A 57,671-nucleotide genomic window follows, 5' to 3' on the forward strand; every position below is an offset into this window, starting at 1 on the left:
TCCCGAAGCTCGTCACCGACCAGGACCTCCGCGGCATTCTTCACTGCCACACTGATGCCTCCGACGGCACCGAGACACTGGAGACCATGGCCAAGGCCACGCGCCAGCGGGGCTTCGAGTATTTCGGCGTGGCGGACCATTCCAAGTCCGCCCACTATGCCGGCGGTCTCTCCGTTGAGGAGATCGCGCAGCAGCACCGGGAAGCTGATCGACTGAACAAGCGCTACGGAAAGAACTTCCGGATCCTCAAGGGCATCGAGTCCGACATCCTGGCGGACGGGTCGCTCGACTACGACGACGAGGTGCTGGAGCGCTTCGACTTCGTGGTGGCCAGCATCCACGGGCGCTTCAAGCTGAATCGCAAGGCGCAGACGCAGCGCCTGCTTCGGGCTATTTCCGACCCTCACACCACCATCATCGGCCACATGACGGGGCGACAACTCCAGCGGCGGCCGGGCTACGAAATCGACGTCGAGAAGGTGCTGCGGGCCTGCGCCAAGCACGACGTTGTCGTCGAGATCAACGCTCACCCATGGCGGCTCGACCTGGACTGGCGCTGGCACCAGGCTGCGCTCGAGTTCGGCTGCATGCTGAGCATCAATCCGGACGCGCACTCGATTCCCGAGCTCGACCACATGCGCTGGGGCGTCCTGATGGCCCGCAAGGGCAGTGTCCCTGCCGAGCGGGTCCTGAACGCGATGCCGCTCTTAGAAATCACGCGCTACCTACGCCAGAAGCGGCGCTCGCTCGCCCGCGCCGCCTGATGTCGGAGGGGCACGATCTGGCGCTCGAGGGCAGGGTCGTGGCGGTCGCCGCCGATCGCGGGCACCACTTCAGCAAACCAACTCAGGAGCGCATAATCCTGGTGCAAGGCCACGGCGTCGAAGGCGACGCCCACGCCGGCCCTTTCGTCCGGCACCGCTATTTGGCGCGCCGCCGGCCCCGCCTGCCCAATCTCCGGCAAGTCCACTTGATCCCGTCCGAACTCTTCCCGTCCCTCCTAGAAGCTGGCTTCGACGTTGGCGCAGGCGACCTCGGCGAGAACGTCACCACCGCCGGATTGGACCTGGAACGGATGCCGCTCGGGACTCTAATCGAGCTCGGCCCGTCCGCGGTCGTCGAGCTGACGGGCCTCCGGACGCCCTGTGTCCTCATCGACCGCTTCCGGGCCGGCCTGAAGCGACAGGTGCTCTCGTCGGCGGAAACGGGCCCTGCGTTCAAATCTGGAGTGCTGGGCGTGGTCCGGGCCGGGGGACCGGTCGTAGCCGGCGACAGCGCGCGGGTTCGCCTTCCATCCTCCTCGTTTCGGCCTTTGCCGGCCCTGTAGAGAGCCCCTGCCATGGCCCGAAAATCGACCTTGCCTCTTCGCCTGCAGCCCATGCTGGCCACGCTGACGGATGCGCCGTTCGACGATCCCGACTGGGTCTTCGAGGACAAATTCGATGGTTTTCGCATGGTGGCCGAAATCCGGCGTGGTCGGGTCGCGCTCTACAGCCGCAACGGGAAAATCATCAGCCACTCCTATGTCGAGGTTGCGAAATCGCTAGAGGGCGTGAAGGCGGATGCCGTGATCGATGGCGAGCTCGTCGCGATCGGCAAGGACGGCGCATCGCATTTCCAATTGCTCCAGAACGCCCTGCGCCATGAGGCCAAGCTTCTGTACTGCGCGTTCGACCTCATGTTCGCGGACGGAGAGGACCTACGCACGCTGCCGCTGCTCGAGCGCAAGCAGCGGCTCAAGGCCCTCCTGCCGCGCCACAAGCTCATCGCCTTCAGCAAGCACCGCAAAGGCAGTGGCACAAAGTTCTTCGCAGAAGCCGAGCGGAGACATCTCGAAGGTATCATGGCCAAGCGCGCCGACAGCCCGTATGCGTCCGGACGCCGGACAGCCGATTGGCTGAAGGTGAAGACCGCGCAGCGGCAGGAGGTCGTCATCGCCGGGTTCACGGCGCCGAGGCGGACCCGGCCCTTCTTCGGTGCCCTTGTGCTGGCGGTACGCGAAGGCGAAGCCTGGCGGTACATTGGCCACGTCGGCACCGGCTTCAGCCACCAGGTTCTCGGAGAGCTTCACGGCAAGCTCCTGAAGCTCAAGACGCCCAAGTCGCCCTTTCCCGCCAGGGTAAAGGATGAGCAGGTCACGACCTGGGTCCGTCCTTCACTGGTCGCAGAGGTGAAGTTCGCGGAGTGGACCAGCAAGGGAGAGCTGCGCCAGCCAGTCTATCTTGGCCTGCGGTCAGACAAAAAGGCTGAGGACGTCGTTCGCGAGAAGAGTTGGTCGCGAAGATAGCGCCGCCGTGAAGAGATGTCCGACTCGGTCAACCGCCGGCGCGCTCAGATGCAGAAGGCCACGGCGGCAGGGGCGGCAACCCGAGAGCCTTGCGAATGGGTCCGAACGACCTCCGGTGAGCTGCGCATGCACCAAGCCTGGCGAGAGCTTCGTAATGAGCCGGCACCGGGTAGCCTTTGTGATCCGCGAAGCCGTAGCCGGGGTGGCGGGCGTCGAGCGTCCGCATGACCCTGTCGCGCTCGACTTTCGCCAAGATCGACGCAGCAGCGATGCTCGCGGACTTGGCGTCGCCCTTGATGATGGCCTGCTGAGGAATGTCGACTTCCTTCAACCGCTTTGCATCGATCAGCAAGTGCTGCGGCGTCGATCCTAGTCCCCTGACCGCGCGCTGCATGGCCTGGATGCCCGCCCAGTAGATATTGATCGTGTCGATCTCCTCTACCTCCACGAACGCCACACACCAACTCTCCGCCTTTGCCTTGATCTCCTTCGCCAGCTCCTCGCGAGCCGCGGCGTCGAGTTTCTTCGAGTCGTCGATTCCAACAATCCGCGTGCCAGGCTTCAGGATCACCGCGCCCGCGGACACTGGCCCCGCAAGAGGGCTCATTCCGGCCTCGTCCACACCTGCAACAACAAGACGGCCGCTTTCCCAAAGAGAGGTCTCGAAGCGGAGCATCTTGCGGAGGCGCTGTCCTTCGGACCTGTTTTCGAAGCGCCTCTTATCGATCGAAGCTAGGATGGCGCGAGCTCCCGCGCGGGTGTCGGCCCGCAAGATTTGCTCGACATTGGCCTCAAGCGGTCTTTTCTCGACGACATAGCGCTGGCGCAGCACGTCGAGCGAATATTGGGACATAGCGGCCTTCGCACAGACTAATTGGGAAAGCGTGTCCGTAAACTTTGTGGCGATTGTCTGAAGCTCGGCCTTGCAGCCATCGTCGGCCTGCGCAGCGGACCGTCGAAAGGAACCGCCGGCTTCAGATAGGGCAAGTATCTTGCGCGGCCACTGATCTGATCTACGAACCGCCGATCTCACGAACGGAACCAACCGCTGTCTCCGTTCCTTTAGAAAGGAGTGGAGCCTCGATCCCTGGGTGCTTCCGAGGGAACAGGCCCATGCTCCGAGAGACTCGCAACGAAGAACAGGTTCTGGACCGCACCGCCGAGGTCGCAGCAGCCATTGCGGAAGAAGGTCTTCGCTATGTCAGCGACTCCGCGCCCGGCTACACCCGCAAGCGGACGGGGACTACCTTCAGCTACTACGACAAGGACGGCAAGCGCATCACCGATGCCGCCGTCATCCGGCGCATCAAGTCCATCGGTATCCCGCCGGCCTATGAATCCGTTTGGATCTGCCCCTCGGCGAACGGCCACATCCAGGCGACCGGGCTCGATGCGCGGGGCCGCAAGCAGTACCGCTACCACGCGAAATGGCGCGAGCTGCGCGACCAGAACAAGTACGAACACATCGTCCAGTTCGCAGCCGCGTTGCCCGCGCTGCGCGACCGTGTCGCGGCCGACATGAAGCTGGAAGGACTACCTCGCGAGAAGGTTCTTGCCACGATCGTCAGCCTTCTGGAGAAGACTTTGATCCGGGTCGGCAACGCCGAGTATGCCGAGAAAAACAAATCCTACGGGCTCACCACCATGCGACGGAAGCACGTTGCGGTGGGTCGCGGCGTCCTTCGGTTCGACTTCACGGGCAAGTCGGGCAAACAGTGGAAACTTCGGGTCGAGGACAAGCGGATTGCCGCCATCGTGAAGCGCTGCGCGGAAATCCCCGGACATGAGCTCTTCAAGTACCTGGACGACGACGGGCAGCCGCGTACGGTCGATTCCGGCGACGTCAATGCTTACATCAAGGAGATCACGGGCGAGGACTTCAGCGCCAAGGATTTCCGCACTTGGGCGGGGACGGTTCTGGCGGCGTTGGCGCTGACCGAGTTCAAGAAGTACGACAGCCAGGCCGAGGCGAAGCGCAACGTCGTCGCCGCGATCGAAAGCGTCTCCAAGCAGCTCGGGAATACGCCGGCCATTTGCCGCAAGTGCTACGTGCACCCGGAAGTCCTGAACGCCTACATGTCCGGTGATCTTGTCAAGATGATCGAAGCCAAGATCGCTCGGAAGTTCAAGCGACAGTATGCCAAGCTCACGTCGGATGAAGTCATGGTGTTCGCGTTTCTCCGCAAACGCCTCGATTCTTTGAAGGCCCCCGACTAGTGCCTCCTGCGACGCTTACCACGCTGGCGGCGCCGCGAAGGACGGCCTACCCTATCTTCATGCCTGGACTCGCCAAGCGCACCGGCCGGCCTCGGTCAAATAACTGTTGTTAGTCACTTAGACGCGCTTTCCACCGGCCTGAGAAGATTCTTGACGACGTACTTGCCGATCTCATACCCCATCTCACGACCGACCCTTGTCGAGAACCGATAGTGAAAGCCTGCCCAAACCCGGGCTTCGGACACCGCGTTGATGAATGATTTAAGGTCTGTCCAGCGGCGCTCAGCCCCCGGCGCAGTGGTGCTCGTCATGCTGATCTCAGAGAACGTGGTCGTACCCAATGCGGCTTCGAGAACCGCACACATAGCAGACGCCTGCACACAGTGAGCGCATGGGTATTCTGGGTGCATCGGAGTATCCGCGATCGGACGCCACAATGGGTCCCTCTCTGTTTCGGCGTTGTCATCCCTGTCGCCATTGCGGATCGCCGTAATCGGCCGCCAGAAATTGTAGTGGTACTTGGCGTCGAACACTGCAATCAGGCTGTCTGCCCGAGCGACGGCGATCAAGGCAAAGATGCGGGAATTATCGGTTTGGTCTAGCTTCTTGGCGGCTATCAGAGCGCGTGCGAGCGGATAGAACACGTCGCCGCCGATCGAGATCCAGAACTTGGCCGCTTCGGTCTGATCCGCGGTGCGGGACTTGCTGTCGAAGCGGCCGACTTTGGAAATCTCGTTGAAGTCGTGCGCCCATTCCGAGCTGGAGAGCGCAACGGGCGGCTCCGGTCGGAATTGGTCAGCCTTATTCATCGCGAAGGGTCGAACGCCCGGCCACTGTGCGACGACCAGGCTGGGCGTCGGAACGTAGACGCCCGGAGTGGTGATGGGCCGATGGCCGTCGGGCGCGGCGGACCCGTCGTCCTTTCTGTTCGTCAGGATTTTCGCGGCCACCGTTTCGCCAACTCTAATGCCTTCTTCCTTCGCTGGGCCGTCGGGGACGCGCTGAAGGTCGTTGCTGAGCGCTTGTTTGAGCTCGGGCGCGTTTGCCTCCGGGCTGCTCGCGAGTAGTACGGTTGCGGCAGCAACGCCTGCCGCTACTTCTTTGGAGACTTCGCGGCTGATGTGAAGCTTGGTGAGGAACGGTGCGTATCTCGGCTCCACTGAGTTGGTTGCATCGAACATCGCGAGGTGCATCATCGCCAGCACGCGCTCTGCCGCCGGCGGTCCCAGCTTTTGGGCCAGCAGCAAAGTGACGGCTCGCTCATTCCAGTCTGAAATGACATCCGCAAAGGCAGAAGTGACAGGGAGCGACAACATCAGTCCGGCGAGAATGCTGCGGCGCAGGGGTGCTCGGTTCATGTAGGCCTCCGTTTGCTGCGACCGACCAGGCGTGAGAGCCGGGCGCGCCGAGGCAAACATCGCTACCGGTTCCGCTCAAGTCTGTTTTTCGAACTAGCGAAGCAAAGCCTTCGGTGGTTCAATCGCGATCATGCAAGACGGCTATGACCAATTTTGCCCCATCGCTAAAACGGCTGAGGTACTGGCGACGCGTTGGACGCCGCTGATCCTGCGCGAATTGATGGCTGACAACCGAACATTCAACGATGTTCATCGTGGCGTGCCGCTTATCTCGAGAGCGGTCCTTGTGACACGACTTCGCGAATTGGAAGATCAAGGAATCATCGAAAGGCGCGCGCGGTCCAACGGGACTGGACACGAATATTGGCTTACCCCCGCTGGCGAGGCACTCCGGCCGATCGTCAGCGAGATGGGACATTGGGGTCTGGTACACGCGCGGGATGCGATCAAGCCGACGGACCTTGATCCCTTCTTCCTTGTATGGGGTTTCCGAAAGAGGGCGGTTCGGGACGCCATTGATAAGAAAGTCGTCGCTCGCTTCGAATTCGCCGGCGTGCCGGCCAACCGAACGAAGTACAGCATTCTGTGGCTGGTCCTCGATCCGCAGGGCGTAGACGTCTGCGCCAAGGATCCCGGCTTCGCAGTCGACGTTACTTTCCGCGGCAAAATCGCCGATTTCGTTGCGGTGTACTTGGGATATCTGCCGTGGCGGCAGGTCGAAGGCAAAGAGATCATCGTGGAAGGGACAGATCGTCGCCTGATCAAGGAGGTGCCGACGTGGATCCGGCTCGATAAAATCGTCGGGCGCGACTTTCCTGTCGTGAAGGGAGTTGTCCGCGAGCGCACCACCGGAGCGATTTAATCGGCCGCCCCATCGGCGGCGTCTTCCGCGGTGTGTCGCAGGCCGCCACGGGGTCGGATCGGCCGGGGTGTCGAAGGCGACGCCCAGCCGGCCCCTCGTCACCATCGCTATATCACCGTCCGCGGGCCAGCTTCCCAACCTGCAGCAGGTTCACCTCATCGCGTCCGGGCTCTTTTAGACCCCTACAGAGCCGAGTTCGCAGTCGCAGCGGAAGACTTGGGCGACATCATCACCACCACTGGACATCTGTGCCCCTAGGGATGTTCATTGATCCCATGCCACGGCGGCCATTGAGCGCCCGTGCGCCCTCCTTGTGTCCTGATCGCTGCCGGACCGGCTGAAACGGCAGGTGCTCTCGTCGGCGGAAACGGGCCCTCCGTTCGAATCCGGTGTGCTGGACATGGTACGGGCCGGGGGCGTTCGCAGCTGGTGATGCCGCGCGGGTTCGCCTTCCGTCCTCCTCGTTGGACCTCTGCCGGCTTTGTAGGAGCCGGTGCACAACTCGGCTCGCCGATCGCCGAATCGAAGCTCGTCCGGTAGGTCGGACTGGCATGGCCGCAAACAAGGTAACGGCGGTACGCTTGGGGCTGGGGAAGTAACCGGCAGTCCGGCACTATCCAAGCCGCCGCGCGTACCGGCGGCTTTTTCTTGGCCTGATCCTACTTAGGAAGCGTTGGCCCTAGCCCTTTCGCGCGCCTCGCGGCGCCGTTCCCGACGTTCGCGGCGGCGCTTGGCCCGGTCGGCCGGCTGCCGCAGCGGAGGAACCAGTGTCGGCGAAGCGACGACCGTCTGCTCAACCGAAGGCACCGGAATGGGCTCCGGCGCAGCAGGGCGAGCTTCCATGAACTCGAGCACAGCCCGTCCCTTTACAGTGATCTTCCAGCCGCCGCTGATGCGTTCGACCAGCCCTTGTGACCAGATGTCGAGATCCGGAACCCGTGCCGCGAGCCGCCTGGTCCGGTCCGCCCAATCGCGGCCACTGGTCGCCAGAATTGCCATGTCCCGCTTGAGGTCCTCCATGACGGCAAACCCGTCCGGATATGCCGCCAAAATCTTCAAAACGGTGACCTGGAAGTTCACGCCCGCGTCCCGGTTTTCAGTTAGCGCCACATGGTGGGCGCGTGCGAAAGGGCCTTGCGGCCGACCTGTCTGAGGTCCTCGGGACAGAGCTCGCCGCCATTGGCGGCCTCCAGGATCTTCGAAGCCACATGCGTCCGCGCGCCGATCTCGCGCTGCGGAAGACCCTCGCACACTTCGTCGAAAACCGCGCGCAAAAGCGCCGTGGTTGCCATGTCGAACATGAAATGCCCCCAACAAGGGAAAGTAGCATCTTAGCCGAGTTTTCCCGATCTTACGATTGAGGCATGCTAAGTTTGCGGATTTGTGCTCGGGGATTAGGGAGCGACGCTGACGTGCCGAAATGCGAGCTTCGAGGTAGCGCCGAGTTATAAACCTAACGCGATCTCGGCCCACTTCAACATGCGATCGCTGTTGAGGAATGCCAGCACCGCTGGCTCCAGTGAGCCGGGTACGCCCCGTCCAACCAAGGCCGTTGCAGCCACCATGTCGCAGCGCTGATTGAAAGCGAACGAAAGCGCTGCGTTACCATTTCCCTCGACCCGATACGCGCGGCTGCGGCCTTGCATGGGCCCAACGACAATCTCCCGACCGGCACCGATCGGCGTTGTCTTACCAATCAGCGCCAAGTCGCCCATTTGCTCGAGGTCAGTATCGTCGGCGACGCCGGTGGTGCAATTGCAAAAGCCGAGCTTGGCGCGAACGTAAAGCTGGACCTCACCGCCGCAATCGTTGGCATTGCAGCGAAACGCCTTGCCTTTCCCCCAAGGATCTACCCCGAAGGGCCACTCGGTTTCCGTCCACACCGGGCGGATCTGCCCGGTTGCCGCTGTTGCACGTGTCAGGTCGCCGGATCGCAGCATCCAGACCGCAGCGACCGCACAGAACAGTGCCGCGGCTGCGCCGATCGCGGTGAATTTGCTGGTCAGACGCATAGCACCTGCCGCCGAACTCTCTCTAATTCTGAGCCATGAACTTTCGTGCGGCCGCCAGATCTTCCCGCGAGGAGTCGCCATCCCGTGCCATGTCGACCACCTTCGCATAGTACTGGCGTGCCTTCACGGCATCCCCTGCTTTCTCGGCGGCGTGAGCCGCGCCGATCATCGCGCCGAACCGGTTGGGCTCCTTGCGCATCGTGCTTTCGAACGCGACCAATGCCTCCGTCGCCATGCCGCGTTCGAGCAGCATGGTCCCATAAAGCTCGCGTGCCGGAGCAAGCGGTCCAGGCGTGACGATGGATTTCTCGGTCTTGTCTTCGGCATCGGCCGCAAGGCGCATCGCTTCCAACGCGTCCGCCGGTTTCCCCCAGGCGTTGAGCTGCCAGGCTGTGGCGACCTGCCGCTGGATCTCGACGATTTCGGCCCAATAGGCGTCCTTGTCCTGCTGCAGCTTGTCCCGCAACTCCGCCAGCTTGGCGATGTCCGCCGTCGCTGCGTCGGCATTGCCGGAGCGCGCGGCGCCGAGGGCGCGGGCGAAGTAGGTGATCGCATCGACATAGGCAAACCGGCTCGGCTCGACCTTCAGTGCGGCAGCCCTCGGCCAATCACCTCGCTCGACCATGTAGCGCGCTTGGCTCGCCGCTATCGCGTAGGGGCCGGCGCGAACGGCCGGCGCATAGCCCGTGGTCGCAAGCATGTCCGCGATGACGTCGCGGGCTCGGCTGTCCTGTGCAAGCTGGAGCAGGGCGTAGACCATGTAGTCGTCGGCGTGGAGCTGCTCGCTAGGGTCCTTGCCCTCCTTGGCAGCCTTGGCGGAACGGCTATTGGCATCGATGGATTCGTTCCAGTAGCCGACGCGCGTGAAGATGTGTGACGGCATGTGCAAGGCGTGCGGCGCCGCCGGCGCGATCTCGGAATAGCGCTTGGCAGCGTCGAGGCCTTGCTCCGCTATCGCCGGATAGTCATAGAGGTGGATCAGGTAATGCGCGACGCCGGGGTGCCGCGGCTGCCGCTTGAAGATCGGCTCCAGGATGGCCGCGCCCTTGAGCTGGTTAGCATACGTCTTATCGTTTGGTGAGGCCGTGACATTCAGGGTGATGGCGTAGGCGATCTGCGCCTCGTCATCATTGGGATAGCGCTCCGCGACGGCCTCGGTTGCCTTGAGATAGGCCTGTGCCCGCTGGCCAAACGTCGTCTTCTCGTCCCCCGAGTAGAAGGCCAGCAGTGCGTCGACATAGTCTCGTTCGCGGTCGCTCTTGGCGCCGAGTGCCTTGGCTTTTTGCAGCGCGGCGAGGCCCTCGGCGAGATTTTCCTTCGGTGCGGGAAAATGAGGATTGTAGAGCAGGCTCAGTGCAATGCCCCAAAAGGCGATCGCGCATTCCGGATCGGCTTGCAACGTCTCCTTGAAAATCTCCTTCGCAGGCCGGTACCAGAACGAGTGCTGGTAGCGCATGCCGCGATCAAAGCGGCGTTGCGCGACCTCGTTGCAAGTGGTCTGGAAGTGCACCTTGCCAAACTGCTCGTCGGTCGCATCCTGTGCGCGGGCGCAGGCCGTGGCGCAGATCGAAGCAAGAGTGGCGAGGAGAAGAGAGACGCTTTTTAAAGCGAGCGCGCGCATGGGCCCCTCCGCTTTCGGTTAGAAGCAAATGGATTCAGAAGGCGCCAAAGAAAGGCCTTAGCGCCGAAATTTATCGTGCTGAAAATTCGCTTTGGAAAGGATTTGCCCATTTGCGGCAGGTGTCAATAGGAGGGAATGATGTGGTTAGGGAAGAACGCCTGTCAGAATTCATCCTTCTGCAAGCGGAATATCCGGAGGGGAAGCGGTCGCATGCAATGCCGCTAAAATGCAAAACCGATGGCGCGATGTAAGAAGGTTGTAGTGAGGGCTTTTGTCCTCAGGCGAAGGAGGAAAGTCGAGCTCAGCATGGCAGCAATTGAGGCGACACCGGACGTGCGGAGAACGCGGTCAGATCGACGCGAATGACCCGGAGCGGACGTCGACCGTGGGCGAGCCTCATATGCAGCCCATCGAACGACTCTCCACGTTGCCGCAGTCACTCGGGCAGTTCATGAAGCTGGCGGTATCGGCGAGATGCGAGCTGGAAATTCCATTTCTGTCGCTAAGTGCGACAGCTTGTCCGGGTTTTTGACGATGTAGATCGCGGTGATACCGTCCTCGCGGATGTCGAGCGCAGTCGTCTGCAGAACGCCGCGTCCATCGAGGCTAACGTAGCCTGGCAGGCCGTCGATGGTGACGACACGAAGCAGCTTCGGCGGTACGACGTATTTGCGTCGCTGCCTAGCAAATAGGCGCAGGGCCCGCTCGACCCCCCGAATGACATTGCGGAAAGCAAGGACTTTGCCGCCGCCATCGGTATGGATCTCGACATTCCTTGCCAGCAGCGCCGAAAGCGCCGCCACGTCCCCGTCGCGTGCTGCGGCGAAGAAAGCACGGGTGATCCGATCCGCATCCGCGGGTTCGACATCAAAGCGGGGACGTGCGGTCTGCACGTGCTTGCGGGCGCGCGCCGCGAGCTGACGAACAGCTGCCGGCTGGCGGCCGAGCGTGATGGCCACTTCGGTCAGCGGCACGTCAAAGACGTCGTGGAGAAGGAAAGCGGCCCGCTCAAGAGGCGACAGGCGCTCAAGGGCCAGCATCAACGTGACCGTGACGTCGTCGGCGACCGTCTCGTTCGGCTCCACGGAACCGACGAGAGGATCTGGCAGCCAGGGTCCGACGTAGGTTTCCCGGCGCGCCCGCGCGGAGCGGCGTCGGTCGAGGCACAGGCGTGTGACAATGCGGGTCAGATAGCCGGGAGGCGAATCGACGCCACCCTCCACCCCGACCCACCGTAGCCATGCGTCCTGAACGACGTCCTCCGCCTCGGTGAGCGAGCCCATCATCCGATAGGCCAAGCGTGTCAGGCGCCTGCGCTCCGCTTCGAACTCGGTGGTCCGCTGATCGTCCATCGCCTCCATCCGCCCAATTTCCTCGCAGATCATATCCGCTGTCACCGTCGCTCGCGCATCCCGAACCCGAGAATAAGACGATCGGACCTGCGTGGATGTGACATCGGCCGCTTTGAATGGAACCGCCGAGTGTCATGTCACACCCTGACCGCTTGGCCCGTCATCGCTCCGAGCGTCGAATCTCCGGCGTTCCGAACAACGAGGCACGTCATGAGCGAGAACAAGCGGCTGGTCTGGAACGAAGTGGCACCCCACGGTGCAAAGGCGCTCTTCAGCATCCACCACTACATCACCACGGGTACCGACCTGCCCCACGAACTGATCCACCTCGTCTTCCTGCGGGTTTCGCAGATCAACGGCTGCGCGCACTGCATTGACCTGCACACCCGGGACCTCTTGGCCACGATGTCATTTGAAAAAGTCGCCCTCGTTCCAGTCTGGGCCGAGGTGCCCCACCTGTTTCCCGACAAGTACCGGGCTGCCCTCGCGTGGGCGGAGGAAGTTACGCTCGTCAGCGAGACGCACGCCTCCGACGAGGCCTATGCGGCCGCAAGCGCGGCTTTCGCCCCAAAGGATCTCGTGGACCTCACGATCACGATTGCGGCCATGAACGCGTTCAACCGGTTGGGGGCGCCCTTTCGGCTCCCGGTCAAGGCCAAGGCCTGATCCGCTTCTTCGCATCGATTCGGAATGGCCCAAGGGCCGTTCCGAAGCGGAGCCGCGGGTGCCGGCCTATGAACCGGAGCGGAAGTTGCGCCCGCGGGGCGGCCGATGAAACGACTAAGGCATTCCTTGGGGGACGTCGGCAATCCTAGCTGTCCAAATTGCCGTGTAACAATGAAATGGTTTCGGTCCGAACTCGTCCGGGACAATCCCACGACGATGATCGCGCACCTCTTCGTCTGCCCAAATTGCAAGGGCGCGCAAGGACAGGACACGGATTTCGAGCCGGTTGTCGTGCCGCCAAACAGGCTGGCCGGACCGCGATTTCAGGTCATCAAGGGGGGCAAGCAGACCACCTGAAAGCGGTTCCATCATGGCTTCCAGACCGGGAAAAGTGGAATTTCTGCCGCGTCCGCCTCGTTAGCAATAGCCACTTTACAACTGCTTGAGGAGAACTCCATGAAGAAGCTGGTCGTGTGCGGCGCGCTCGCCGCTTTCGCTCTCGGCACCCAGGCCGCCAGTGCCGCCGAGTTCTACATCGTCCGCGATGCGACGACCAAGAAATGCACCGTCGTCGACACCAAGCCGACGACCACCACCACGACAGTGGTGGGCAACGGCGTCTACAAGACCAAGACGGAGGCCGAGTCCGCCGTAAAGACCACCAAGGTTTGCACCGAGCACTGATCGCAGGCCGATTTAACGAGCGGCTCGTCCGGTACGCCGGGCGGGCCGCTTTGTTTCGGCCGAACGATTCCTTCGGAGGCGCTACCTGCCAGCGACCAGCTCGCGATATCGTTCTTCGTATTCCTTCGCCATTCGGCTCGCGACGAAGCGCTCCTCGAAGCGGGCGCGGACCCTTCGTCGGTCCAAGCGGATGACCTTCTCGACTGCTTCGATCGCCTCCTGCTCGCCGTCCACGATGAATCCGGTGACGCCGTCCTCCACGACCTCCGGCACCGATCCGGAGCGATAGGCGATCACCGGCGTCCCGCATGCCATCGCCTCGATCATCACCAGGCCGAAGGGCTCGGGCCAATCGATCGGAAACAGCAAGGCGGAGGCGCCGGCGAGGAACGGCTGCTTCCGCAGTTCGTCCACCTCGCCGATGAGTTGGACCGTCTCTCCATCGATCTCGGGTTCGAGCTTCTTCTTGAAGTAGGCCGTTTCGGCCCGGGGTATCTTGGCGGCGATCCGGAGCGGCATCTGAACCGCCCGCGCGATGCGTATCGCTGCTTCAGGCCCCTTCTCCGCCGTCAGCCGCCCGAGGAAGGCCAGGTACGATCCGGCTTCGTAGGAGGGACGAAACAGATCCTTGGGCAGCCCGTGCGGAATCGTCGCGATCCAATTCGCGTCCGGGAGCGGACGCCGCTGGTTGTCCGAGATCGAGACAAAAGGAGCCTTCGGGAAAGTGCCGATCACATCGGGCAGCCCCGGAAGGTCGAGCCGCCCGTGCATGGTCGTCAGAAACGGAACTCCAGTGCGGCCCAGGACCGGCAGAGGCAACCAATCCACATGAGAATGAATCACGTCGAAATCGCGCGCGCGCTCGCCGATGGCCTCGATCAAGAGCGCGCAGGCGGCGTTCGGATCGACGCCTTTCCGCCCCAGGCGTAGCGCGCGCGGCCACACGGCATGGAGCTTGGCTTTCGTGCTCGAGTCGCCGCTCGCAAACAGCGTCACGTCGTGCCCGCGATCGACGAGCTCGTCTACCAGCCAGGCGATCACCCGCTCGGTGCCTCCGTACAGCTTCGGAGGGACGCTCTCGGCCAACGGGGCAAGCTGGGCGATCCGCATCGAGCTAGGCTCCGAACACGATGCGCAAGCCGATCACGATGATCGCGGAGATCAGAAACGAAATCGCGAGCAGCGTCCAACCGGGCCTTGTGCTTCCGATGGCTGCGCGTGCCAATAGCATTTTCATGCACGTCAACATTCGTCTCTGGGAAGCCGGTGCAGGTAGGCGATCCCGAAGCTGGCGAGCTCTCCGGTATCACCCTGGCGCTCTTCCCATCTCCTGTGCAGATGGCGCTCCAGCAAACAGCGTCGGCTGTCGCGAGCGCCGACGTCGGGGCGCCGAGCGCGGTACACGTTCCAGGGGGTCTCCGAGGCGTTCTTCAAGACGACATCGTCAACCATTTCTGCGCTCCCGGCGACCGATCCGATCGCTGGCAACTCGACACAGTCGGCAAAGTTTCCAGTTTTTCCCGAGCGCGTGCCTCAACGCACAAGCGGGCGTTCAGCAAGCTTTTGCGCGGGCCCGCTCGCGTGCCGCACGACGGCGCTGCAGGCGCTGGCTTCGGCCGGAGCGCCTGGCGGCAAGAGGTGTGGACGCCGCTGGACTTGAAGCCGGCGGCTCCACGGCGGGCGCAGCGCTCTCCGTCGTTGTCTCGGCAGGCTTGGCTTCCATGAACCCCAGCACGGCACGGCCCTTCTCCGTGATCCGCCATCCGCCATTCAGACGCTCGACCAATCCTTGCGAGAAGATGTCGAGCTCCGGCACGCGAGCGGCAAGGCGCTTGGTCCGCTCGGCCCAGTCGCGCCCGCTCGTCGCCAGGATCGCCATGTCGCGCTTGAGATCGACCATGACGGCGAACCCGTCGGGATAGCTCACCAGGATCTTGAGCACGGTGACCTGGAAGTTCACCCCAGCCTTCCTCGACCTATCGCCACATGGTCGGAGCGTCGTGGAGGGCCGCGCGTCCGACCTGCTTCAGCTTCTCCGGCGAGCTGTCGCCGTTCGTCGCCGCTTCCAGAATCCTCGAAGCAACATGGGTGCGCGCCGCGGTTTCGTGGCGCGAGACGTCTTCGCAGACCTCGTCGGATACGGCGCGCAAGAGCGCGGTCGTGGCCGGATCGAACATGGAAACCCCCAACGCAGGAAGAGTTAGCTTACCGCGGAATAGCTTTGCGACGAATTCAACAAAGTTAACCGCCCCGCCCCAAGCATGAACGGCCCCCACGTGCGAGCAGCCCACCCGGCTGCAAAGCTGCTCCTTCGGTCCCCTTCTTTGACCCTCTCCCAGGCTTTCCGCTCACCACGATCCGCCGGCAGTCGCATCGGCGCGCTCGAAGGCGAGACGGCGGTCGGGTGTCCGCTTCCGCAGCATTGCCGACCGCTTCGGATGCGTGAGGACCGCCGCAACGTGGGCCGGCTCTTCCTTCCGGGCCTCGCCGGATGGTGCGGCAGGCATGGCGGCCATGGCTTCTCGCACTTCCCGCGGCAGCTCTTCCGGGATCGGATCGGCCTGCGCGATCATCGGTACCTCGGCGCGCTGGCTGGTGTCGAAGACGATTTTCTCCGGAAGGCTCCTCGCCGATTTTATCCGGATGATGGTCCTGTCGGGGTCGGCCACGGCGGCGGCTTCTACCGGAGCGGGCAGGTACCGATCCGCAGCGAAGAGCAACGCCAGCAGGAACCCGCCGACGAAGACGAAATAACGAATGATCGGCATGGATGGCCGCTCGGAAATGGGAAATCAAGGTATCGGCGGATGGGAGGCGGGCCGCTGCGATCAGCGACCCGCTAGAATGCTCAGTCGATCTCCTGGACGACCGTCCGGGTCGACGGATCGACCAGCATCACGCGCTCGCCCGAGTAGACATAGCGGTACTTCCTGAGCGAAGGACCCCAATCGGCGGGCACCGCCTCGAGCTCGACCTCGCGCGGGACGGGCTGGCCGACCACGATCTTCTGCTGCACCGGACGAACCTTGTGCTCGGTGACGTAGGTGCGGATCTTGGTGCGGTATTCCGGCTCGATCTGCACGGCGGCCGAGTGACCGGTGCCGGTGGTGGTGACGACCGTCGACTGCGCCATCGCGCCCGTCGAGATCAGCGCGGCCAGGGCCGTCGTCACTAGAAGATTGTTCATGTTGTTCTCCTCGCCGCCAGATGCGGCATGCGAGAACCCGCAGATGATGGCAAGGTTCCGGAAAGAGGCAGGAGAATTGCCATATTTTCCCGAACGTCGGAGGCGAGAGCGCGGGAAGTCGGCTCGGATCAAGGATTGGCTCGAGCCCCGAGAGCGTGGTCCGCCAGGCACTCGGTAAGGTCATCCCTTCTGCAGCACGGTCGAGAGCGCCGAGGCGTCATTCAATATCGAGAAGACCTCGCGCGAAGACAGATGCGCGGCGGCTTCCTCGAACGTCTCGCTGGCATCCACCTTGGCACGTCCGACCGCCAGGTTGGCGTCTACGGTATCGGGCCTGGCAGCGCGCGGTGGCGGCAACTGGGCGACATGAAAGGCCAGCAGCTCGGGGGCTTCGCGAAGCTCCGTGAGAGCGGGTTTGATGCCGACCTCCGCCGCCGCACTCAATTCGTTGGCCCGGCGCAGGATTGAAGGCGGCTCCCGGTCTTCAGGGGTGGCGAACAGTTTGCCGGACGACGGCCTGGCCGTCAGCGCCCCGATAGGAACAGCGAACAGCAGCCCGACGATCACCGGCGACATCCAGAGCAAAAGTGGCAACGAAACGGCGTAGGCGCTTGCGGCCATCGCAACGCCGCACAAGGTCGGGATGCCGTACTTCCGATAGAGCTCGCGGCGCTCCACAGTGCCGTCGTCTCGTCTTTGCGTCTGCCATCCGGCATCGCGGCCGGCCAGAATCTCGACGACCGCGATCGACTGAAAGATCATCATTACGGGCGCCATCAATGCAGAGATGACGATCTCCGCGAGAACTCCGGCCGAGGTCCGCAACGCGCCGCCGAATTGGCGCCTCACCGGGCTCCGCGTCCAAACGACGACCAGACTGAGCAGCTTCGGCAACAACAACAGTCCCATCGTGGCGACGAACACCCAAATAGCGAGCACGGGATCCTGGGCCGGCCAGGTCGGAAAGAGGGAGAAGCCCTTGGGAAAATACTCCGGGCGCACGAAGCGGGCCTGGAGCGAGATCAGCATCCCCAGCAGCAGGAATAGCAGCCACAGCGGCGCCGTTAGATAGGCCCCGATCCCCACCATGAAATGCAGGCGCGATACCCAATGGAGACCGCGAGCGGGCACCACGGCGAGATGCTGAAGATTGCCCTGACACCAGCGCCGGTCGCGCGCGGCGAAATCGAGCAGCGAAGGCGGCACCTCCTCAAAGCTTCCGCCGAGCGTCGGCAGCATGTAGATACCCCACCCCGCCCGCCGCATCAGCGCGGCCTCGACGAAATCGTGGCTGAGGATGTGCCCGCCGAACGGCTTGGGTCCCCGAAGCTGCGGCAGCGCCGCCGCTTCCGCGAACGCCTTCACGCGGATGATCGCGTTGTGGCCCCAATAGTTGCCTTCCGAGCCGTGCCACCAGGCCACGCCGGCGGCGATCATCGGCCCGTACAGCCGGCCCGCGAATTGCTGGACGCGGCTAAAAAAACTTCGCGCGTTGACCACCATCGGGAGCGTTTGGACGAGCCCCGCGGTCGGATTGGCCTCGATGGCATGGACCAACCGGACGATGGTCTGTCCGCTCATGAGACTGTCGGCGTCGAGCACGATCATGAAGTCGTAGACGGCGCCGAACCGCGTGATCCACTCGGAGATGTTGCCGGCTTTCCGCGCCGTGTTGTCGGCGCGGTGGCGATAGTACAGTCGCGGCGTCCCCACCGCCTGCCGTAGCGCGAGCAACGCTTTCTCCTCGGCGACCCAGATGTCCGGGTCGGTGCTGTCGCTCAGAACGTACCAGTCGAACAGCTCCCCGTGCGAGGTCGCCTCCAAGGATTCGATCATCGCGCGAAGCCGCGCCGTCAATCGGTGCGGGTCCTCGTTGTAGGTGGGAAGCAGCATGGCGGTGCGGCTCACGATCGCAGGCAGCTCCGCAACTACCGCGGTCGGATGGGTCAGCAGCACGAAGAACCCGGCGAGTGCGGAGGCAAACGAGAAAGCCACCCACGCGAGCAAAACGAGGAACAGCACCAGCACCATGGCTTCCAGTACGGTGACGCCGCCGACCTCCAGCACGCGATACATCTCGTAGCCGCCCGCGCCCGTGAGCGCCGCCGTCGCGAGCAGAATGAGGCCGCGGCGCCAAGCCATCGCGGAGCCCACCGCCGCAGGAACGCGGTCGGGGACCCGGGCCTTCCCGAGGTTGCCAGGAGCCATCGGAAGCGGCGTCTCGCGAGGCAGCAGGCGCTCCGTCGCGATATCGCCGGCGACCGGTCGCGTCGCCGTGGTCAGGGGGCCCATCGGTAGACCCAGACTTCCGACAAGGGCTTGTCACCCTCGGTCAGAAACGCGCGCAGCTCGATCGGCTCGCCTTTCACCTGGCACTGGAAGCTGAGCCGCCAGCCACCGGTGTAGGGATTGGGCTGCGTGACGATGTTCTTCACTTCGGACTTCTCCGCCGTCACCACGCCTTTCACGCCCGCGGGATCGATGCCCTTCAGGTTCTCACCGACCAGATCGAGGACGAAGAGGCGGGCATCCTCGCCCCGCGCCCCTATTCCGCTTCGCGTGAAGCGCGCCAGCGAATGCGGCTTCGGGCTATCCGGGCCCCAGTGCAGCCGATAGGTGTAGTTGTGTTCGCCCTTGGCCTGCAGGGGGTTCTTCGGCCGCCAGAACGCGGCAATGTTGTCGTGAACCTCCTCCTTGGTCGGGATCTCGAATAGCGTGACCCCGCCCTCGCCCCAATCGCCGATGGGCTCCATCCAGAGACTTGGGCGTTTTTCGAAGCTGGACTCGATGTCCTGGTAGGCGAAGAAGTTTCGCTCCCGTTGCATCAAGCCGAAGCCGCGGGGATTGAGATCCTGAAAGGTGCTGATCTGCAGATCGCGCGGATTGCTGAGCGGGCGCCAAAGGCTTTCGCCCTTGCCGTTGAAGATCGCCAGGCCGTCGGAATCGTGGACCGACGGACGGAAGTCGTCGATGTCGTTGCGGTCGTTCGGGCCGTAGAAGAACATGCTGGTCATGGGCGCGAGACCGGCGCGCTGCATTTCGACGCGCGGATAGACCGACATTTCAACGTCGAACACCGTGGTTTCGCCCGGCCGGACGGTGAAGCGGTAGCTTGCCGCGCAGCTTTTGCTGTCGAGGAGAGCTTGGATGACCATCGAGGTTGCACCCGACGCCGGCCGCTCGAGCCAGAAGGCCTTGAAGAGCGGAAACTCCTCGCCCTTGGCTTCGCCGGTATCGATCGAGAGTCCGCGGGCGGAGAGCCCGTACGTCTGCCCCTTGGCCACAGCGCGGAAATAACTCGCGCCCAGGAATACGCAGACCTCGTCGTAATAGTCGGGACGGTTTATGGGCGCATGGATGCGGAAGCCTGCGAACCCGAGATCCGTCTCCTCGAACGCCGGGACCTTCTCTCCGAAAGAAAAGTCCGCCTTGCGGTACTTGATCTCGGCGACCTTTCCATCCGCGACCTCGAAGATATTCACCCTGTTCTTGTAAAAGAAGCCACGATGGAAGAACTGCGCTTCGAACGGAAGATTCTTGCCACGCCAAAGGGCCCGCTCAGGCAAAAAGCGGATCGAACGGTACTGGTCGTAGTCCAGGTCTTTCAACCCGGCCGGCAGCTTCTCGTCGGGCGCCTCGAACGGCTTGCTTGCGATCGCACGGGCAAGATCCCTCACCGTCGACGGGCCAAAGGTCTCGTCCGACGCAGCGGCGAAGCCGCTGCGCGAGGCGAGTAGCATCGCCGGCAGTAACGCCGACCCTTGAACAAGCTGGCGTCGGTTCACGTGTACTCCTCGCTACTGCTGCCGCGGCCAAGCAACGATCACCATGGCCCGTGGGTTCCACGGCCCGCGTATAGTCCCAGAGGTACATACTTCCAGCATCATTGGCCGAGGCTCTGCCCGTAGGCGTCGGTGGCTGAGAGACCGATTGCGCTCCCGCCCGCACCAAGTGGAGCACAACCATGCCTATTGCGCGCTTGCTCGCGGACATCACCATTGCGCCAGAATAGCGGAACGCTCTCGAGTTGGCCTTCAAGGCCGCTCTCCGAAAACTCGAACTCGTCGATCGCGAGGGCCCTTGTGCGCTGTCGTCGCAAGGAAGATGCTCGAACTTCATCAGCGCGGTGTGACCGATGCTGCCGCACTCTCCGATCTGACCATTCGAGAAATCGGTAGGCAGCGGTTCAACTCAGCGTCGGCTCGCTACGCGAATGCCCGGCGAGTACCTAACTCCCTTCGGAGCGTAGCTCTCGTCGCTTCGCGCAGGTGATCGGCCAAGGACCCACTTACGTCTGGAGAGCACCTTCCTTCTATCGTGACGACCGACCTGTACCCTGTTGCGGGCGGCCCTGACACCCTTCGCGGTATAGGTGCCGCAGCGATTAACTTGCCGCCTGCTCGGCGGCGCGGCGGGCCCGTCGTCCGGTCGTCTTCACACGCTCGTTCGCCGTTTTTTCCGCTTTGGCGCGCGATTCGCATTTCTCCCGCAGGTCTTCGATCTCTTCGTCCGTGAGATGCTCGATACCGACAAGGGAGTTTCGCGCCGTCCCGACGCGGATCAATTCGTCAAGCTTGACCTGCATGGCTGCGCTGTCGCGGTTCTGGGAATTCTGAATGAGGAAGACCATCAGGAAGGTGACGATGGTGGTGCCGGTGTTGATGACCAACTGCCACGTGTCCGAATAGCCGAACAACGGACCGGTGACTGCCCAGATGATGACCACCAGGGCCGCGAGCACGAAGGTCGACGCGCGCCCCGCAGCCTGCGAGGTGCGGGTAGCAAACTCGCCGAAGAAGCGGGCGGTGCCGCCTTCCGTTTTCTTCCGCCTATCACGCATGAGATCCTCCGATTTTGAGAGAACGGGCGAAGAGGTTCGCGGGTTCCCCGTAAGGCGCATCGACCACTAGACCTCAGTCGAAAGTATGAACGTCCGCAATGGGATCTGCGGAACTGGAGGGCAAACGTTCCGGTTGGATGCCCAGCATGGCTCGGATCGAAGACTACGCCTTGATCGGCGATTGTGAGACTGCGGGTCTGGTCGGGCGCGACGGGTCAATCGACTGGCTCTGCGTCCCCCGCTTCGATTCGGACAGCTGCTTCGCGAAGCTACTCGGCGATGAGCACAACGGATACTGGAAGATTTGCCCCGAGGCTCGCTCGAGCAGCGAACGACGCTACCGACCGGGCACCTTGATCCTCGAGACGACCTTTACGACCGACTGCGGCCGGGTCCGCCTCATCGATCTCATGCCGCCTAAGACGGATCTCTCGAAGGTCGTCAGAATCGTCGAAGGACTGGAGGGCGAGGTCGAGATGCGCAGCGAACTTGTCGCGCGCTTCGACTACGGGACCAGCGTACCTTGGGTCAGCCGCCTTGAGGACGGAGCGGTCAGCATGGTCGCGGGCGCGTCGATGCTACTGCTCAGGACCGCGGTGCCGATGCGCGGCGAAGCCATGAAAACTGTGGGCTCGTTCTCGGTCGCGCGCGGCGAGACCGTGGCTTTCGTGCTTTCCCATCAGATATCCTACCAGGATCCCGCCGCTCCCGAGGACCCTGCGTCTCTTCTGAAACAGGCAGAGGATTTCTGGCGCAATTGGTCCAGCCGCTGCAAGACGGCAGGGCCATATTCGGAGGCGGTCCAGCGATCCCTGATAACTCTCAAAGCGCTGACGTTCGGGCCGAGCGGCGGCATCGTCGCCGCCGCTACGACGTCGCTGCCGGAGCAGATCGGAGGCTCGAGAAATTGGGACTACCGCTTCTGCTGGGTACGTGACGCCACCTTGACGCTACTGGCCCTCGTGGGCGCGGGCTTCTTCGACGAAGCGCGCGCTTGGCGCGACTGGCTCGTCCGCGCCGTCGCGGGAAGTCCGCGGCAGCTCCAGATCATGTACGCGGTCACCGGCGAACGCAGGCTGACCGAGTGGGAAGTCCCGTGGCTCTCCGGATATGAGAACTCCAAGCCCGTCCGGATCGGAAACGCGGCGCACACCCAGCTTCAGCTCGACGTCTACGGCGAGCTGATGGACGCCCTATATCAGGCGCGCCGCGGCGGTCTCCGCGAGAACAAGCGCGCCTGGGCAGTACAATGCGCGCTGCTCGACCATCTCAAGAGCATCTGGAGCCAGCCGGACGAGGGCATATGGGAGGTCCGGGGCGGCGCGAAACACTTCACGTATTCCAAGATCATGGCGTGGGTCGCCTACGATCGGGCCATCAAGTCGGCTGCCGAGTTCGGCATGAAGGGCCGCGTCGAGGAGTGGGAAGCGCAACGAGCCGCGATCCACGACGAGGTGTGCCGGCGCGGCTACGACCTTGAGCGCAAAACCTTCGTCCAGGTCTACGGCGAGCCGCAACTCGACGCGAGCTTGCTGCTGATCCCGGCCGTGGGCTTTCTGCCACCCGAGGATCCTCGCGTGATCTCGACGATCCAGGCGATCGAACGGGAATTGCTCCAGGACGGTTTCGTCCGGCGTTACGATACGGGTGCGACGAAGGATGGTCTGCCGCCGGGGGAAGGCATGTTCCTGGCCTGCAGCTTCTGGCTGGCGGACGCCTACCATCTGATCGGCCGCGACGCCGAGGCCAAGGAATTGTTCGAGCGGCTTCTCGCGCTTCGCAACGACGTCGGCCTGCTATCGGAAGAATACGACATTTCGCGGCGGCGCTTGGTCGGAAACTTTCCGCAGGCCTTTTCTCACATAGCCCTCGTCAATACCGCCCACAACCTCACCCACCGCGAAAAACCCTCGGAGCACCGCGGTAGCAAGAGAGCCCTCCCCAGCGAGGGAGATGAAGCCGCGCGCTCCGACTAGGAGGTCCGCCATGACAGTGAATTCAACCGACCCGGCCGCTCCGGCAAGCCCGGGCGAGCGCTTGCGACCGCAGGCCCGCTTTCCCGTGACCCTGGAAGGGCAGCCTGCGCTGGTGACCGGCGCCAACTCAGGTATCGGCCGCGCGGTCGCGCTGGGGCTGGCCGCGGCCGGCGCCGACGTCGTCGTCAACTATGTCGTGGATCCCGTCTCAGCCGAAGAAGTCGTTCATGAAATCGAGGCCCGGGGCAGAAAAGCGATCGCAATCAAGGCGGACGTCAGCAACGAGGATGACGTCCGGTCGATGTTCGCCCGTGCCATCGATCATTTCGGCACGTTGCACATCGTGGTGAACAACGCCGGACTGCAGCGCGACGCGCCCCTCCATGAGATGACGATCGATCAGTGGAATAAGGTGATCGGCGTCAATCTCACCGGCCAGTTCCTATGTGCCCGGGAGGCAGTCCGCGAATTCAAAAGACGGGGCATCGTCGGTGACATCTCGGCCGCGGCCGGCAAGCTCGTCTGCATGAGTTCGGTCCATCAGGAGATTCCGTGGGCGGGCCACGCGAACTACGCGGCATCGAAAGGCGGCGTGATGCAGATGATGCGAAGCATCGCGCAGGAAGTCGCCCCCATCGGCATCCGCGTCAACGGCATCGCACCCGGCGCCATCCGGACGCCCATCAATCAGCGCGCCTGGGAGACGAGGGAAGCGTACGAAAGCCTGATGACGCTGGTGCCCTACAAGCGCATCGGAGAGCCGGACGACATCGCGCAGGCGGTCGCCTGGCTCGTCTCCGACGCCGCCGACTACGTCACCGGCGCCACCCTGTTCATCGACGGCGGCATGACCCTATTCCCCGGCTTCGCAAGCGGAGGCTAGGCAAAGCCTCAGGGTCATGATCCCAACGAGAACCGCTGGTCGCATCGCTTACGCAGCAATTGGAGGATCGAACTTTGGTAAATGGCGCACGGGCAATGGCTGCAGGTAAGATCGCGCGCAAGATGGCGAGCGCTCTGACATCGGTTCTGAAGCGCCGCTCGGCGGTGAAGAAGGCAAGTAAGACGCGGGAGAAGAGCGCAAGCCAGGTCTCGCCGCCCCCAGGTCGCGAAACATAGCTGGTGCTCCGATGCCGATCTGGTTGACCGCCGGCCTTTGGGGGCTGCTTGGTGCCTCATCGCTGCTCCTGGGAGCAGCCGTCGCATTCGTCCTCAGAATGCCTCGGTACGTTACCGCGGGGATCATGTCGTTCGGTTGCGGCGTGCTGATCTCGGCCGTGGCCTACGACCTGTTGGAGGACGGGTATCAGGAAGGCGGGATCTGGCCGATCGTCGCCGGTGCCGTTGCGGGCTCCGCAATGTATGCCCTTGCCGATTGGGCGGTCTCTCGAGCAGGCGCGCATTCACGTAAACGGTCCGGGGACCAGCAGGCGAACGCCGGCCAAGGCGGAGGGTTGGCGATCGCAATCGGGTCGCTCCTCGACGGGGTTCCGGAAAGCGTGGTTCTGGGGCTCGGGCTGTTGAGCGGGAAAGGCATCAGCCTCGCTATGCTGGCAGCTATCTTCCTGTCCAATTTCCCGGAAGGACTGTCCAGTGCGCTCGGCATGCGAACCGCGGGTCGCTCCCGGCTCTACATCTTTGGCCTTTGGGCAACGATCGCCGTCCTCTCCGGGCTTGCTGCTTCCGCGGGAGCGGCTTTCCTTGGCGGAGCTTCCCCTCAGGTCGTTGCTGCCGTGAGTGCCGTCGCTGCGGGCGCTCTCCTGACGATGGTGGTGAACACCATGGTGCCCGAAGCGGTCGAAGGCGAACAGAAGCTGGCCGGCTTGCTCGTTGTCGTCGGCCTCCTCGTCGCCTTTGCGCTCTCTAACTTAGGAGAGACTTAGAACGCCGGGCCGTGCGATGCAGAAGCAAGGCTGTTGTCGGACGGGCCCTGCGGGTCGCTCGCGACGTGAAGGGGAAAGCCTGGACTTCACCCTCTCCAGGACGACAAGCGACGATCGATTGGCGTCCTGAAGCGCCTCGAAATCGACTGAGAATGACACCCTGAATCGCGGAACGGGTGGTACACAGGGGTGGTCATGAATCCTTGTTTTCCGCGGATTTTCACACAATCGCGGCGAAGGGGGAAGAGAGTCCCACTGACGCCGAGATTTTCCGCGCCAGACTACGATTTCTGCGAAAACATACCGGGCGCGCGTGTCAAATACCACGACAAGGCGACCGCTTCACCCTTTCTCGAACGCGACAAGTTCAGCGTTGAGCTGATCCTCTGCAAACGGCTTTTGCAGGATTTTGCAATTTCGCCATTCTTCCTCGATCCCTGCTCCGTAGCCTGTCGTGAACAAGAATGGGACGTCCCTGGTCTGCAGCATCTCGGCCAGACCATAGCTGAATTCGCCGGCGAGGTTGACGTCCAAGAGGGCTACATCGAATCCGCCAGCGTCGATCAAGCTCGTTGCTTGTGGGACATTAGTCGCCTTGGCAACGACTTCGTGGCCCAGTTCTTCGGCCATGTCTTCTATCATCATGGCAATTAAGCTTTCGTCTTCCACCACCAGCAGCCGCAGCGGCATGTCGATCTCCAAAGGTGCATCTCAGGCAAGATAGAAAGGTTTTGCCGACCATGACCTAGCCGGCGCCCCGCAGACGAACGATTTTGGGATCGTCGAACTCGGCAAATGCTTCGTGGAGCCGGCGCGCCAACTCTTCCTCCTGAAACGGCTTCCTTATCAGCCTCGCGTGATGGATCTCTTCAAGAGCCTTGAGGTCGGCATAGCCGGTCGCAAAAAGAGTCGGAAGATGCGGTCGGAGTCCATGTGCCTTCTTGGCAACCTCCACGCCGCTCATCGCCGGCATGGCGTAGTCCACTATCAGAGCGTCAAAATGCTCCGGCCCGGCAAGGATATCCAAGGCGGCGGCGCCGCTACCCACGCTGACAACGGAGTACCCCAGCTCTTCGAGCATAATGCCGACCACCTCGCGAACGGCGCTGTCGTCGTCGACCAGAAGGATTGTCTTGGCGGAGGCCCGGCCTGACGCGGTCTCGCTTTTCGGCGTCTGCCCAGGGGCCTGGGAGGCATTGGCGGCGCGAGGAAGATAGACGCTAACGCTGGTACCTTCCCCTGTAGCCGTCCTGATCTTCACGCCACCGCCGGACTGCTTGGCGAACCCGAATACTTGCGGCAATCCAAGGCCTGAACCTTTTCCGACCTCCTTTGTGGTGAAAAACGGCTCGAACACATGGTCGAGAACATGTGGAGGAATGCCGGTACCGGTGTCGCTCACCGTCAGGACCACGTAATCACCCGGAGGCGGGTCGGCCGGCCTGGCCGGCGGTTCTTTGACGACCGCCTGACTGGTTTCGACGGTCAGCGCGCCGCCGATCTCCATTGCGTCCCGCGCGTTGATGGCCAGATTGAGAATGATCAATTCGATCTGGGTCGGGTCAACGAGTGCTGGGGCTAGGTCGCTCTTCAACACGGTTTCGATCCGGATTGAGCCTTTCATCGTGCTCTGCAGAAGCTCGCTCATCCCGGTCACGGTTTCATTCAGGTCGACGGGCTTTGGCTCGAGCTTCTGGCGCCGCGAGAACGCCAGCAACTGGGCGGTAAGTGTGGCTCCTCGCTCAGCCGCGGTCCGCATGTATTGGAGGCGCGATCGGACGTCCTGCTCGCGCTCCGGCTTGTCGAACCGCTTCTCCACGAAAGCAATGTTGCCCAGGATGACCGTAAGAAGGTTGTTGAAATCGTGAGCGACCCCGGCGGTGAGCTGTCCGACGGCCTCGAGCCGCTGCATCTGCCGGAGGGTCTGTTCGACGCGCTCCCGCTCTTCGATCTGCCGGGCGAGTTCGGCGTTGCGTTCAGCCAGCGCGGTCGCTGCCGCTCTTTCGGCGGTGCAGTCGCGTCCAACGAGATAGATGGCTTCCTCATCCGGCGCCGCATTCCAGGTGACCCACCGCCATTCGCCGTTCGCATGGCGGATACGGCTTTCGAAGCGACCGACGGTGCGATCGCGGATCGTATCGGCAAGCTGTCGCTTCACCTCGGTGCGCTCTTCGGGGGGCAGCAACAGATCGAACATGCTCTCCGTAAGGGTGCCTTCGGCGTACCCGAGCATTGTGCTCCAAGCCGGGTTGAGGCGCCGCAATCGTCCCTCCCGTCCGATCACGGCGAACAGGTCTGGACTGAGCCGCCAAAGGCTGTCTCGCTCCGCGGTTCGTTCCGCGACGCGACGTTCCAGGTCGGTCGTGAGGTCTTCCAGATCCTTCTTCGCTCTGCGTTCCTCGGTGATGTCGCGCACGACCCCGACAAAGCGTTTGAATTCCTTCTCTTCGAACAATGCCTGACCGCGGGCGGCTACCCAACGCTCGCTGCCGGCGTCCGAGAAGATACGATATTCCGCACCGAACGTGCCATCGTGTTCGCGAGACCACTTCGTCGCCTGGCGGACAGCCTGATGAAGTCGGTCGCGGTCGTCCGGATGACAGGCGGCAAGATAGTCTCGATAACCCGGCGATTTCTGGACCGGCCAGCCGAGCATCGCCTTCGCGCTGGCGTCCCACTTGAGCTCTCTCGTCGCCGGATCATAGTCCCACAGGCCGAGCTTGGCCGCTTCCATCGCCAGACGCGCGCTGACTTCGCTGCGGGCCAAAGCATCTTGGATCTTCTTGGCCGATGCGCGCTGGCGGGCTTGTTCGAGCGCACGCTCTACCGCTGTCGACAGCCGTGTGAGATTCCGCTTCACCACGTAATCAGTGGCGCCCCGCTTGAGCGCGTTTGTGGCAAATTCCTCGCCAACGACTCCCGATACGAAGATGAAGGGAAGATCGGGCTGCAGAACCGTGGAGATGTTCAGTGCCGAGAGGCCGTCGAAATCGGGCAATGAATAGTCCGCCAGCACGATGTCATGGCCGCCGCCTTCCAAAGCCGCGACGAAATCCCGTCTGTTGTAGACGCGGTCGAGTGTGAAGCCCAATTGGGCCTTCGATAGATGCGCCGCCAGCAGTTCGGCATCGATCTCACTGTCTTCAAGCAGCAGAATGCGGATAGGCTCTTGCTTCATCATTGGGCCTCGTTGGTGAAGGGGCGGGGAGGCGGCTCGTTCAGCACGGCCCAAAACATTCCGAGATCCTGGATGGCTTCGAAGAAGGCGTTGAAGTCCACGGGCTTCACGACAAAGGCGTTGACGCCCAGTTCGTAGCTCTTCACCAGATCGCGCTCCTCTCTCGAGGAGGTCAGCATCACGACGGGGATCTGGCGCTGGTGGCGGTCATTCTTGACCTTTTCGAGAACCTGCAGCCCGTCGATTTTGGGAAGCTTTAGATCGAGCAGCACAACGGCCGGATCGCCGGGCGGCCTGCCTTCGAAGCTGCCTCTCGCGGCCAGGTAATCGAGCGCTTCGGCTCCGTCGCGAGCAATGACGATCTCGTTAGCCAACTGGCACTTCGCAAGCGCCGCCAGCGTCAGCTCGAGGTCTCGCGGGTTGTCTTCAACAAGCAGAATCGGTCTGAGGTCCGGCAATTAAGAGCTCCTCTTCTTCAAATCTTTGGGGCGCGGCAAGGTGAAAGTGAGGGAGGCGCCGGCCCCTACCTTGCCTTCGGCGCTAATTGAGCCGCCGTGGCGGTCGAGGATGCGCTTGGCCAAGGCCAATCCGATGCCAGTCCCCTCGAATTCCTCGGCCCTATGAAGGCGCTGAAAGACGCCAAAAAGCTTGTCGACGTACTTCATCTCGAAGCCGACGCCGTTGTCAGCGACGATATAAGTCGTGCTGTTCGCGTCTTCGTGGCCTGAGATGGTGATGATGGCCGGGTCCCGCGGCGCCGTATACTTGATGGCGTTGTGAAGCAGGTTCTGAAGCACCTGACGAAGCATGGCGGGGTCGCCATAGCCTATTGGAAGCGCCCCTACCTGCCATTCGATGTTTCGCCCCTCGGTCTCCGTCCGCAACGAATGCCTCAATTCGTTGACAATCTTGGCGACATCGACGTTCGACTTGAGAAGCTGAGAGCGCCCGAGTTGGGAAAAATGCAAAAGGTCGTCGACGAGCCTTCCTGCCGAGATGGCGGCGCCCCTAATTGTTTCGATGTAGTGACGCGACTTTTGATCGAGCCCCTTCTCCTTGTCCGACAGAAGTTCTGCGAAACCGACGATGTGCCGGAAAGGGGCACGCAGATCGTGCGAAATCGAATAGGAAAACGACTCCAGCTCCTTGTTGGCGGCTTCCAGCCGGTCCGTGAGTTCAGCACGCTCCTCCGCAGCCTTCAGCACAAGAGTCTGAATCGACGCGCGGAAGCCGAGCGCGCTCTCCACTTCTGCCGAAGTCCACGGCTTCGACTGCTGACGGACAAGCTGTTTCCAAAGGTCGAAAGACTTGCGCGGATGAAGCCGGCCGGCCCCGCTCTCCATAGGCTTGTTGGGATCGCCTCCCCAAGCAACCGTCTTGACGACTTCGGGCCTGAACCAGATGATGTAATCGCCCCGGATCTGCGAGATGGAGACCGCCAGCACACCACTGGCTTTTTCGCTCAAGAACTCGCCGCCCGACCATATCGAAGCCAGCGAATTCGTTTCCAATACGTCGTGCCCGGCCTCGAAGAGCCACGTCGCCAGATCACGTATCTGGCGCTCGCTCGGCGTCTGACCGGTCGTCAGTATGCCGCCCTGCACGACAACTGCAGCGCCTTCCGCATCCACAAGCCGCAGCCATTCGTGCGGATTGTTTACCAGCCCGCGCTGAAACGAAGTCGCGACCGAAAGCTTGCTGAGCAGCGACGTCTCCACGCTCTTCAGCTCAAGGCGTTCCGCGGCACTGCTTGCCTTCAGGCGCGAGCCAATCTGCAGCGACACGACTTGAGCGAGGATGTCGCATGCGGTGCGGATCTGCGCGTTGACCATCCGAGAGGCGCGGCTATGCCCGGAGATGAGCCCCCACAACGCACCGTCGACGATGATTGACATCGACATCGACGACGCCGTCTCCATGTTGCGCATGTATTCGAGATGAACGGGCGAAACGCTGCGCAGCGCCACCTGCGACAGGTCAAGCGGCAGTCCGTTGAGGGGACTGATCGAGGGTTCGATCTCGACCGGATCGTAGCTGGCGTCAGGAATGAGCCGGATCCTGTTCAGGCGATAGAGCTCCCGCGCTTGAGCGGGAATATCGGATGCGGGAAATCGAAGGCCGAGGTAGGAAGGAAGAATTTTATTCGTGTCTTCGGCCAAAACCGTGCCGTCGCCGTTACCGTCGAAGCTGTAAAGGAGAACTCGATCAAAATGGGTGATTGCCCGCACCTCGCGGGCCACCTCCTCAGCGATGCTAGTAATATCGTGGGCACCGGATATGCGGTCCAGAAAGTCCCGCAACCGCGGGTAAAGACCATCCAGCGTCGACTCGCCTGGCCGCGGCGGTGGTTCGAATTCCAACAAGAGTCCTTGGGGGCTGCGGTGGGCGGTGAGCTGAAGCTGCTGCGATCCGACTGCAACCAGGTAGAAAAGCGTGTTTTCGCCTCCCGACAACCACCCACGGATTTCCTCGCAAAGCGTGGTCGCTTCCTCATAAGCAGAGAGCAACGCGTCATTGCGGACATCGAACCCAAGCAGTCGGCGAGCGTTCGCGCTCTGTTGCAATATCTTCAGGGTTTCAGGTTCGACCACCAAAAGCGCGCCGTGAGGCTGAATTGCTCCCGGGATCTTAATGGGCTCTGCGGCACACTCTTCAAGATAGCCGTCATCCAACTCGGTCACTGGGTGATGCCTTCTTGACTCAGAGCTTATGGCAAGCAAATGCCGGTGGTCAGTAGACTTTTCTGGGATGCGGATTTGCGCATAGGGAACGGAATGAACTTAACCCAAGTTCCGGCATTTTGTTCCATGATGCGAAGGCGGGGCGAGATTTGCTCGCTATGACAAGTGTTTACTGTGGACTCTGACCCTTCGCGTCTCGCGCTCCGAAGGTCGAGGGCAAGAAGAAATACAGTCGTACTCGCAGGCGAAAAGGCGCTGAGGCCAACGTCGGCGCTTCGCCGAGCTTCTGATGGTGCTTGAGCTGTTGCGCGCCTGTTCATCGAGAGCACGACTAACGCCGGCTAATGCAACTTACCAGACAATCCGGCGAGATGGTCCAAACCGCCGTAAGCTTGATCTCGGCGTCTTCTAGATCGCGGGTCACCGGTACGCGATAGTCGGCGAGTCGGACAAGCTTTGCCTTCGGAAGGAAAGTGCGCCCGGGATCGCCGATCAAGATAGTCGCGCCGGCGCGCGCATGGTCGGCCAGAAATGCAAAGGCACGCGTCGCGGTGTCCCCCTCATAGAAAATGTCGCCCGCGAGGATGGTCTGCCATCGGCCGTTTGGTTGAGTGTCGAGCACGTCCTCGCCGCACAACGTGAGGTGGACCAGGTTGACCTCCGCATTGAGTTCGGCCGCCGCGATCGCGAAGGGGTCGATATCAGACACTGTCACCCCGACCGCGCCGGCCTTCATCGCCGCGATGCCGACGAGTCCAGAGCCAGAAGCGATGTCGAGCACGTGCCGGTCCCGCACGGTAACGGGGTGATCGAGCACGTAGCGAGCCAGCGCTTGACCGCCCGCCCAGGCAAAGGCCCAGAAGGGCGGGGGGAGACCGGCCTCGTTCAGCTCTTCCTCGGTCTGCTGCCAGATCGGCACCGATTCATCGGCGAGGAAGACCGCGATTTCCGGCACCAGCGGCACCGACCGCAGCCGGGTGTTGGCGCGGATGAAGGATTGCGGGTCGGCAATGGTCGTGGCTGTCAAGGCGGGCCGTCGCTGTCTTGGTCCCGTGATAACTAGCATAAACCGTCTCCCGCCGCGAAGGCGGGCTTAGGGCGGCCGCTAATCCGACTTCGCGAAGTGTCTCCGCCCCTCGCGAGAATCCCCTGTGATCCGATCCTACGATCCTCGACCGCCTCGAAAATGGCTTGGATTGAACGTCCGAAGCGCTAAACAGGTGGTACACAGCGGTGGCCACAAAAACCAACCGGCCCTTTTAGGAATCCTTGTTTTTCGGCGGTTCTCGCGCCTCCGGCGCTCTGGGGAAGAGAGTCCCACTCTCTCCGCCAACATGGTTTGCGGGCGCACTATGCTTCGGTTTGCGGGTTGCTCGCTGTCTGGATTAACTATGAGTCGGTTCGAACTTGTCGCACTACACGTTTCAACTACTTGCGCGACGATGCAGCACACCGGCAGCAAACGACGAAATCAGAGGCTAAAGCCTGTTCCGCTATCAACGAGTTGCGCGGGACACTCATAGTTCGACCCGCTGCGTGCGGGCCGAGCGCAAGGTCGCGCTTCGCGACGGCACTTCGAAGTACCAGTCGGCGTGGCTGGAAGCGGCGCGTAAGATGCTCGCGGAGAAGAGTGCGGATTACGACCACTTCGAGATGACACGGCCCGCTGAGCGGCGCTCGGCCGGCTGGCTTGCGGGCATGTAGACTATGCAGGCTTCCGTCTTTTTCGTCGCTCCAGGTACTCCCGCGCGGCATCCTCCATCACCGACCAGGCGGCCCGCTTCTCTTCGAGGGCGACGGCTTTTATGTCGGCGGCGACCTGGGGGTCGATCATCATCAACACGGTGACGCGCTTCCCGATCGGCGTCCGCAGCCCTCGCCTCGACGTCCTCTTCTTTCCGGCCATCCACATTCTGCCTGCAGCGCATCCGTTTGTTCGACCATATGGTGTCGTGGCCCTCTTCCAGCGAACCGACGAGCCCTATTATAAGAGATCATATCCCATTGTTATTAATGAATGAATGGCTTCTTATATATGATAGATATATAAGTAATTGACACATAATATGTTTTTTGATCATCTCAAACGCCCGCGACGGCATAAATCAGCGTGGCAGCTGTGGTGGAGAGACCGGGGGAAGCTATGGCGGATGCACGGAACATTCCGACGTCGGCACATGGACATAAGTCCGTAAACCTCGACTGCGTCGCCCCGGAAGCGGTTAGCGCTCTACGCCGACGCCTCACTCCGACTCAACTCGCGTCCCATTTGGCTTGTCCTCACCTCACACAACTGGATGAGCAGCGTCGCAAGGGGCTGCTTCGGATCGAGTTTAGCCCCGACGCAAGGCTCGACGCGCTGCGCGAACGTGGCCGACAACACGAAGCGGCCTATGTCGCGAGGCTGCGAAGTGAGGGTTGCTCGATCTGCGACTTGCGCGACCAGCGCGATCCCACGGCGACACGCCAAGCGATGGAGGAAGGTTTCGATGTCATCGTGCAAGCACCGTTGGGTAATGAGGTGTTCAGTGGCATCGTCGACGTTTTGCTTCGCGTAGGCAGCGCGACCTCGTCACTACCAGGCTACGCCTACGAACCTGCCGACACCAAGCTTTCGCTCGAAACAAAGCCAGGCACGATCTTGCAACTCTGCACTTATGCAGAATTGCTGACACCAATGCAGGGCGTGGTTCCTGACTACATCCACGTCATCACGCCGATAGAGCAAGAATCTTATCGCACCGAAAAATTCGCTGCTTACTACCGGCTTGTGCGCGCCCGCTTGCTCGCCGCGGTGACCGCGACGCCGCCGCCGAGCACCTATCCGCACCCGGCGGCGCATTGCGACATCTGCATTTACTGGCACCACTGCGACCGGCAAAGACGAGCGGACGATCACCCATCGCTGATTGCTGCCATCAGCAGCGGTCAAGCGCGTGAGTTCCAGCAGCAGGCACTTCTTACGGTCGCTGCGATCGCCGAGAGTGAAGGTCGGCTCCCTGAAAAGCCTAGGCGCGGATCCGAAGACACCTACCGGCGGCTCGGACAGCAGGCGCGACTGCAAGTAGCAAGCCGCGGTGCGAACATTCCGCAGACTGAGGCATTACCGGTTGAACCAGGCATCGGCTTGGCACGGCTACCCGAACCTTCGATAGGCGACATTTTTCTGGACTTCGAGGGCGACCCGTTCGTCGCTCCCCATGGATTGGAGTATCTTACTGGCGTCAGCGTCAAGAACGAAAATGGACGTGTCGAATTCGATCAACGCTGGGCGTTTAGTGTCGGCGAGGAGAAAAATGCTTTCGAGGGCTTTGTCGACTTCGCTCTGTCTCGCATACAAAAGCACCCAGATGCGCATGTCTATCACTTCGGCGCCTATGAGCCCGCCGCTCTCAAGCGACTGTCAGCGCGCCATGCTACGCGCGGATCAGAGCTGGATCAATTGCTGCGCGGTCGGCGCTTTGTGGATCTCCACGCGGTCGTGCGCGAGAGCTTTCGGATAGGCGTGGAGCGTTATGGTCTCAAGGAACTAGAAGCTCTGCACCGCTTCGAGCGCCGACTAAACCTGCGAGACGCGGGCATTGCGCGGCGCGATCTCGAAGTTGCCCTCGAACTAGGCGACGCCAAAGGCATCGCCGACGAGGTCAGAGAGCGCGTCGCCGTATACAACGGTGACGACTGCCTCTCCACAGAATCGCTGCGTGGCTGGCTTGAGCGCCAGCGCAACGACTTGCTCGCGCGGGGCCATTGTATTGTCCGCCCGGTGCCCGGTAGGCTGACAGCAAGTGAGGAGATCAGCGCGCGGGATGAACGCATCGAGAAACTTCGGCAAACTTTGCGGGAAGGTTTGCCTGCAGACCCGCAGAAGCGGAGTGTCGACGAAATTGCGCGCTCCCTGCTGGCTTCGATGCTTGGTTACTACCGGCAAGAGGAAAAGAACGCATGGTGGGAGTTTTTCCGCCTCCGCGACCTGCCGAGTGATGAGCATTTGGAGGAACGCCAGATGATCGCCGGGCTGGAATTCGTCGAGCGGCTCCCTAAGCAGGGACGCGAGCGGAACGCGAGATGTCGGTTTCGTTTCCCTTTCCAAGAGACAGCCGTCGACATTGGCGACAAGGTCGTGTGGCCGGTCAAAGCAGATGGGGGGGCAGAACCAGCCACGATTAAGGCTACAGTCGAAGCACTCGATCTCGATGGTCGGACAGTCGTGCTGAGTATGAACGAGAAGGCCATACAGTCCCCTCCGATCTCGGTCTTCAAAGATCCCGTCGTCAGCAATAAGCCACTTGAGGAAGCACTGCTCGCCTTCGCCGAGCATGTTCTTGAAAAGGGGCTCGACCACGCGGGCCCGTACACCGCTGCGAGCGAGCTCCTGCGTGCACGTCCGCCGCGCGCCCTTGCGGGCGCTGGTGGGGAATTGCGCGGTGCCGAGGAGGAGGCGGGCCAAGCGCTACAGCGTCTATCTAGCGATCTCGACGGAGGCGTACTGCCGGTACAGGGCCCGCCCGGAGCCGGCAAGACGACGCAGGGTGCCAAGGCCATCCTAGCTCTCGCTGCGGCAGGCAAAAAGATTGGTATTACCGCAGTCAGCCACAAGGTCATCGACAACCTGCTGGCCGCCGTGCGTAAGGCTGATAGTTCGTCGAGTCGGCCGCAAAACCTGCGCTTGGTGCACAAGGACGACGAGCATGATGGCGTCGAGGGCATTGAATTCGCAAAGTCGCCGGGCGAGGCACTTGATTGCATTTCCCCTGGCACCATCGTTGGCGGCACGGCGTGGCTCTGGGCCGATCCCGATGCCATCGGTCGCCTCGACGTTCTCTTCATCGACGAGGCTGGACAGATGGCCCTTGCACAGGCGCTGGCCGTTGCACGCGCGGCTCGCAATTTGATCTTGCTCGGCGACCCGCAGCAACTCGAACAGCCCACGAAGGGTGCGCATGAGGATGGCGCCGACGTTGCTGCACTCGTTCACTTGCTCGGCCAGTCGCAGTCGACGTTGCGTGCTGAGCAGGGCCTTTTTCTCAACCTGACCTACCGACTACATCCAGCCGTTTGCGAGTTCACTTCGGAGGCGTACTATGAGGGTCGGCTTCAGTCCAAGCGCGGCTTGGAACTCCAGCGCATCGAAGGCACCACACCATTCGCAGGTGCTGGGCTGTTCCTAGTGGAAGTGGCCCACCAAGGCAACCAGGCCCAATCCCCGGAAGAGGTGGATGCTGTTCGAGCTATTGCGCGTTCGTTGCTGCAGTCGAACACCACGTGGACGAATACCGACGGCGAACGCCGTCCCTTGGAGCCGAAGGACATCCTCGTCGTTGCTCCCTACAACTCCCAAGTCAGTGCACTAAAGCGTGCACTGACCGATCTCAACGTGTTTCGCGTTGGCACCGTCGACAAGTTCCAGGGGCAGGAAGCGCCAGTGGTGATCTATTCGTGCGCCAGTTCCTCACCCGAAGACGCGCCACGCGGCATGGCGTTCCTGTATGATCCGCACCGGTTCAACGTCGCCACCAGCCGGGCGCGCAGCACAGTGATTGTCGTTGCAAATCCCCGACTTTTCGAACCCGATTGCCGCACACCGCAGCAGATGGAGTGGGCAAGTGGTTTCTGCCGGTTCGAGGAGATGGCAATGAAGGTAAAGCTGTCTGAAGCCGGCGCAGTTAGTCGCACCTAGCAAACGAGCCATTCATCCAATGGCTCTAGCCGCCGATCCTGAGTTGGCTTGCAGCGCGTCGCCGGCGAGTGAAGGTTCGATTGCTAGGCCCCGCTCAACGCTTTCGACCAACACCCTACGATCGACGTTGCCGTCGTGATATTCTGTCTCTTCGCCCGCATCGCACGAACACACGGCAATACCCAGCGCGGAATGGATGGACAGCCGTCCTTTCTCGAGGTCCTCGCCACCGTCAAATAAGCGAACTGACAATCGCTTATTGTTGTCTGCAAAGAAGAGCACGACTTTGTCGCTCAACGTAATGCGGGCTGACGGTTCGTCCGGCGTAACATCTTCGGCGACAGCCACATCTCCGTCGGCGAGCGCTACATCTTCTCTCTCGGAAGTGGGTGACTCTGCGATGCGATGTTCGGTGTAGCGGTGGGGCTGTACCGAACGCTTCATGTCAGCCATAGGCTCTATTCCCATGCGAGTGAGCATGGCCACCAGGTCATCCATGACAGCATCCGTATCCCTGTAAAAGCTGGATGCAAAGCTCCGCCAAAAGCGCCAACCAACTCGCTCGAGCACACGCTGCCGGCGCATGTCTTGCCGCCATTGCTCGGGACCATGGTAGCGATCCCCATCGCACTCGACTGCCAGGCGTCGACCATTGGCTCCCTCAACGACCATATCGATTCGATAGCCTAGCGATCCTACTTGGGGTCGAACGCGGTAGCCGAGCTGCAGCAATCGCCCCATTACATCGCGCTCGAAATCGGAGTCGCACAAAGCGAACGCATCGGCGCTCAGCTCAACATCCGGCATCGGGTTTTCAAAGTGAGCGATTAGGCGCGCTTTTAAATCATTTGGTTTTAGTTCTTCGCGACGGACGGACCGAACGAGAACCACGCGATCGCGAGCGCGAGAGACCGCCACGTTGAACCGCTGCTCATAGCGCAGCATCGTGAGCGCGGTCTTGCTCGACGGATCAGCGACCATCGACAAAAATACAATGTCTCTTTCGCTACCTTGGAAGGTTGCGCTGTCGCCGCACAGGATGGCGTGTCGCTGCATAAGCTCTTCACCAATCGTCTCGGACAGGCGACCACGAATATGCTCAGCCTGTTCCGCCCCAACCAAGGAAATCACGCCGATGCTCCGTTCGCGCATCTCTGGATCTGCAACCAACGCGCCTATTTCGCGAACAATGATATCGGCCTCAGCTTCGTTGACTTTCTTTCGGCCGCGTCGGCCGTAGGGCACGTAGATGTCGATGAGTGGCGGATCGAGGCGTTCATGTGCCTCCGGCACGCGCAGCGGAATCATCTTTTCTGGATAGAACTGCATCGAGAAGCGCACGATTGGTTCAACGCAACGGAAGTGCTCCTTGAGCATCAGTCGTTCGTTGGGGAACACCGCTCGCATCAAGTCATATATGCTCTCACCCGGCTCCAAGAGGCTTTTGAATGGCATGTCGCCAAGATAATGGTGTCGAAGCTGAGCAATTTTTTCTTGGGTGACAAACGGAGCGGTGGGACTGACCTGCCGGTCGTCTCCCACGACCAGGATCTTCTTGCCCCGTAAGAGGGCCGGGAGTTCAGTGATATCTGATTGGGACGCTTCGTCGATGATGACCAGCTCGACCGCCCCCAGTTCCGCAGGAAGCTGCTCAGCCACGCGCCAAGTTGGCATGATCCAGCACGGCACTGCGCCATAGCACTTTGCCATTGCCTCGCGCGCCGTCCGCCGATGCGTCAGGGCCGACTTGCCGGTTCCGCGTCCGATACGGGCGAGGGCTCTAACGAATTCAACCAAAGCGGTTTTGATGGCCGGCGAAAGACGACGCTCCAACTGGTAGAAAGTCCGCTCGCGAACTAATTCGCCAAACAGTTGCCGGCAGCGCTTGTCGGCCGCTTCGCGCTCCGCCGCTAAAGAAGTCAGTCGTTGGCGCATATCGATGCGTGCCAAGGCGGCGTCAGCAGCCGCATGATCCCACGCATCGCGCCATGACGACGAGCATCGCGGGTCATCGGAAGTTGCTGCCTCGCTCGCCAGCATCTTCGCCCAATTCGGAGCGCCCGCCGCGCTGATTGCTGTTGTAACACGCGAGATAATAGCAAAATCGGGAGATAGCTCTTTAAGTCGGCCGAGGCGCTTGAGCAACCCAGTCCAGACCTGCGAGACTTTGTCGCTTGCAACGACCGGCTTGCCGAGAACTTCTTCGAAAAGCTGGCGGGCGAGGATCGACGTACGGTCGTCCCCGTCAAACTTAGCCAACGTCTGTTCACGGTAAAGTTCGGCGCTTGCCAGGCGAATACTCGCGGCGGCGGCGCGAATCTGCTGAGCGAGTTCCTCGCAGAATGCCGGATCATTTGCCACGCGCGCGAGCGACACTTCGTCCGATGTCAGCGCCGTCAGCGCATCTGTCTTGGAGCGGGCGTCTTGGCACGCTTTGAGCGTAGCTCGGGCAAGCTCAATGGATGCCTTGGCTTCGACATATTTCGGGCACCCGACTTCGCCCGCAAACTCATCCCACTGAGCCCGTATGTCACGCTGCCGTTGCAGGTTAGCAATCACGGCTTTGACGTGCTGCCAACTGGAAGCATCGATGTCCTTCACTGGACCGCCATTCACGCGGATCGCAGCAACAAGAGCTTTTGCTTCACCCTTGCCAAGGGCCACAATCGGCCAAAGCCGTTGTCCCGCCGCCGCGCGATCTATCGCCTCCCTTGCATCGAAATTGTCAACGAACCCTTCTGGGACGGTAACAGCGCGACGCATAAGTTGCGCGCGCTCAGCATCAACCGAGGCCATCTCCGTAAGAAGTTCTTGCAACCTCACGCACCAAGCGTTTGTCGGATCCAGCAGGGCCGCACGCCGGAATGGGTCTAACCAAGATGATGCTTGAGTAGCTTGAAAAGTCTCCTTAAGGCTTTCAAGCAGGTGCGCAACGACGAGAGCGCCATCCACGCTTTGCTGCGCAACACGCAGATTGCGAACAGGGCCTTGAGCAGCCGCCTGCTGATGCTCCGTCGCTGAGATGAGATCATCATGCCAACCGGCGACATCGTTAGCCGCAGGAAGATCGTGTGGCGAAGGAACCTTGGCATTCAGGTGATCGATAAGATCGCCGCAGCGAGAACGTGCGGCGAAGAGTTCGGACAGAAGGCGCTCATCTAGCGATGTCTCGGAGGCAAAGCGATGTGGACGGTCGCTGAACCAAGCGAAGGCGTCGCGTTCCGCGACAACGCGTTTGGCAACTTCGGCTGGCGTCTCACCGCGCGGGCCGATCTTGGTCAAGTGCGCGGTGGCCATCTGATCAAGTTCAACATCGATGGCGGCAATACGCTGGCGCAATCCATCGAGCTCGGCTTCGATGCGGCCGATCGTGGCACGCCGGCTTTGCGGCTGAGAGCCTTCCACCACGCCTTGAATTTCACGGATGGCGCTCTCGACCTGCCGCAGCCCCTCGCGCTCGCTCGAGAGCACGGAGATCGCGAGAGGCTGAACTTCGGCCGGCAGTTGATTTTTTAGGACCGATAAGGCTGCTTCGCCGCGGGACACCACCAACACGCGCTGGCCTGTCGCCATGGCATGACAAATCAAGTTGGCGATGGTGTGTGTCTTGCCCGTGCCAGGCGGGCCCTGGACGACCAGTCCATCCGCCTTGGTGAGGCGGCGAATGATCTCAAGTTGATCATCGTTGAAAGGCTTTGGAAAAAAGACGTCCAACTGATCCGCAGGTTGCTGCTCGGCGTGTACCGAGGCCCCACTTGATCCACCGATTCGCTCGCTCAGCGGTTGCCACCCATCCTCCGATACTTCTCTTGTCGGCTCTGTTACCAGCCGTTCAGGAAGACCAACGATATTTTCTTTCTCAGACTCGGCCGAATTACGTAGCCTGTCGATGTCTTGGAGGATGATGTGCTGCGAACGAGGCCGCGCAAAAAGCACCCATCGATCGCTCACAATGAGACGGGCTGGGCTCGCTTCCTGAGAGGATGCGGCCTCGCTTTCTGGAACGTAAGATCCGTCGCGGTCAAGTCGTACTCCGGCAGCCGACAAAATCGGCTCAAAACTATCGCGAGCGAAGGGTGAGACCCCCTCATTTTCACCAGCGCGCTGGACCTCGCGGCGCATCAGGTCGGCTAAGCCAACAAGGCCCGTGCAGCCGAGTTCTTCATAGGGTTTCAGATCGAATTGGGCATCGCTGCCTGCCGGCCGCACCCGGATCAGGCCGCCGCGCTTATCGTCGAGTTCAATATCGACGCGGCGCTCGAGCAGCGGTCGATCGATGACCCGCCCCTCCTTATGCCAATCGACCGTACCGATTCCCCAGATGACCTCAATCGGGCTCTCGGCGCCGCCGACCTCCAATAGTTGAAAAACTTTGTAGAAAGATTGGTAGAGCGAAATGGTTCGTCGGCGCGGGATCTCAAGTGCAGACCATTCCGACCAAGGCCCCGCGATCCACTGATTGATTTGCTCAGCCAATTCCGGCCGATCTTCAAGGCGCAATCGCAAATCATATTGCGGCGGCGTCGTCTCGGCCTGACCGCGCTTGCGCGGGGCATCGAGAACATCATCGGCACGAACTTCGCCGGCCGCGAGTGCTGCGTCCTTTTCCGACGCAGATACCGTAATTAGTCGCTCAGACCGGACATCGGGTGCTTTTGTGGGGTCTCCGCTGACGACTACCCAATCCACAATCGCCTCAGGCCGCGTCGGAGGCTCCTTTCGAGTGAGACGCTCCAATTCGAGCCAAATTGGACCGTCATCATCATTGTGATCGTGGCGGACACCGGGCAGATTTCGCGTATCGGCTTGGCGGACCGTGAAGCTGGTTCCGTCTGGTAAATGATATTCGGACAGTCGGAATGAGACGCGCTCATCAAGCCGCACGACTTGCTCTACATAATCCAACAGACCAATAAGCTTCTGACGAACGCCTGCCAAAATAGATCCCCCCAGTGCTGCCTAGACAAATCACAGCGCGCAAAGAGGCGCAATGCAGCCAAAACTCGATATTTGGCCTCCTTTGGGGATAATAACCAACTGACAGAAAAGAAGAATTGCCCCGCTCTTTAGCGGCTCAGGTTTGCGCCTGCCGATTTTGCGGTTGGTGCGTGCCGCCTCCCGTTCGCGGCCGCGGCGTCGAGTGTAGTGTGTCTGACCGCGTTTGGATCTTTATGAAGACGCTGCAGGTGGCCGCCATCGCCCCAGACGCCCCGACTTCTTACTTCTTGCCCGCGCGATACCGTTCGAGCCATTCCTTGGCCGCGATTTCGAGGATTTGAGAAGCGGTATTCTCCAGCTCCGCGGCCGCGACTTTGATGTCACGGATCACCAAGGGGTCCATGGTGGACAGAAACTGCTTCTTATCGCCTGCAGTCGGTTTGCGCCCCGGCTTTCCGGCCTCCTTGTTGTCCGCCATTGCTCCTGCCCGTGCTTGCGCGCTGCATGGAATCGTCCCATGGGCGACCTGTCCCAGCAAGCGATTGCGAACCAAAGCGCTGCCGTTTTCCCCGACAATTGGCCGCCGTCATAAATCTTAGGCCCATATGGTCTTGAATTAACTCGCCTTCTCGATGGTGGTACCTCCGTCGGGTAAATATAGGAATCTATACTAAATAGATAAATAGGATGTATCGGCGCGCGTGTATGCTCGGGCTTGAGTGGTCCCTAGGCTTGAGGCCGATCATGTCGGGTAAAGCTTTGAGTTGCCGAGTGCCGCCCAGCCGGGGCGCCCGTCAGAACTGGGGCGGCCTAGTCGAAGCACATCCCCACCTCAGCAAAAGGCAGCATGGCGTCGCCCTTGTTGTGACGCATTGCGCACGCCGTGGCTCCCGGGGGCGACAACTTAGGAAAAAGCTCAGTTTCGTTCCTCACCTCATCGTCGAAGTCTGAAATCCGGAGAGAGCACATGGCCGACGTCGACAATCAGAAGCGCGCAGAAACCGCCCTTTTCCTCAATCAGGTTTCAAGTGACCGCGCATGTTCGTCCGCAAGCCCCGCAAGGGCCACCCCGATCTCTTCGTTTCCGCCAAGACCCTCGCCCCGATCCCGGCGCGACATCCGGCTCTTCGAGCGGCGCTCGTCCAAGCCTCGCTCGACCCGCAGGTCCGGACCATCGGTTTCGCTGCGTCCGCACATGTTGCGTCCGTACAGGTAGAGACCAACGCTGTCGTCGTCGCTCGCGACATCGGCCGCTTCCACCTGGACGTCGTACCGGCGCGTCCGCTGCGGGACCTCGAGGAGGAAGGGCTGTTCCAGCTCGCGCTGCGAGAACTCGCCCTCGAGCCGTTCCCCATCACCACCGAGGACCTGAAGGCCGAGCCCAGGCGCAGCAACGTCGACCTGGTCTGGTCCTACAACGGCCGGCCTGTGTCGCTCGACCTTCGGATGCGCATTCTCGGAATTCTGATCGACGACGGGCCATTCACCCTCGGACACCTGCTGAAGAGCATCCGCTCGGACCGCGATCCGACGGCGGCGGTGATGTCGCTCGCTTGCTCGAACCTGATCGAATTGGATTTGACGTCGCAGCCCATCGGGCCCGCGACAATGGTGAAGACACGCACATGAAGAAGACGAACAGCAAGACCCCCAAGATCTCCTACACCATGCTCGAGAAGCGCCTGGTGGACCAATATGGCAAGGCGGCCGCCGCCCGTCGGATGTCCGGGTTCAAGCGCGCCGCATGGGGCGGCATCCTCGGCCAGCCCTCGTTCGATCTCGAACCCGTGGAGGATGACCCCGTTCCGCGCCGCCGCGCCGCGCGCCCGGGGGCGGTGTCCGCGATCATCGGCGCCGCCTTCGACGCGGCCGTCGCGAAGGATGTCCGCCGCAGGCTCGACCACGGCCAAGCGCTGGCAGCCATTGTCGTGGTCCCGTCCCCGGAGTGGGTGGCCCCCGTGGCGCACTACTTCACCAGCGTCTTCGGCAACCGCTGGCTGGTGCAGGAGCGCGACGGCTCCAATCGCCGCCACGACTCCTCCTACGGATCGGCTGACGTCGCGCACGACCTGTCGCGCGGAAGGTGCGTCGTCGGCATCGCCGCCGATACGGACTTGCTCCCGCGCAGCCTCGTCGGTGCCGCCGACGTCACGATCCGGATCTCGCCCCCGGACGCGCCGGTGATGGCGGCTGCGATCAAGCGCTTCGCGAGGAAGGCGGCCCCGATCCTCGCCGAGGACATCGCCGGTCTCGATCTGCATCAACTGGTGGCGGCCTTCCGGCCGGGCACCGGCGCGGCCAAGATCGTGCAGCGTCTGGCGGCGACGTCCGCGGGTCTGCGGGGCGAGGTCCCGTACGAACGCGTGCCCGACTTGGCCACGGCCGTCGAATACGGCGCCGCCCGCATCTGGGCGTTGAATTTGGCTCGCGATATTGTGGACTATCGCAAAGGTGCGTGCGATTGGGCATCACTACCTAAAGGTGTGTGTCTAGCGAGTGAGCCGGGGTGCGGGAAATCGCTGCTGGCGCGCTCGATCGCACGTTTCTGTGGCAATGCGCCGATCGTCATTTCGTCGGTGGCCGATTGGTTCGTGAAGGAGCGCTCGTATATGGACGACGTGATCCGAGCGATGAGGTCCACGCTTGATCGCGCCGCGGCTCTCGCGCGTACCCACGGAATCTGTTTTTTGTTCCTGGATGAGGTCGATGCGGTCCCCGACAGGGCCACTCTCGATAGTCGTAACAAAGACTATTGGCTACCTATAATTGCAGACCTGCTCACCAAGCTGGACGACGGCACCTCGTCGGCCAGGCGGGGCGTGATCCTGATCGGTGCGACCAATAATCCCTCCGCCGTGGACCCCGCCCTGCTGCGGCCCGGGCGCTTCGAACGACTGATCACGATCGATCGCGCCGACGCCGCCGGCACGCTGAACATGCTGAAATTTCACGTCTCCGGCGCGGTGCCCGATGACGAGCTTCAGGACATCGCGATGGCCATCGAGCGATCGACCGGCGCGGAGATCATGGCGTTCGTCCGCGAAGCCCGCCGCATCGCGCGTCATGCCGGACGCGATCTGTCCGCGGCGGACTTGCGTGCGGCGCTTCTCAGTTCCGAGCGGCCCCCGTCCGAGATGGACTGGCGCATCTGCGTGCACGAAGCCGGCCATGTCGTGCTGGCGCTGGCTCTCGGTTGCGGGGTCCTGCGCCACTGTGTCGTCGGAGCCAAGAGCGGCTCGGAGAACCGCACCCTCGTCGAATACGCCTCGTCTCCCGACCTGGCGACGCGGCAGACCGTGGAAGACCGCACCACTATGCTGCTCGGAGGCCGCGCCGCGGAGCGCGTTCTGTTCGGCTGCAATTCTGCGGGTGGATCCGGGGACGAGTCATCGGACACCGGCTTGGCCTTCTCGAACGTCGCCTCGCTGCACCTGAGGTGGGGCCTGGGGGACACGATCTCCTTCCACGGCTCGCACAGGGAGGTGCTGGAAGCGGCGCGCTGCGATCGGTCGTTGCGTGAGGTCGTGGAAGCCGATCTGCAGCGGCTGCAGAAGCGGGCCGAGGACATCGTGAAGCGCCATCGTGCAGCGCTCGTTGCCATTGCCGAGGCGCTGCGGGACCGGCGTCATCTCGGCGGTGACCGGCTCCGCGCGATCTTCGATGCCCATCGCCCGAACCCTCCGCGCAAGGTGAAGGAGCAGTCCACGTGCTCGTCGTGACCGTTGATCTGGCGCCCGGCGGAGACGAAAGCCTCCGCCGGACCCTCGCCACCATGTCCATCTCGAACGAGACCGACCTGGCGGACGTGTCGGATTATCTCGTCACGGCTATGGAGGCCGCGAGCCCGCTGACGGGACGGCGGGCCGGCATCGCCCAGACGAGGGTGCTTTCGCATGACCGCAAACAGCAGGTCTGGGCCCTGCTGCAGCGTGCTTCGGAGGAGATCATGAAGGCCGATTGGGTAGAATTTTAGCGACACCCGGATCGGTTGATTCACGCTGTCGTGGTAGCGTTGCCGGATGACCAAATCGACCGCCATACCTCGCGCACGCCTTAGAGCGATGCGCCTCGAACGCCAGGCTTAGCCGGCCGAGATCCCTGAGGGTCCGCCGGCGCGATGCCGGTGGACGCGGTGCTTCCCTCGAAGACGATCCGTCCCAGTTCGAACGTCGGCCGTGCCGGCGACGAGGAGAAGTCCCATGATTGTCCCCGACCTCCGCAACGGAGCTTCCGCTTCTCCGTAGCACTCTCGCGACCCGACCTGCGCGATGCGGTCCGGCGTGAGCCGCTTCCTCCCCCGCCTCCAGTAGAGCGCCGGCGCAAACGTTCGCGCCGGACTCGGGAGAACGTGCCATGCCCCATCCCCAGAGCCACCTCGAGGTGCGGCGCGACCGCCGGCCGAACGGCGTCAAGCTTCTCCGCGGATCCAAGATCCACGGCGAACTCGGCGCAGACGCCGTTCAGGTCGCCAGTCGTCGCAGGTCGTCGTCCGCACCGTTCCGGTGCCGGCCGAGAGGCAGACGACAACCTCGTCCGGACGGGCTGGCGCACCCGCGGTGCGCGTAGCTGCGTGATCGTTCGCTTCGGAGAGTGAACGGGAGGTTGTTCGGTTCGATCGAAGACGATCGACGCGACGCAGCCGACATCCTCGCAGCGCCACCGCACCGTCCGGCGCTAACCCGCTGAAAGACCTGCACTAACCGTCCTCCACCGACGGGCCCGCACGCACGCGGAGCCTGAACGGCGGAGCCATGTCCATCGCCGAGCGGCAGGAGGCTGCGATGTCGAAGGAAACCGAAAAGAGAAGAACCACGGGTAGCTTACGGCCGAGTCTGGTGAAGATCGTGCGCGCCACGGGTGGCGGGCCGATCCGCACCATCCTCGAACGGGGGCACAGGAAGCCGACGGGAGTCTTCACGTCGCGCAAGAACCGGCGTGCGTTCGCCTGGGAGGCGATCGACGAGAGACACTTCATGTGGATCTCCGAGGTCGATTACCGGGTGACGTCCTTTCTCGTCCAACCGTTCCGTATGGAATTTCACTTCGCGGACGGCGACAGGATGGACTACTTCCCCGACATCGAGCGCAGGCTCGGCCCCAAGATCGAGATCATCGAGATCAAGAAGACCCAGGCCGAGATCGCCAAGGATCCCCGCTACGCGAGTAAGATCGCGCTCGCGCGCGTCGTCTGCCGCAAGAAGGGATGGACGTTCCGCGTCGTCGCCGCGGAAACCGACATCCTGCCGACGCTGGCGCTCGCGAACGCCAAGCTGATCCGGCTCGATCGCTTCACCGCGATCGGCACCGAGGATCACCTCCGGCTCGGCGAGCTGATGCGCCTCGGCCGCGGCAGGACGACCTACGCGAAGGCCGTCGCCGCCCTCAGCAGGCGCGACGATCCGTGGGATCGCGACGGCACCGCTCGGCTGCACGCGATGATCGTGAGAGGCGAGGTCTGCATCGACATCACCCGGTCGATCAGGCCGGAGAGCATCGTGTTCTCCTCCGACGAAACCTTCAGGCGGCCCGCAGTGGCCGCCTGATCCCGCCTGTCCAAGAGAAGACCGACATGACGCTCACCATCGATATCAAGCAGGGTCAGCTCGTCCAGCTTCCGACGGGGCTCTACGAATTCAAGCAGGAGAAGCGCAACAACGTTCTCCTGTTCGAGCGCGAGGACACCGGCCTAGAACTGCGCATGCCCGAGCACAGGTTCGTGGACCTGCATTCCAAGGGCAAGGCGAAGCTGATCGAATTCCGCTCCAGCAACGAGACGCAGCGCCTGGACAACGCCGAGTTCGCGCCCGGCGAACTCTGGACGGACGAGGACGACCCGAAGCGCGCCAAGCTGACCTGGGAGGGCCGGCGCTCGCTGGCGTTGCAGTTCTATACCCGCAAGTGGGACGAACTCGGCCGCGCGCCCAAGGGTGACAAGGGGCTTCAAGCTCTCATCGCCAAGTGGCGACCGGTCGCCATCCAGCTAGGGCTGGAGCCGGGAAAGGGCGAACAGGGTTTCGTCGTCAAACCAGCGCGGCTGCGCCACTGCATCAACCATTGCGGGGAGCCCGGGAACAGGCCGCTGCGCGTCTTCCGCTCGCTGCGCGGGAAGACGTCGCGGCGGCGGTATCCCGACGAAGTCGAGAAGCTCATCGGGGACGCGATCGAGTTCTATTGGAGCGACCGCGTCTTCGACTACAACAATGCCTACGCCAAGTTCCGAGCGGAAGTCGATGCGCTCAATGAGGCGCGCGAGGCCAGCGACCTCGAGCCCCTCGACTTCCCTGAGCGGCAGGACATCCTGCGCCGCCGCATCCGGAAGACGATGTGCTTCGAGAACTGGGCTTCCAAGTACGACAAGACCGACGCCTGGCGGAAGTTCAAGGGCAATAAGGAGCACATCAAGGCCGACTGGCCCTTGGAGCTCGTCATCATGGACCACACCGTGTTCGACACCTGGATGGTCTTCGACTCCAAGGAATTCCTGCCGCTCGGCCGGCCGGGCCTGACCGTCGCGATCGACGTCTGCACCAGGATGATCGTCGGCTATCTCCTGAGCTTCGAGCCGCCGAGCGTCTACACCATCCAGACCGTCCTGAAGCGGGTCAACAAGAACAAGCGCTACGTCCGGACCCTCTATCCGCACATCACGGACGGCTGGGACGGCTGGGGCCGGCCGAACGAAGTCCTGGTCGACCAGGCCTGGGAGAACAAGAGCCCCTCGTTCCGCCACTCGCTGCGGGACCTCGGCACGGATCTCATTCTCGCGCCGGCGCGCACGCCGGAATTCAAATCCATCGGCGAGCGGTTCTTCCGCACCATGAACCAGATGCTCGCCCACAAGCTGGCCGGCGGCGTTCCGTACAATCCGTACCTCATGAGAAGCGTCGGCCTCGATCCCAAGAGCGACGCGGTCCTGTCGCTCGACGATCTGGACGCCCTCATCCACGAAGCGATCATCGGATACCACCACCGCAAGCACAAAGGCATCGGCGCGATGCCCGCCCGCGTCTGGCGGGACAAGATCGCCTATCGCAAGCGGCACATCATTCGCGACGTCGCGGCCCTCGATAACCTCGTCGGCCGGGTCGAGTCGGTCGAACTCTCGACCGAAGGGATCCGGTTCAAGAACATGACCTTCCACGACCCCGAGGTCACCAGCGATCTGTTGGACGATCTGGTGCGCTACGAAAAGGCGCGGACGCAATCGGACAAGACCTATGGGCCGGGACGCGTCAAGGTGGTGATCAAGTGGAATCCCGCCGATTGCGGCTCCGTCGTAGTCTGGAATCGCGGAGCGAAGACGCCCTGCTACGTCACTCTGCGGAACGAGGATCAGAAGTTTTTCAACGGTCTGTCGTTCTGGCACTGGGAGAAGATCCAGGAGTTCGGCAAGGCCAAGGATCTCGCATGCAAGAGCGAGGCCGGTCGGTGGAAGGCGCGCGACGGGCTGCGCCGCCAATGGGAAAGGCTGGCCGGCAAGCTGCCCATGCGCGACAGCCGCGACGCCCGACGCGGGCTCGCCTTCTCGCAAGGCACCTACGACGACACGATGGTCAACGACGAGGACGACGACGATTTTCCGATCGAGGACGCGGAGGCCGACCCCTCCACGGACGGACACAACAAGGCGAAGCCGCAGCCGGTCTCCGATGAGATGTACGCCGCCACCATCGACGGCGAGAATCCGAAGATCGACGGCAAGAAGCAGCCCAAGAAGACCCTCGCCAAGCGGCAGCGGACGATCGAGCGCCAGAAGCGGGAAGCGGAAGAGGAGCGACGCGAACGCGAGGTCCGCGAATTCGCCGAAGCCACTGTAGCTCCTACCGATCCGACCCTCAAGGTAGAGGTCGGAAAGGCCAACCTCGCGGATGGCGAAGGGTGGGACCCGCTCGAAGACAAGACGCCCGAGAAGGGGGACGACACGGGTGACGACGACGGCGTGGGCAATCTGCCTTCCGGCGAAGGATGGGACTACTAGGACAAAAGGCGACCATGAGCGAAAAACAGAAGAAATTCACCGAGGACGAGATCGCGGATCGCCAGGCGATCTTCGACGAGATCCACCTCAGGCATCCGCGTCTCGACGACATTCGGAAGTGCACGAAGGCGCTGATGGCGTCCACCAACAAGGTCTTGGCCCGCGACGAGCAGCGGAGGGCCGCCGCGAGAGGACGCCCGATCAAGTCGGGCGAACTATGGGTGCTGCCGATCATCGGGCCATCCGGCTCGATGAAGTCGACATCCATGTCGATCGTGATCGACGAGATCTACGCCGACAAGGAAACGCCCGAGGGCGATATCCCCGTGCTGATCGTCACCATGCGCGGGGTCAAAAGCCCCAAGGCATTCCAGGCGTCCATCCTGGAGCCCTTGGACCGCAAGCAGGCCTCCGAACTGCGCAAACAGACGAACGGATACCACGAGGACATCGTGAACGAGGCCATCCGCGTTCAGGCGCGGAAGTACAACACCCGCATCCTCGTCATCGACGAGGCCCACAGCATTCTGGCGTATGACGGCGGCAAGCTCGGTCCTCAGATGGCGCGCTGCATCCACGGCCTGGTCAACGAGGGGATCTTTTCCGTCATCTTGATGGGTACCGAAAAGGTCGAGCGTCTGTTCAAGATGGACGACGAACTGAAGTCGCGAAAAGTGCTCGACATGAAGGCGGACTTGTCGAGATTCGACGTCGCGAAGGCGGAGGACCGCGGCTACTTCTTCGGCTTCATCGACAGGCTCGAGAGCCAGATGGTTAAGGACGGCGTGGTCACCAGGAAGCTCGGTCTCGTCCATAGCGTCGAGGATCGCGCGAGACTCTTCGACATGGCGGAAGGCATTCTCGGGACCGTGTCGCGGATCCTGCGGCTGGCCATCCGTCGGGCGATGCAAAACGGTCGCGAATTCCTCGAGTGGAAGGACATCGAAGTCTGCTTCCAGACGTGGAACGGCTCCGACCAGACAGGCCAACGCGGAAAGAAGCCGAACCACGATCCGTTCAAGAACAACATCAGGCAGGAAACGCTGGACGCGGTCGCCTTGGACGCGAAGAAGAAGCAGAAGGAGCCCGCCTGATGAATTTCGCGGGGCACTTCCCGCCGAGCGGCCGCCGTATCGGAGTGCCGTATGCGGACGAAAGCCTTCTGGGCTTCGCCCATCGCTGCCTCAGTAAAACGGTCTTCAGACGGCTCGGGCGGGCCATGTCCGCCGCCGGACTCGCGCAGCAGCCGGAAACCCTGCCCATGATCGAGTTCGCGGACGAGGAGGCGCTCGCCTTCGCCGAGTTGCTCGATTGCGCGCCCGAGAGCGTTCGGGACAGGTCGTACCGGGCCGTTTCTTGGCGCGGCGCCAGGGCCGCCGCCATCGACTTCTTCGGCGTGAAGGTACGCAGGCACTATCGCGAGTGGTCGATCCGTCGGGTCTCTCCGAGAGCGCTATCGGTCGATCTCTATCATCGCGCCGTTTGGGACCTGCGGCCCTTTTGCTTCGACCCCCGGACCAGGGAAAGGTTGCTCGACGCCTGCCCAGTCTGTAGCGACAAGCTTGGCTGGAAGCAGGTCCACGCGCCTCAGCACTGCGAGAAGTGCTTCGATGGGCGCGGCTTCCATTGCGTCGACCTCAGGGACTATCCGCAGCCCCTGGTCGAGGTGGAAGACGTGGAGGCCCTCGACTTCGCCACCGGCCTGGTCGATCCGGACCCGGAGGTCAGGTCCGCCGTGCGGCGGCTTCTGCCGGCGCCCTGGCAGGACTTCCCGAACGACGAGATATTCGAGACCGTGATCGCGATGACCACGGGGCTGCGGAAGGATCCGTCGGTCGGTCATTTTGCGCTGGGTCGCGGTAGGACACTAGCCGATTTCGCGAGCTTGACGCCCGAGATGATCGCCCTTGCAGGCCGCGCCATCATTGGTGGCGACAAAGGGTTCGCGGCCCTCGCCGCGCGGTATCGCGTCGACGCCGACAAACGTCCCAGAGCCTACGGCAGCGAAAAGGAACTCGGGCAACTCGGTCGCCTGACCAGCGACGAAGATCTCTCGCCGGAGCTTCGGGAAGTGCTCAAGGTTCTGATCGAAACGGACATGGCCGCGAACGGCAATTTCCATCGCATCATGAAGCACAAGGTCGAAGGCCGCGATTTCCTTCCTATCTACCGGCTGGCGCGCGAGTTCGGCATCAACAAGCATCATATCGAACGCCTCGCCAGAAGCGGGCGCGTGCGGACACTCCGCGCAGAGGGGGCCGACCGTTCACCCGTGCAGATGAGCCGATCCGATCTTCTGCCGTTGGTGGAAGAGTTGAAGGACGCCACCTCGGTGTTCGGGGCCTCGAAGCGCCTGGGAATACCGCGACCGGTGCTGCAGAGTCTCGCCGACCGCGGCCTGGTCGTCCGCCTTACCGGCGCGGTAGTTGGCTTTCTCGAGGGCGAAGAAGGCTACTCGATCAAGTCGATCGAGCAGCTCCACGACCGGATCTGGAGCCGGGCGAAGCCGAAAGGATCGCGCACGACGGTCTCGCTGCCGTTCGCGGCGAGGTCTCTCGGCTCCGAGGTCGAGCTCCCCTGGGCCGCCATAGTCGCCGCCATAGCGGCCGGTGACGTGGAGGTCTTCGCTGGAGGCGACAAGCGCGGCACCATCCGTCAGAGCCTCGTCGTCGCCGACGTGAAGGCCTTTCTCGCCGGCGTCCGCAAGCACATGCGGCACGAAAGCATCTCGACCGACGAATGGATCTCCGCGAGCACGGCGGCCGAGATCCTGAAGATCAGCGATCCCCTCTTCTACCGGCTGGTCGGCAGACGCCCCGACGTGCTGAAGCCGGGGCGCGAAGGGGCGAAGCCCTATCGGCGGGTCGACGTCGAGGCTGTTGCGCGCAAATTGGTGTTCACGGCGGAAGTCGCCGAAAAGACCATGGAGACGCTGCGCGGCGTCAGAAAGCTGCTGGCCGGACTGGGGATCGAGCCTGTGGTCGCTCTCGAGGAGAACAAGGATTTTGCCTACGACCGCGGTGCGGTCGAGTCCGTCGTCGAGACCTTGCTCGAAACGCGCAGGAAACGGCTGGCCAAGCTTCCGGAACAGAGCGACGATCCTCGGGTGAAGCTCATCCGCGCCGTCTTCCGCGATGGCCGGCCTCCCCGTCTGGTCGCCGAGGAGCTCGGCGTCACGTTCCTGCAAGCCAAATGGTGGCTCGAGACCTGGAAATCGACGGGACAGACGGCGGCCAAGAAGGGGCGCGGGACTCGCCGCTATCCCTTCGACGATCACCTCGATTTCGTCCGTGCTCGGATCGATGCAAATCCGGACGTCACGCTTCGGGAGCTCACGGCCGCCTTGGCGACGCGCGGCTTCAAGTGCGGGCCTCACAGTCTGCAGGTCAATCTATCCCGTCATGGGATCGTGCTGAAGTCGGTGGTCGAAGCGCGCAGGAAGAACGGCCACGACAAGAACAAAATCAGTCATACGTCGGACTGATCGAGCGCGAAGCCGAGGCAATTTGGCTACGGGCGCGGTCAGGAAGTCGGATACATCTTGGCGTCCAGGGTGGCCTCGAGCCAGTCGAGGAGACCACGCAGCTCGTCCGCGCGCTCCATTCCTCCCAGTACCTCGTCCGCCTCGCGCGGCTTCCAAGCGGATCCGAACGCTTGTTCGCCATAGGACGTCATCTCCGCGACCAGAAAATCGGCGTCCTCGTCCAAGAGGCCGCTGGTCCGCGCCATCGCCGCCAGCTCGCCGAACGACTCCGGACGCCAGCCGTCCTTGAACTTGCTCGCGCCGTAGAGGTTCAGCAGTTCGTGCAGGCGCGGCGTCTTGCTCTCGATCAGGTTGCCGGCGAAGTTCGGCTCGATCCGGATCCCGACGGCTCTCGCCAGCTCATCGATCTCGTCGCGGCTGTCCGGATACGGGTTGGCGCCGGCGAACCCGACCGTGTAGGTCGGCGCGACTTGGCAAGCCGCCTGCCGCAAGCGAGCACCGGGGCCCGGGGCGGCCACGATGATGCTGCCCTGGATCGCGCCTTCGATCGGATCGACCACCGCGTACATGAACCAGCGATGGGGGGCGGGCCGGCCCGCGTTGTCGGCGCGCTCGGCAGCGAACTGAACATGGACCGGCGTCTTCGATGCACGATGGGCGAACTCGGCCTGCTCAGGCGTCGTGATCTCGACCCACCGCGGATCCCCGTGGCTCTTGGTGAGGATCGCGAAATTGAGCCGCTGAAACTCCTGCATCCGCGGCAGCACTCTGGTGTCCATGACCGGCCTCCCTCTGCTGGGAAGGGACCTTACGGGCCGGTCCGGCAAGGCGGAATCCTCGTCGCTAGAAAATCTGAAAAAACAACGAACTACGAAATCGAGTCGTTCTTATCGTCGAAATGGACGGATCGAGTCGTTCTTAAAGCCCAAATCGAGTCGGACTCAAAATGCGGGGTGGAGCGAAATCAAAGGCTTGCGCGAGTCGTTCTTAAAGTGGACCAACACTGCGGGCTACGCGCGGCACAGCCACGCAACGACCGAAGGGCGAACGGTCCGGCGTAGCTGGAGCAAAGCGGACGCGAAGACGGACTTCGGCCGCGAGCTTCGGCCCGGCAAGCCAGCGCCACACATCAAGAGCGAAGCGAGTGAAGGCTGCCGCGCCGCCGGCTGATCAGAGATAGCCCTACTCGGCAGCCATTGCTGTTCGCAACTCCGGTTTGTCCGTCGCGCTCACAGGGATCTCATCCGCAGTCGGCTTGATGCGGAACCAGGCGGCATACAGCGCAGGAAGGAAGAGCAGGATCAACACCGTGCCGACTGCCGTGCCGCCGATCAAGGTATAGGCCATCGATCCCCAGAAGACGGAGTGTGTGAGGGGGATGAACGCGAGTACGGCCGCAAGTGCGGTCAGGATCACGGGCCTCGTGCGTTGCACCGTGGCTTCGATGACGGCGTGGTAGTCGTCGAGGCCCGCCGCGCGGTTCTCCTTGATCTGTTCGGTCAGGATCAGGGTATTGCGCATCAGTATCCCGGCCAGTCCGATCAGTCCCAGAATCGCGTTGAATCCGAAGGGCTGGTTGAAGATCAGCAACGCAGGCACGACGCCGACGAGACCAAGCGGTGCGGTCAGCATGACGAGGGCCATCATCGAGAATGATCTGACCTGAAGCATGATGACGATCAGCGTTGCGGCGATCATGGCGGGAAAGACGGTCGCGAGCGCGTCATTGGCCTTCGTGGCCTCCTCGATCGAGCCGCCGGTCTCGATCCGATAGCCGGCCGGAAGCGATGCGATCAGCGGCTGGAGGGCTTTCACGATGTCCTTGGAGACCTCGGGAGGCTGCGTCGCCTCATTGATGTCCGAACGAATCGTGATGACCGGCGTGCGATCGCGGCGCTTCAGGATCGGCTCTTCGAGCTGGACTTCCGAATGGCCGATCTGGTCGAGCGGAATCAGACGGCCGTCTCGGCTCGTCAGTGAGAAGTCGGCCAACCGTGTCGGATCCAGCCGCTCACCGCCGGCGCTGCGCGCCACGATCGGGACATTGCGAATGTCCTCGCGGACCTGCGTGACGGCGATGCCAGTGAGGAGGAACTGGAGCTGCCGCCCGACTTCCGCCGGCGAGAGGCCGATGAGGTTCAGCCGATCCTGATCTGGAATGAAGCGGAGCACGGGTGTGCGATTGCCCCAATCCCGATTGGCTTGTCGCACGTCGGGAACGCCCCGCATGACCTCGACGGCTTTTTCAGAGAGCGCGTACAATTTCGCGGGATCGGGGCCCATCACCCGAAACTCCACCGGGAACGGCGTGTAGGGCCCGAAGACGAGCTGGGTGACGCGCACACGCGCTTCCCGGGCAAGGCCGTGTGATACCGCCTCCCGGAGCCGCTGCTTCAAAGCCTCGCGCGCCTCGGCGTCTGGCGTCAGCACGACGATCTTGGCAAAGGCCGGATCGGGGAGCTCCGGCGCCATCGCGAAGAAGAAGCGGGGCGCGCCCTGACCGACATAGCTGGTCACGATCTTCGCCTCAGGTTGATCATGCAGCCAGCGTTCGAGCTTCTCGACGGCGGCGGTCGTCGTCTCGATGCTGGTGCCTTCCGGCAGGCGAACCTCCACGAGGACCTCGGGGCGATCCGACGTCGGGAAAAACTGCTGCTTGACCGCGCCCATGCCGAGGCCGGACAGCGCGAAAGCGATCACGACGAGGCTGCAGGTCAGGAACTTGTGGCGCACGGCCAGGGTGATGATCCGCCGCAAGCGCCGGTAGTTCGGCGTGTCGTAGATCGCGTGGTGGCCGCCCTCGATAGGCTTGATCGCGGGCAGCATCTTGACACCAAGGTAAGGCGTGAAGATCACCGCGACGATCCAGGAGACGATGAGAGCGAACCCGACGACCCAGAAGATGTTGCCGGCATATTCGCCGGCGGTCGAGCGCGCGAACCCCACCGGCAGGAACCCCGCGATCGTCACGAGTGTGCCCGAGAGCATCGGCGCCGCAGTGTGGCTCCATGCGTAGGCCGCCGCACTGAGGCGGTCCATCCCCTCTTCCATTTTCACCACCATCACCTCGATGGCGATGATGGCATCGTCCACGAGCAGGCCAAGCGCGAGGATGAGAGCACCGAGCGTGATGCGATCGAAGAATCGGCCCGTTTCCAGCATGATGAGAAACACGACGGCCAGCGTCAGAGGGACTGCGGCGGCCACGACGATTCCCACGCGCCAGCCGAGGCTGAGCAGGCTGACCAGCAGCACCACAGCGAGCGCCATTGCGAATTTGATCATGAACTCGTCGACCGCGGAGGTGATGTTCACGGCCTGATCGGTCACCTTGTCGAGCGTCATCCCGAGCGGCAGTGTCCGCGCCAGGGCTGCGGACCTCTCTTCCAACGCCTTGCCGAGCGCCAGACCGTTCCAGCCCTCCTGCATCACTGCCGCGAGCATGATCGTGGGCTCGCCCTGGTGCCGGATGATGTAGGTGGGAGGATCCTCGTAGCCGCGACGAACCTCGGCGATGTCGGACAGCTTCAAGGTTCGTCCCGCAGCGACGATCGGCGTGTCGGCGATCGCCTGCACGCTGTCGTAACCGCCGTCGACCCGGATGAAGACCTGTGGCCCGCTCGTGTCGATCGAACCTGCCGGGGTCACCGTATTCTGCCGCTGCAAGGCGGCAACGATATCCTGTGCCGACACGCCGAGCGTTGCCAGCTTGGGATAGGAAAACTCCACGAAGATCTGCTCGGGACGTTCGCCGAAGATATTGATCTTCTTGACGCCGGGCACATGCAGCAGGTCCTGGCGGATCACCTCCGCCTTCCTGGCGAGCTCACGCATCGGCATGCCCTTCGCCTTGAGGGCGTAGAGCGCGAAGCTCACGTCCGAATATTCATCGTTGACGAAGGGGCCGAGCACGCCGGCCGGCAGCTTGCGGGCTTCATCTCCGAGCTTCTTGCGAGCCTGATAAAACTCTTCCTGGACCCTCGATGGCGGCGTGCTGTCCTTCAGCGTCACCGTCATGTACGCATAACCCGGCCGCGTGGTCGTCTCGACCCGGTCGTACCAGGTCAGCTCCTGAATCCGCTTCTCCAGGGGTTCGGCGACCTGGTCCTGCATCTCGCGTGCCGTCGCACCGGGCCATACCGTCGTGACCGTCAGGGTCTTGATGGTGAAGGACGGATCCTCGGCCCGTCCGAGCATGAAGAAGGCGTAGGCGCCTGCTGCCGCCAACAGCATGATGAAGAACAGGGTGACGGCCCGCTCGCGAACGGCGACCGCGGAAAGATTGAAGCTCATGATTTGCTCCCGCCGTCGGTGGCGGTCCTGACGCGGGCGCCCTCGTGCAGGAGGTGAGCGCCGAGGGACACAATCGGATCACTGGAGCTCGATCCAGAGATGACGGCCGCTTCGCTGGTCACGCGCAGAAGCTTGATGGGGCGAAAGTGTACGGTCGAGCTGCCGCTGTCGAACACCCAGACGCCCGTTGTCCTGCCGTCATCGAGCACGGCGCCCAGCGGCACCTGGACTTCCGGCTGACTGTCCTGGCTTGCGAGCCGAAGCGTGACTGTCGCGCCGAGCGGTGCTGCCGCCGCCTCGCCGCCGAGCACGTAGCGGGCCTCGTAAGTCCGGGTCTGCGCGTCGGCAGAGTTCGACAATTGGCGCAGATGCGCCGCGTAGCGGCGTCCATCGCTTCCATACAGGCTGGCCTCGGCGAACGAGCCGATCGCCGGCCGGATCGTTTCGGGAAGCGCCACCACGGCTTCGCGAGGCCCGGACTGCGCAAGCCGAACGAC

At 62.5% G+C, this 57,671-nt stretch carries 47 protein-coding genes (2 of these 47 only partly in view); 19 read left to right on the forward strand and 28 right to left on the reverse strand.

The genetic code is table 11. The features are described from left to right. The 3 genes in view from GDN70_RS31380 to ligD are tightly spaced (at most 12 nt apart) and all read left to right on the forward strand, a layout consistent with a single transcriptional unit that may run on beyond the window. Positions 1 to 764, forward strand: the final stretch of a protein-coding gene (locus GDN70_RS31380; RefSeq protein WP_028141961.1) for a DNA polymerase/3'-5' exonuclease PolX. It extends 916 nt beyond the left edge of the window; 764 of the gene's 1,680 nt are visible here — the last part of the coding sequence; the start codon falls outside the window, past its left edge; its stop codon occupies positions 762 to 764. Continuing rightward, positions 764 to 1,327, forward strand: coding sequence for an MOSC domain-containing protein (locus tag GDN70_RS31385; protein WP_028141960.1), 564 nt, complete (start codon positions 764 to 766; stop codon positions 1,325 to 1,327). The genes GDN70_RS31380 and GDN70_RS31385 overlap by 1 nt, the downstream gene beginning before the upstream one ends. Positions 1,328 to 1,339: 12 nt before the next feature. Next, positions 1,340 to 2,287 carry a non-homologous end-joining DNA ligase gene (gene ligD / locus GDN70_RS31390; protein WP_152103473.1) on the forward strand — a complete coding sequence of 316 codons (948 nt, stop codon included), beginning with the start codon at positions 1,340 to 1,342 and terminating at the stop codon, positions 2,285 to 2,287. Between the two features lie 28 nt (positions 2,288 to 2,315). Here ligD and GDN70_RS31395 read toward each other — a convergent pair whose 3' ends face one another. After that, on the reverse strand, positions 2,316 to 3,140 hold the full coding sequence (locus GDN70_RS31395) for a ribonuclease HII (protein ID WP_028141958.1): 825 nt from the start codon (positions 3,138 to 3,140) through the stop codon (positions 2,316 to 2,318). A 260-nt stretch (positions 3,141 to 3,400) separates the two neighbouring features. On the opposite strand from GDN70_RS31395, the gene GDN70_RS31400 reads away from it, so the two are divergent. Continuing rightward, the gene (locus tag GDN70_RS31400; protein ID WP_028141957.1) at positions 3,401 to 4,504 is read left to right on the forward strand and encodes a DNA topoisomerase IB; all 1,104 of its coding nucleotides are present in this window, start codon (positions 3,401 to 3,403) and stop codon (positions 4,502 to 4,504) included. 113 nt (positions 4,505 to 4,617) lie between these two features. Here GDN70_RS31400 and GDN70_RS31405 read toward each other — a convergent pair whose 3' ends face one another. Then, positions 4,618 to 5,862: a vanadium-dependent haloperoxidase gene (locus GDN70_RS31405; RefSeq protein WP_063615322.1), complete on the reverse strand. Its 1,245-nt coding sequence runs from the start codon at positions 5,860 to 5,862 to the stop codon at positions 4,618 to 4,620. Between the two features lie 130 nt (positions 5,863 to 5,992). On the opposite strand from GDN70_RS31405, the gene GDN70_RS31410 reads away from it, so the two are divergent. Then, positions 5,993 to 6,724 (forward strand): helix-turn-helix domain-containing protein, encoded by a 732-nt coding sequence (locus tag GDN70_RS31410; RefSeq protein ID WP_049801900.1) that lies wholly within the window; start codon positions 5,993 to 5,995, stop codon positions 6,722 to 6,724. A 663-nt stretch (positions 6,725 to 7,387) separates the two neighbouring features. Here GDN70_RS31410 and GDN70_RS31415 read toward each other — a convergent pair. The 5 genes from GDN70_RS31415 to sigJ all read right to left on the reverse strand — a co-directional run bounded on the left by GDN70_RS31415 (position 7,388) and on the right by sigJ (position 11,742). Beyond that, a complete protein-coding gene (locus tag GDN70_RS31415; protein WP_028141955.1) occupies positions 7,388 to 7,804 on the reverse strand; it encodes a hypothetical protein in 417 nt (138 codons plus the stop codon). A gap of 20 nt (positions 7,805 to 7,824) precedes the next feature. Further along, complete coding sequence (locus GDN70_RS31420) at positions 7,825 to 8,025, reverse strand: hypothetical protein (protein WP_028141954.1); 201 nt, start codon at positions 8,023 to 8,025, stop codon at positions 7,825 to 7,827. 144 nt (positions 8,026 to 8,169) lie between these two features. Further along, complete coding sequence (locus tag GDN70_RS31425) at positions 8,170 to 8,736, reverse strand: hypothetical protein (RefSeq protein WP_028141953.1); 567 nt, start codon at positions 8,734 to 8,736, stop codon at positions 8,170 to 8,172. Positions 8,737 to 8,758: 22 nt separating this feature from the next. Then, complete coding sequence (locus tag GDN70_RS31430) at positions 8,759 to 10,357, reverse strand: hypothetical protein (RefSeq protein ID WP_028141952.1); 1,599 nt, start codon at positions 10,355 to 10,357, stop codon at positions 8,759 to 8,761. 449 nt (positions 10,358 to 10,806) lie between these two features. Then, positions 10,807 to 11,742: an RNA polymerase sigma factor SigJ gene (sigJ, locus tag GDN70_RS31435; RefSeq protein WP_049801899.1), complete on the reverse strand. Its 936-nt coding sequence runs from the start codon at positions 11,740 to 11,742 to the stop codon at positions 10,807 to 10,809. A 177-nt stretch (positions 11,743 to 11,919) separates the two neighbouring features. Here sigJ and GDN70_RS31440 point away from each other — a divergent pair, with 177 nt between their 5' ends. Both GDN70_RS31440 and GDN70_RS31450 read left to right on the forward strand, forming a co-directional pair. Continuing rightward, positions 11,920 to 12,375, forward strand: a complete 456-nt coding sequence (locus GDN70_RS31440) for a carboxymuconolactone decarboxylase family protein (protein WP_028141951.1) — start codon at positions 11,920 to 11,922, stop codon at positions 12,373 to 12,375. Positions 12,376 to 12,831: 456 nt separating this feature from the next. Continuing rightward, positions 12,832 to 13,059: a hypothetical protein gene (locus tag GDN70_RS31450; RefSeq protein ID WP_028141949.1), complete on the forward strand. Its 228-nt coding sequence runs from the start codon at positions 12,832 to 12,834 to the stop codon at positions 13,057 to 13,059. A gap of 81 nt (positions 13,060 to 13,140) precedes the next feature. Here GDN70_RS31450 and GDN70_RS31455 read toward each other — a convergent pair whose 3' ends face one another. The 10 genes from GDN70_RS31455 to GDN70_RS31495 all read right to left on the reverse strand — a co-directional run bounded on the left by GDN70_RS31455 (position 13,141) and on the right by GDN70_RS31495 (position 21,086). After that, positions 13,141 to 14,169: a glycosyltransferase family 4 protein gene (locus tag GDN70_RS31455; protein ID WP_028141948.1), complete on the reverse strand. Its 1,029-nt coding sequence runs from the start codon at positions 14,167 to 14,169 to the stop codon at positions 13,141 to 13,143. Between the two features lie 4 nt (positions 14,170 to 14,173). Then, the gene (locus GDN70_RS35730) at positions 14,174 to 14,296 is read right to left on the reverse strand and encodes a hypothetical protein (RefSeq protein WP_256379450.1); all 123 of its coding nucleotides are present in this window, start codon (positions 14,294 to 14,296) and stop codon (positions 14,174 to 14,176) included. A gap of 5 nt (positions 14,297 to 14,301) precedes the next feature. Beyond that, positions 14,302 to 14,511, reverse strand: coding sequence for a hypothetical protein (locus GDN70_RS31460; protein ID WP_028141947.1), 210 nt, complete (start codon positions 14,509 to 14,511; stop codon positions 14,302 to 14,304). Between the two features lie 100 nt (positions 14,512 to 14,611). Further along, positions 14,612 to 15,019: a hypothetical protein gene (locus tag GDN70_RS31465; protein ID WP_028141946.1), complete on the reverse strand. Its 408-nt coding sequence runs from the start codon at positions 15,017 to 15,019 to the stop codon at positions 14,612 to 14,614. Positions 15,020 to 15,035: 16 nt separating this feature from the next. After that, a complete protein-coding gene (locus tag GDN70_RS31470; protein WP_028141945.1) occupies positions 15,036 to 15,236 on the reverse strand; it encodes a hypothetical protein in 201 nt (66 codons plus the stop codon). Positions 15,237 to 15,407: 171 nt separating this feature from the next. After that, complete coding sequence (locus tag GDN70_RS31475) at positions 15,408 to 15,827, reverse strand: hypothetical protein (protein WP_049801898.1); 420 nt, start codon at positions 15,825 to 15,827, stop codon at positions 15,408 to 15,410. Positions 15,828 to 15,907: 80 nt separating this feature from the next. After that, on the reverse strand, positions 15,908 to 16,246 hold the full coding sequence (locus GDN70_RS31480) for a DUF1236 domain-containing protein (protein ID WP_028141944.1): 339 nt from the start codon (positions 16,244 to 16,246) through the stop codon (positions 15,908 to 15,910). Between the two features lie 180 nt (positions 16,247 to 16,426). Beyond that, positions 16,427 to 18,538 carry a glucans biosynthesis glucosyltransferase MdoH gene (mdoH, locus tag GDN70_RS31485; RefSeq protein WP_028141943.1) on the reverse strand — a complete coding sequence of 704 codons (2,112 nt, stop codon included), beginning with the start codon at positions 18,536 to 18,538 and terminating at the stop codon, positions 16,427 to 16,429. Beyond that, positions 18,526 to 19,986 (reverse strand): glucan biosynthesis protein G, encoded by a 1,461-nt coding sequence (locus GDN70_RS31490; RefSeq protein ID WP_080670152.1) that lies wholly within the window; start codon positions 19,984 to 19,986, stop codon positions 18,526 to 18,528. The genes mdoH and GDN70_RS31490 overlap by 13 nt, the downstream gene beginning before the upstream one ends. Before the next feature lie 644 nt (positions 19,987 to 20,630). After that, on the reverse strand, positions 20,631 to 21,086 hold the full coding sequence (locus GDN70_RS31495) for a low affinity iron permease family protein (protein ID WP_028141941.1): 456 nt from the start codon (positions 21,084 to 21,086) through the stop codon (positions 20,631 to 20,633). A 137-nt stretch (positions 21,087 to 21,223) separates the two neighbouring features. Here GDN70_RS31495 and GDN70_RS31500 point away from each other — a divergent pair, with 137 nt between their 5' ends. The 3 genes from GDN70_RS31500 (at position 21,224) to GDN70_RS31510 (ending at position 24,945) form a co-directional block, all read left to right on the forward strand. Continuing rightward, a complete protein-coding gene (locus GDN70_RS31500) occupies positions 21,224 to 23,062 on the forward strand; it encodes a glycoside hydrolase family 15 protein (protein ID WP_049801897.1) in 1,839 nt (612 codons plus the stop codon). Further along, complete coding sequence (locus tag GDN70_RS31505; RefSeq protein ID WP_244429559.1) at positions 23,040 to 23,945, forward strand: glucose 1-dehydrogenase; 906 nt, start codon at positions 23,040 to 23,042, stop codon at positions 23,943 to 23,945. Before GDN70_RS31500 ends, GDN70_RS31505 begins: the two co-directional genes overlap by 23 nt. Positions 23,946 to 24,192: 247 nt before the next feature. Then, positions 24,193 to 24,945: a ZIP family metal transporter gene (locus GDN70_RS31510; protein ID WP_028141939.1), complete on the forward strand. Its 753-nt coding sequence runs from the start codon at positions 24,193 to 24,195 to the stop codon at positions 24,943 to 24,945. 342 nt (positions 24,946 to 25,287) lie between these two features. Here the strand turns inward: GDN70_RS31510 and GDN70_RS31515 are convergent, their stop codons facing one another. From GDN70_RS31515 to GDN70_RS31535, 5 genes are all read right to left on the reverse strand, one after another. After that, the gene (locus GDN70_RS31515; protein WP_028141938.1) at positions 25,288 to 25,635 is read right to left on the reverse strand and encodes a response regulator; all 348 of its coding nucleotides are present in this window, start codon (positions 25,633 to 25,635) and stop codon (positions 25,288 to 25,290) included. 55 nt (positions 25,636 to 25,690) lie between these two features. Beyond that, positions 25,691 to 28,126, reverse strand: coding sequence for a response regulator (locus GDN70_RS35635; protein ID WP_152103474.1), 2,436 nt, complete (start codon positions 28,124 to 28,126; stop codon positions 25,691 to 25,693). Continuing rightward, positions 28,123 to 28,581, reverse strand: coding sequence for a response regulator (locus tag GDN70_RS31525; protein WP_028141937.1), 459 nt, complete (start codon positions 28,579 to 28,581; stop codon positions 28,123 to 28,125). The genes GDN70_RS35635 and GDN70_RS31525 overlap by 4 nt, the downstream gene beginning before the upstream one ends. Then, positions 28,582 to 30,804 carry an ATP-binding protein gene (locus tag GDN70_RS31530; protein WP_049801894.1) on the reverse strand — a complete coding sequence of 741 codons (2,223 nt, stop codon included), beginning with the start codon at positions 30,802 to 30,804 and terminating at the stop codon, positions 28,582 to 28,584. It lies immediately after the preceding gene. 331 nt (positions 30,805 to 31,135) lie between these two features. Further along, positions 31,136 to 31,870 (reverse strand): methyltransferase, encoded by a 735-nt coding sequence (locus GDN70_RS31535; protein ID WP_049801893.1) that lies wholly within the window; start codon positions 31,868 to 31,870, stop codon positions 31,136 to 31,138. 470 nt (positions 31,871 to 32,340) lie between these two features. On the opposite strand from GDN70_RS31535, the gene GDN70_RS35265 reads away from it, so the two are divergent. Beyond that, entirely contained in the window at positions 32,341 to 32,508 is a 168-nt protein-coding gene (locus tag GDN70_RS35265) for a hypothetical protein (protein ID WP_173015907.1), read from the forward strand. Position 32,509: 1 nt separating this feature from the next. Here the strand turns inward: GDN70_RS35265 and GDN70_RS31540 are convergent, their stop codons facing one another. Then, the gene (locus GDN70_RS31540) at positions 32,510 to 32,710 is read right to left on the reverse strand and encodes a hypothetical protein (protein WP_152103475.1); all 201 of its coding nucleotides are present in this window, start codon (positions 32,708 to 32,710) and stop codon (positions 32,510 to 32,512) included. Positions 32,711 to 32,947: 237 nt separating this feature from the next. Here GDN70_RS31540 and GDN70_RS31545 point away from each other — a divergent pair, with 237 nt between their 5' ends. After that, complete coding sequence (locus tag GDN70_RS31545; RefSeq protein ID WP_152103476.1) at positions 32,948 to 36,481, forward strand: TM0106 family RecB-like putative nuclease; 3,534 nt, start codon at positions 32,948 to 32,950, stop codon at positions 36,479 to 36,481. A gap of 12 nt (positions 36,482 to 36,493) precedes the next feature. Here the strand turns inward: GDN70_RS31545 and GDN70_RS31550 are convergent, their stop codons facing one another. Together GDN70_RS31550 and GDN70_RS31555 are read right to left on the reverse strand one after the other, a co-directional pair. Next, a complete protein-coding gene (locus tag GDN70_RS31550) occupies positions 36,494 to 41,419 on the reverse strand; it encodes an AAA domain-containing protein (protein WP_152103477.1) in 4,926 nt (1,641 codons plus the stop codon). Between the two features lie 280 nt (positions 41,420 to 41,699). Further along, entirely contained in the window at positions 41,700 to 41,897 is a 198-nt protein-coding gene (locus GDN70_RS31555) for a hypothetical protein (RefSeq protein ID WP_152103478.1), read from the reverse strand. A 560-nt stretch (positions 41,898 to 42,457) separates the two neighbouring features. Here GDN70_RS31555 and GDN70_RS31560 point away from each other — a divergent pair. The 7 genes from GDN70_RS31560 (at position 42,458) to GDN70_RS31585 (ending at position 52,881) form a co-directional block, all read left to right on the forward strand. After that, entirely contained in the window at positions 42,458 to 43,048 is a 591-nt protein-coding gene (locus GDN70_RS31560) for a hypothetical protein (RefSeq protein ID WP_152103479.1), read from the forward strand. Continuing rightward, positions 43,045 to 45,138 (forward strand): AAA family ATPase, encoded by a 2,094-nt coding sequence (locus tag GDN70_RS31565; RefSeq protein WP_152103480.1) that lies wholly within the window; start codon positions 43,045 to 43,047, stop codon positions 45,136 to 45,138. The genes GDN70_RS31560 and GDN70_RS31565 overlap by 4 nt, the downstream gene beginning before the upstream one ends. Further along, on the forward strand, positions 45,126 to 45,392 hold the full coding sequence (locus tag GDN70_RS31570) for a hypothetical protein (RefSeq protein ID WP_152103481.1): 267 nt from the start codon (positions 45,126 to 45,128) through the stop codon (positions 45,390 to 45,392). The genes GDN70_RS31565 and GDN70_RS31570 overlap by 13 nt, the downstream gene beginning before the upstream one ends. An 808-nt stretch (positions 45,393 to 46,200) precedes the next feature. Then, positions 46,201 to 46,962, forward strand: coding sequence for a TnsA endonuclease N-terminal domain-containing protein (locus tag GDN70_RS35270; protein WP_173015908.1), 762 nt, complete (start codon positions 46,201 to 46,203; stop codon positions 46,960 to 46,962). Between the two features lie 26 nt (positions 46,963 to 46,988). Next, positions 46,989 to 49,397 (forward strand): DDE-type integrase/transposase/recombinase, encoded by a 2,409-nt coding sequence (locus tag GDN70_RS31575; protein WP_173015909.1) that lies wholly within the window; start codon positions 46,989 to 46,991, stop codon positions 49,395 to 49,397. A 14-nt stretch (positions 49,398 to 49,411) separates the two neighbouring features. After that, positions 49,412 to 50,491: an ATP-binding protein gene (locus tag GDN70_RS31580; protein ID WP_173015910.1), complete on the forward strand. Its 1,080-nt coding sequence runs from the start codon at positions 49,412 to 49,414 to the stop codon at positions 50,489 to 50,491. Further along, positions 50,491 to 52,881: a hypothetical protein gene (locus GDN70_RS31585; RefSeq protein WP_152103484.1), complete on the forward strand. Its 2,391-nt coding sequence runs from the start codon at positions 50,491 to 50,493 to the stop codon at positions 52,879 to 52,881. Before GDN70_RS31580 ends, GDN70_RS31585 begins: the two co-directional genes overlap by 1 nt. A 38-nt stretch (positions 52,882 to 52,919) precedes the next feature. Here GDN70_RS31585 and GDN70_RS31590 read toward each other — a convergent pair whose 3' ends face one another. The 3 genes from GDN70_RS31590 to GDN70_RS31600 all read right to left on the reverse strand — a co-directional run. After that, on the reverse strand, positions 52,920 to 53,660 hold the full coding sequence (locus GDN70_RS31590) for a hypothetical protein (protein ID WP_152103485.1): 741 nt from the start codon (positions 53,658 to 53,660) through the stop codon (positions 52,920 to 52,922). Positions 53,661 to 54,063: 403 nt separating this feature from the next. Next, complete coding sequence (locus GDN70_RS31595) at positions 54,064 to 57,174, reverse strand: efflux RND transporter permease subunit (protein WP_152103486.1); 3,111 nt, start codon at positions 57,172 to 57,174, stop codon at positions 54,064 to 54,066. After that, positions 57,171 to 57,671: the final stretch of an efflux RND transporter periplasmic adaptor subunit gene (locus GDN70_RS31600; RefSeq protein ID WP_152103487.1), read on the reverse strand. The gene runs 606 nt beyond the window's last position; only the last 501 of its 1,107 coding nucleotides appear in the window; its start codon lies beyond the right edge, outside the window — the gene reads right to left on this strand; its stop codon occupies positions 57,171 to 57,173. Before GDN70_RS31600 ends, GDN70_RS31595 begins: the two co-directional genes overlap by 4 nt.

The organism is Bradyrhizobium sp. TM102 (assembly GCF_009176685.1).
GTDB lineage: Bacteria > Pseudomonadota > Alphaproteobacteria > Rhizobiales > Xanthobacteraceae > Bradyrhizobium > Bradyrhizobium ottawaense.

Bases quoted from the DNA above. Each gene is read 5' to 3' on its own strand.
- GDN70_RS31385 (WP_028141960.1), top strand. From the start codon at position 764: ATGTCGGAGGGGCACGATCTGGCGCTCGAGGGCAGGGTCGTGGCGGTC.
- ligD (WP_152103473.1), top strand. From the start codon at position 1,340: ATGGCCCGAAAATCGACCTTGCCTCTTCGCCTGCAGCCCATGCTGGCC.
- GDN70_RS31395 (WP_028141958.1), bottom strand. From the start codon at position 3,140: ATGTCCCAATATTCGCTCGACGTGCTGCGCCAGCGCTATGTCGTCGAG.
- GDN70_RS31400 (WP_028141957.1), top strand. From the start codon at position 3,401: ATGCTCCGAGAGACTCGCAACGAAGAACAGGTTCTGGACCGCACCGCC.
- GDN70_RS31405 (WP_063615322.1), bottom strand. From the start codon at position 5,862: ATGAACCGAGCACCCCTGCGCCGCAGCATTCTCGCCGGACTGATGTTG.
- GDN70_RS31410 (WP_049801900.1), top strand. From the start codon at position 5,993: ATGCAAGACGGCTATGACCAATTTTGCCCCATCGCTAAAACGGCTGAG.
- GDN70_RS31420 (WP_028141954.1), bottom strand. From the start codon at position 8,025: ATGTTCGACATGGCAACCACGGCGCTTTTGCGCGCGGTTTTCGACGAA.
- GDN70_RS31425 (WP_028141953.1), bottom strand. From the start codon at position 8,736: ATGCGTCTGACCAGCAAATTCACCGCGATCGGCGCAGCCGCGGCACTG.
- GDN70_RS31430 (WP_028141952.1), bottom strand. From the start codon at position 10,357: ATGCGCGCGCTCGCTTTAAAAAGCGTCTCTCTTCTCCTCGCCACTCTT.
- sigJ (WP_049801899.1), bottom strand. From the start codon at position 11,742: ATGATCTGCGAGGAAATTGGGCGGATGGAGGCGATGGACGATCAGCGG.
- GDN70_RS31440 (WP_028141951.1), top strand. From the start codon at position 11,920: ATGAGCGAGAACAAGCGGCTGGTCTGGAACGAAGTGGCACCCCACGGT.
- GDN70_RS31450 (WP_028141949.1), top strand. From the start codon at position 12,832: ATGAAGAAGCTGGTCGTGTGCGGCGCGCTCGCCGCTTTCGCTCTCGGC.
- GDN70_RS31455 (WP_028141948.1), bottom strand. From the start codon at position 14,169: ATGCGGATCGCCCAGCTTGCCCCGTTGGCCGAGAGCGTCCCTCCGAAG.
- GDN70_RS35730 (WP_256379450.1), bottom strand. From the start codon at position 14,296: ATGAAAATGCTATTGGCACGCGCAGCCATCGGAAGCACAAGGCCCGGT.
- GDN70_RS31460 (WP_028141947.1), bottom strand. From the start codon at position 14,511: ATGGTTGACGATGTCGTCTTGAAGAACGCCTCGGAGACCCCCTGGAAC.
- GDN70_RS31470 (WP_028141945.1), bottom strand. From the start codon at position 15,236: ATGTTCGATCCGGCCACGACCGCGCTCTTGCGCGCCGTATCCGACGAG.
- GDN70_RS31475 (WP_049801898.1), bottom strand. From the start codon at position 15,827: ATGCCGATCATTCGTTATTTCGTCTTCGTCGGCGGGTTCCTGCTGGCG.
- GDN70_RS31480 (WP_028141944.1), bottom strand. From the start codon at position 16,246: ATGAACAATCTTCTAGTGACGACGGCCCTGGCCGCGCTGATCTCGACG.
- mdoH (WP_028141943.1), bottom strand. From the start codon at position 18,538: ATGGGCCCCCTGACCACGGCGACGCGACCGGTCGCCGGCGATATCGCG.
- GDN70_RS31490 (WP_080670152.1), bottom strand. From the start codon at position 19,986: ATGCTACTCGCCTCGCGCAGCGGCTTCGCCGCTGCGTCGGACGAGACC.
- GDN70_RS31495 (WP_028141941.1), bottom strand. From the start codon at position 21,086: ATGCGTGATAGGCGGAAGAAAACGGAAGGCGGCACCGCCCGCTTCTTC.
- GDN70_RS31500 (WP_049801897.1), top strand. From the start codon at position 21,224: ATGCCCAGCATGGCTCGGATCGAAGACTACGCCTTGATCGGCGATTGT.
- GDN70_RS31505 (WP_244429559.1), top strand. From the start codon at position 23,040: ATGAAGCCGCGCGCTCCGACTAGGAGGTCCGCCATGACAGTGAATTCA.
- GDN70_RS31510 (WP_028141939.1), top strand. From the start codon at position 24,193: ATGCCGATCTGGTTGACCGCCGGCCTTTGGGGGCTGCTTGGTGCCTCA.
- GDN70_RS31515 (WP_028141938.1), bottom strand. From the start codon at position 25,635: ATGCCGCTGCGGCTGCTGGTGGTGGAAGACGAAAGCTTAATTGCCATG.
- GDN70_RS35635 (WP_152103474.1), bottom strand. From the start codon at position 28,126: ATGATGAAGCAAGAGCCTATCCGCATTCTGCTGCTTGAAGACAGTGAG.
- GDN70_RS31535 (WP_049801893.1), bottom strand. From the start codon at position 31,870: ATGCTAGTTATCACGGGACCAAGACAGCGACGGCCCGCCTTGACAGCC.
- GDN70_RS31540 (WP_152103475.1), bottom strand. From the start codon at position 32,710: ATGGCCGGAAAGAAGAGGACGTCGAGGCGAGGGCTGCGGACGCCGATC.
- GDN70_RS31545 (WP_152103476.1), top strand. From the start codon at position 32,948: ATGGCGGATGCACGGAACATTCCGACGTCGGCACATGGACATAAGTCC.
- GDN70_RS31555 (WP_152103478.1), bottom strand. From the start codon at position 41,897: ATGGCGGACAACAAGGAGGCCGGAAAGCCGGGGCGCAAACCGACTGCA.
- GDN70_RS31560 (WP_152103479.1), top strand. From the start codon at position 42,458: ATGTTCGTCCGCAAGCCCCGCAAGGGCCACCCCGATCTCTTCGTTTCC.
- GDN70_RS31565 (WP_152103480.1), top strand. From the start codon at position 43,045: ATGAAGAAGACGAACAGCAAGACCCCCAAGATCTCCTACACCATGCTC.
- GDN70_RS35270 (WP_173015908.1), top strand. From the start codon at position 46,201: ATGTCGAAGGAAACCGAAAAGAGAAGAACCACGGGTAGCTTACGGCCG.
- GDN70_RS31575 (WP_173015909.1), top strand. From the start codon at position 46,989: ATGACGCTCACCATCGATATCAAGCAGGGTCAGCTCGTCCAGCTTCCG.
- GDN70_RS31580 (WP_173015910.1), top strand. From the start codon at position 49,412: ATGAGCGAAAAACAGAAGAAATTCACCGAGGACGAGATCGCGGATCGC.
- GDN70_RS31585 (WP_152103484.1), top strand. From the start codon at position 50,491: ATGAATTTCGCGGGGCACTTCCCGCCGAGCGGCCGCCGTATCGGAGTG.
- GDN70_RS31590 (WP_152103485.1), bottom strand. From the start codon at position 53,660: ATGGACACCAGAGTGCTGCCGCGGATGCAGGAGTTTCAGCGGCTCAAT.
- GDN70_RS31595 (WP_152103486.1), bottom strand. From the start codon at position 57,174: ATGAGCTTCAATCTTTCCGCGGTCGCCGTTCGCGAGCGGGCCGTCACC.